The organism is Flavobacterium labens (assembly GCF_048286755.1).
GTDB lineage: Bacteria > Bacteroidota > Bacteroidia > Flavobacteriales > Flavobacteriaceae > Flavobacterium.
On the sequence record NZ_JBLVPL010000002.1, the window covers coordinates 1 to 57,671 of the forward strand.

The 57,671-nt window shown below is 33.0% G+C and carries 58 protein-coding genes and 3 tRNA genes (1 of these 61 running past the window's edge); 37 read left to right on the plus strand and 24 right to left on the minus strand.

Translation table 11 applies throughout. The features are described 5' to 3' along the window. The first annotated feature begins 412 nt into the window (after positions 1–412). From thrS to ACNQF8_RS06620, 11 genes are all read left to right on the plus strand, one after another. Positions 413–2,359: a threonine--tRNA ligase gene (gene thrS, locus ACNQF8_RS06570; RefSeq protein WP_417953099.1), complete on the plus strand. Its 1,947-nt coding sequence runs from the start codon at positions 413–415 to the stop codon at positions 2,357–2,359. A 16-nt stretch (positions 2,360–2,375) separates the two neighbouring features. Next, positions 2,376–2,933, plus strand: coding sequence for a translation initiation factor IF-3 (gene infC / locus ACNQF8_RS06575; protein WP_369800971.1), 558 nt, complete (start codon positions 2,376–2,378; stop codon positions 2,931–2,933). Between the two features lie 117 nt (positions 2,934–3,050). Then, positions 3,051–3,248: a 50S ribosomal protein L35 gene (gene rpmI, locus ACNQF8_RS06580; RefSeq protein WP_022827375.1), complete on the plus strand. Its 198-nt coding sequence runs from the start codon at positions 3,051–3,053 to the stop codon at positions 3,246–3,248. A 169-nt stretch (positions 3,249–3,417) separates the two neighbouring features. Continuing rightward, positions 3,418–3,762, plus strand: a complete 345-nt coding sequence (gene rplT / locus ACNQF8_RS06585; RefSeq protein WP_099716008.1) for a 50S ribosomal protein L20 — start codon at positions 3,418–3,420, stop codon at positions 3,760–3,762. A 489-nt stretch (positions 3,763–4,251) separates the two neighbouring features. Further along, complete coding sequence (locus ACNQF8_RS06590; protein WP_417953100.1) at positions 4,252–5,976, plus strand: ATP-binding protein; 1,725 nt, start codon at positions 4,252–4,254, stop codon at positions 5,974–5,976. Between the two features lie 166 nt (positions 5,977–6,142). Next, on the plus strand, positions 6,143–7,861 hold the full coding sequence (locus tag ACNQF8_RS06595) for a tetratricopeptide repeat-containing sensor histidine kinase (protein ID WP_417953101.1): 1,719 nt from the start codon (positions 6,143–6,145) through the stop codon (positions 7,859–7,861). Positions 7,862–7,873: 12 nt separating this feature from the next. Beyond that, the gene (locus ACNQF8_RS06600; RefSeq protein ID WP_417952571.1) at positions 7,874–8,542 is read left to right on the plus strand and encodes a DNA-binding transcriptional response regulator; all 669 of its coding nucleotides are present in this window, start codon (positions 7,874–7,876) and stop codon (positions 8,540–8,542) included. Positions 8,543–8,722: 180 nt separating this feature from the next. Beyond that, entirely contained in the window at positions 8,723–9,010 is a 288-nt protein-coding gene (locus ACNQF8_RS06605; RefSeq protein ID WP_315211723.1) for a hypothetical protein, read from the plus strand. A 185-nt stretch (positions 9,011–9,195) separates the two neighbouring features. Continuing rightward, complete coding sequence (locus tag ACNQF8_RS06610) at positions 9,196–9,501, plus strand: hypothetical protein (protein WP_315211722.1); 306 nt, start codon at positions 9,196–9,198, stop codon at positions 9,499–9,501. Between the two features lie 18 nt (positions 9,502–9,519). After that, the gene (locus ACNQF8_RS06615) at positions 9,520–9,801 is read left to right on the plus strand and encodes a hypothetical protein (protein WP_417952572.1); all 282 of its coding nucleotides are present in this window, start codon (positions 9,520–9,522) and stop codon (positions 9,799–9,801) included. A 928-nt stretch (positions 9,802–10,729) separates the two neighbouring features. Beyond that, a complete protein-coding gene (locus tag ACNQF8_RS06620) occupies positions 10,730–11,533 on the plus strand; it encodes an endonuclease/exonuclease/phosphatase family protein (protein WP_417952573.1) in 804 nt (267 codons plus the stop codon). A 1-nt stretch (position 11,534) separates the two neighbouring features. Here ACNQF8_RS06620 and ACNQF8_RS06625 read toward each other — a convergent pair whose 3' ends face one another. Together ACNQF8_RS06625 and ACNQF8_RS06630 are read right to left on the minus strand one after the other, a co-directional pair. Next, positions 11,535–12,377 (minus strand): isoaspartyl peptidase/L-asparaginase, encoded by an 843-nt coding sequence (locus ACNQF8_RS06625; protein WP_417952574.1) that lies wholly within the window; start codon positions 12,375–12,377, stop codon positions 11,535–11,537. A gap of 61 nt (positions 12,378–12,438) precedes the next feature. Continuing rightward, entirely contained in the window at positions 12,439–13,311 is an 873-nt protein-coding gene (locus tag ACNQF8_RS06630) for a cyanophycinase (protein WP_417953103.1), read from the minus strand. A 259-nt stretch (positions 13,312–13,570) separates the two neighbouring features. On the opposite strand from ACNQF8_RS06630, the gene cphA reads away from it, so the two are divergent. Next, positions 13,571–16,195, plus strand: a complete 2,625-nt coding sequence (cphA, locus tag ACNQF8_RS06635; RefSeq protein WP_417953104.1) for a cyanophycin synthetase — start codon at positions 13,571–13,573, stop codon at positions 16,193–16,195. A 190-nt stretch (positions 16,196–16,385) separates the two neighbouring features. Here the strand turns inward: cphA and ACNQF8_RS06640 are convergent, their stop codons facing one another. The 3 genes from ACNQF8_RS06640 to ACNQF8_RS06650 are packed head-to-tail and all read right to left on the minus strand — an operon-like array spanning position 16,386 to position 18,588. Continuing rightward, positions 16,386–16,601, minus strand: coding sequence for a glutaminase (locus tag ACNQF8_RS06640; RefSeq protein ID WP_417953105.1), 216 nt, complete (start codon positions 16,599–16,601; stop codon positions 16,386–16,388). A 17-nt stretch (positions 16,602–16,618) separates the two neighbouring features. After that, positions 16,619–17,296, minus strand: coding sequence for a glutaminase A (gene glsA, locus ACNQF8_RS06645; protein ID WP_417953106.1), 678 nt, complete (start codon positions 17,294–17,296; stop codon positions 16,619–16,621). A 32-nt stretch (positions 17,297–17,328) separates the two neighbouring features. Further along, positions 17,329–18,588: an asparagine synthetase B gene (locus ACNQF8_RS06650; RefSeq protein WP_417952578.1), complete on the minus strand. Its 1,260-nt coding sequence runs from the start codon at positions 18,586–18,588 to the stop codon at positions 17,329–17,331. Between the two features lie 348 nt (positions 18,589–18,936). On the opposite strand from ACNQF8_RS06650, the gene ACNQF8_RS06655 reads away from it, so the two are divergent. Beyond that, the gene (locus ACNQF8_RS06655; protein WP_417952579.1) at positions 18,937–19,617 is read left to right on the plus strand and encodes a DUF547 domain-containing protein; all 681 of its coding nucleotides are present in this window, start codon (positions 18,937–18,939) and stop codon (positions 19,615–19,617) included. A 41-nt stretch (positions 19,618–19,658) separates the two neighbouring features. On the opposite strand, the gene ACNQF8_RS06660 is transcribed toward ACNQF8_RS06655, so the two are convergent. From ACNQF8_RS06660 to tgt, 8 genes are all read right to left on the minus strand, one after another. Continuing rightward, the gene (locus tag ACNQF8_RS06660; RefSeq protein ID WP_417953107.1) at positions 19,659–20,327 is read right to left on the minus strand and encodes a response regulator transcription factor; all 669 of its coding nucleotides are present in this window, start codon (positions 20,325–20,327) and stop codon (positions 19,659–19,661) included. A gap of 3 nt (positions 20,328–20,330) precedes the next feature. Then, positions 20,331–21,122: a sensor histidine kinase gene (locus ACNQF8_RS06665; RefSeq protein ID WP_417952581.1), complete on the minus strand. Its 792-nt coding sequence runs from the start codon at positions 21,120–21,122 to the stop codon at positions 20,331–20,333. A gap of 643 nt (positions 21,123–21,765) precedes the next feature. Next, positions 21,766–22,158, minus strand: a complete 393-nt coding sequence (locus tag ACNQF8_RS06670) for a hypothetical protein (RefSeq protein WP_417952582.1) — start codon at positions 22,156–22,158, stop codon at positions 21,766–21,768. A 181-nt stretch (positions 22,159–22,339) separates the two neighbouring features. Further along, entirely contained in the window at positions 22,340–23,884 is a 1,545-nt protein-coding gene (gene dnaB / locus ACNQF8_RS06675) for a replicative DNA helicase (RefSeq protein ID WP_114752849.1), read from the minus strand. A 152-nt stretch (positions 23,885–24,036) separates the two neighbouring features. Continuing rightward, entirely contained in the window at positions 24,037–24,990 is a 954-nt protein-coding gene (locus tag ACNQF8_RS06680; RefSeq protein WP_417953108.1) for an acetyl-CoA carboxylase carboxyltransferase subunit alpha, read from the minus strand. Positions 24,991–25,105: 115 nt separating this feature from the next. Continuing rightward, positions 25,106–25,993 (minus strand): DMT family transporter, encoded by an 888-nt coding sequence (locus tag ACNQF8_RS06685; RefSeq protein ID WP_417953109.1) that lies wholly within the window; start codon positions 25,991–25,993, stop codon positions 25,106–25,108. Further along, positions 25,980–27,068, minus strand: coding sequence for an LptF/LptG family permease (locus ACNQF8_RS06690; protein WP_417952584.1), 1,089 nt, complete (start codon positions 27,066–27,068; stop codon positions 25,980–25,982). The genes ACNQF8_RS06685 and ACNQF8_RS06690 overlap by 14 nt, the downstream gene beginning before the upstream one ends. A gap of 104 nt (positions 27,069–27,172) precedes the next feature. Beyond that, positions 27,173–28,303, minus strand: a complete 1,131-nt coding sequence (tgt, locus tag ACNQF8_RS06695) for a tRNA guanosine(34) transglycosylase Tgt (RefSeq protein WP_417952684.1) — start codon at positions 28,301–28,303, stop codon at positions 27,173–27,175. 568 nt (positions 28,304–28,871) lie between these two features. Between tgt and ACNQF8_RS06700 the strand changes: the two genes are divergently transcribed. The 17 genes from ACNQF8_RS06700 to ACNQF8_RS06780 all read left to right on the plus strand — a co-directional run bounded on the left by ACNQF8_RS06700 (position 28,872) and on the right by ACNQF8_RS06780 (position 41,819). Continuing rightward, on the plus strand, positions 28,872–29,462 hold the full coding sequence (locus ACNQF8_RS06700) for a hypothetical protein (RefSeq protein WP_417953110.1): 591 nt from the start codon (positions 28,872–28,874) through the stop codon (positions 29,460–29,462). 163 nt (positions 29,463–29,625) lie between these two features. Next, complete coding sequence (locus ACNQF8_RS06705) at positions 29,626–30,429, plus strand: hypothetical protein (RefSeq protein WP_417952586.1); 804 nt, start codon at positions 29,626–29,628, stop codon at positions 30,427–30,429. 202 nt (positions 30,430–30,631) lie between these two features. Further along, positions 30,632–31,771 carry a pyridoxal phosphate-dependent aminotransferase gene (locus tag ACNQF8_RS06710; RefSeq protein ID WP_417953111.1) on the plus strand — a complete coding sequence of 380 codons (1,140 nt, stop codon included), beginning with the start codon at positions 30,632–30,634 and terminating at the stop codon, positions 31,769–31,771. A 184-nt stretch (positions 31,772–31,955) separates the two neighbouring features. Next, on the plus strand, positions 31,956–32,525 hold the full coding sequence (locus ACNQF8_RS06715; protein WP_417953112.1) for a Crp/Fnr family transcriptional regulator: 570 nt from the start codon (positions 31,956–31,958) through the stop codon (positions 32,523–32,525). A 62-nt stretch (positions 32,526–32,587) separates the two neighbouring features. Further along, the gene (locus ACNQF8_RS06720) at positions 32,588–33,130 is read left to right on the plus strand and encodes a heme-binding protein (RefSeq protein WP_417953113.1); all 543 of its coding nucleotides are present in this window, start codon (positions 32,588–32,590) and stop codon (positions 33,128–33,130) included. 18 nt (positions 33,131–33,148) lie between these two features. Continuing rightward, positions 33,149–33,556 (plus strand): hydroxyisourate hydrolase, encoded by a 408-nt coding sequence (gene uraH, locus ACNQF8_RS06725; RefSeq protein WP_417953114.1) that lies wholly within the window; start codon positions 33,149–33,151, stop codon positions 33,554–33,556. 245 nt (positions 33,557–33,801) lie between these two features. Further along, entirely contained in the window at positions 33,802–34,359 is a 558-nt protein-coding gene (locus tag ACNQF8_RS06730; RefSeq protein WP_417952591.1) for a YdeI/OmpD-associated family protein, read from the plus strand. Positions 34,360–34,390: 31 nt separating this feature from the next. Further along, positions 34,391–34,768, plus strand: a complete 378-nt coding sequence (locus ACNQF8_RS06735; protein ID WP_417952592.1) for a ribosomal maturation YjgA family protein — start codon at positions 34,391–34,393, stop codon at positions 34,766–34,768. A gap of 106 nt (positions 34,769–34,874) precedes the next feature. Beyond that, complete coding sequence (locus ACNQF8_RS06740; RefSeq protein WP_417953115.1) at positions 34,875–35,297, plus strand: DoxX family protein; 423 nt, start codon at positions 34,875–34,877, stop codon at positions 35,295–35,297. Positions 35,298–35,421: 124 nt separating this feature from the next. Continuing rightward, positions 35,422–36,753: a serine hydrolase domain-containing protein gene (locus ACNQF8_RS06745; protein WP_417953116.1), complete on the plus strand. Its 1,332-nt coding sequence runs from the start codon at positions 35,422–35,424 to the stop codon at positions 36,751–36,753. 10 nt (positions 36,754–36,763) lie between these two features. Continuing rightward, complete coding sequence (locus ACNQF8_RS06750; protein ID WP_417953117.1) at positions 36,764–37,486, plus strand: DUF4328 domain-containing protein; 723 nt, start codon at positions 36,764–36,766, stop codon at positions 37,484–37,486. A gap of 25 nt (positions 37,487–37,511) precedes the next feature. Then, a complete protein-coding gene (locus ACNQF8_RS06755; RefSeq protein ID WP_417952597.1) occupies positions 37,512–38,018 on the plus strand; it encodes a MepB family protein in 507 nt (168 codons plus the stop codon). A 20-nt stretch (positions 38,019–38,038) separates the two neighbouring features. Then, positions 38,039–38,323: a rhodanese-like domain-containing protein gene (locus ACNQF8_RS06760; RefSeq protein ID WP_417953119.1), complete on the plus strand. Its 285-nt coding sequence runs from the start codon at positions 38,039–38,041 to the stop codon at positions 38,321–38,323. Positions 38,324–38,526: 203 nt separating this feature from the next. Beyond that, entirely contained in the window at positions 38,527–39,090 is a 564-nt protein-coding gene (locus ACNQF8_RS06765) for a YciE/YciF ferroxidase family protein (protein ID WP_417952599.1), read from the plus strand. Between the two features lie 216 nt (positions 39,091–39,306). Further along, positions 39,307–40,158 carry a transketolase gene (locus ACNQF8_RS06770; RefSeq protein WP_282733502.1) on the plus strand — a complete coding sequence of 284 codons (852 nt, stop codon included), beginning with the start codon at positions 39,307–39,309 and terminating at the stop codon, positions 40,156–40,158. Between the two features lie 178 nt (positions 40,159–40,336). After that, positions 40,337–40,861, plus strand: coding sequence for a hypothetical protein (locus ACNQF8_RS06775; protein WP_417952600.1), 525 nt, complete (start codon positions 40,337–40,339; stop codon positions 40,859–40,861). 4 nt (positions 40,862–40,865) lie between these two features. Continuing rightward, positions 40,866–41,819, plus strand: coding sequence for a transketolase family protein (locus tag ACNQF8_RS06780; RefSeq protein WP_282733504.1), 954 nt, complete (start codon positions 40,866–40,868; stop codon positions 41,817–41,819). 65 nt (positions 41,820–41,884) lie between these two features. Here the strand turns inward: ACNQF8_RS06780 and ACNQF8_RS06785 are convergent, their stop codons facing one another. Continuing rightward, positions 41,885–42,868 carry an FKBP-type peptidyl-prolyl cis-trans isomerase gene (locus ACNQF8_RS06785; protein WP_417952601.1) on the minus strand — a complete coding sequence of 328 codons (984 nt, stop codon included), beginning with the start codon at positions 42,866–42,868 and terminating at the stop codon, positions 41,885–41,887. Positions 42,869–42,947: 79 nt separating this feature from the next. Here ACNQF8_RS06785 and ACNQF8_RS06790 point away from each other — a divergent pair, with 79 nt between their 5' ends. Next, positions 42,948–43,337: an RNA-binding S4 domain-containing protein gene (locus ACNQF8_RS06790; RefSeq protein WP_315211663.1), complete on the plus strand. Its 390-nt coding sequence runs from the start codon at positions 42,948–42,950 to the stop codon at positions 43,335–43,337. Between the two features lie 81 nt (positions 43,338–43,418). Beyond that, complete coding sequence (locus tag ACNQF8_RS06795; protein ID WP_417952602.1) at positions 43,419–43,919, plus strand: phosphoribosyltransferase family protein; 501 nt, start codon at positions 43,419–43,421, stop codon at positions 43,917–43,919. Here the strand turns inward: ACNQF8_RS06795 and ACNQF8_RS06800 are convergent. Beyond that, complete coding sequence (locus tag ACNQF8_RS06800; RefSeq protein ID WP_417953120.1) at positions 43,911–44,429, minus strand: shikimate kinase; 519 nt, start codon at positions 44,427–44,429, stop codon at positions 43,911–43,913. The genes ACNQF8_RS06795 and ACNQF8_RS06800 overlap by 9 nt on opposite strands. A 127-nt stretch (positions 44,430–44,556) precedes the next feature. Between ACNQF8_RS06800 and ACNQF8_RS06805 the strand changes: the two genes are divergently transcribed. The 3 genes from ACNQF8_RS06805 (at position 44,557) to ACNQF8_RS06815 (ending at position 44,866) form a co-directional block, all read left to right on the plus strand. Continuing rightward, a tRNA-Lys gene (locus ACNQF8_RS06805) sits at positions 44,557–44,629 on the plus strand. A gap of 39 nt (positions 44,630–44,668) precedes the next feature. Continuing rightward, positions 44,669–44,741, plus strand: a tRNA-Lys gene (locus tag ACNQF8_RS06810). Between the two features lie 42 nt (positions 44,742–44,783). Then, positions 44,784–44,866, plus strand: a tRNA-Leu gene (locus ACNQF8_RS06815). Positions 44,867–45,471: 605 nt separating this feature from the next. Here the strand turns inward: ACNQF8_RS06815 and ACNQF8_RS06820 are convergent. The 8 genes from ACNQF8_RS06820 to ACNQF8_RS06855 form a co-directional block, all read right to left on the minus strand. Continuing rightward, positions 45,472–46,902: a TolC family protein gene (locus ACNQF8_RS06820; RefSeq protein WP_417952604.1), complete on the minus strand. Its 1,431-nt coding sequence runs from the start codon at positions 46,900–46,902 to the stop codon at positions 45,472–45,474. Next, positions 46,895–50,065, minus strand: coding sequence for an efflux RND transporter permease subunit (locus tag ACNQF8_RS06825; RefSeq protein WP_417952605.1), 3,171 nt, complete (start codon positions 50,063–50,065; stop codon positions 46,895–46,897). Before ACNQF8_RS06825 ends, ACNQF8_RS06820 begins: the two co-directional genes overlap by 8 nt. A gap of 123 nt (positions 50,066–50,188) precedes the next feature. After that, positions 50,189–51,271, minus strand: a complete 1,083-nt coding sequence (locus ACNQF8_RS06830) for an efflux RND transporter periplasmic adaptor subunit (RefSeq protein ID WP_417953121.1) — start codon at positions 51,269–51,271, stop codon at positions 50,189–50,191. 851 nt (positions 51,272–52,122) lie between these two features. Beyond that, positions 52,123–52,284: a hypothetical protein gene (locus ACNQF8_RS06835; RefSeq protein ID WP_417952607.1), complete on the minus strand. Its 162-nt coding sequence runs from the start codon at positions 52,282–52,284 to the stop codon at positions 52,123–52,125. 333 nt (positions 52,285–52,617) lie between these two features. After that, positions 52,618–53,151: a DUF4252 domain-containing protein gene (locus ACNQF8_RS06840; RefSeq protein WP_417953122.1), complete on the minus strand. Its 534-nt coding sequence runs from the start codon at positions 53,149–53,151 to the stop codon at positions 52,618–52,620. Between the two features lies 1 nt (position 53,152). Then, entirely contained in the window at positions 53,153–53,728 is a 576-nt protein-coding gene (locus ACNQF8_RS06845; protein WP_315211645.1) for a DUF4252 domain-containing protein, read from the minus strand. A 54-nt stretch (positions 53,729–53,782) separates the two neighbouring features. Continuing rightward, positions 53,783–54,268, minus strand: coding sequence for a hypothetical protein (locus tag ACNQF8_RS06850; protein ID WP_417952609.1), 486 nt, complete (start codon positions 54,266–54,268; stop codon positions 53,783–53,785). Further along, positions 54,255–54,764 carry an RNA polymerase sigma factor gene (locus ACNQF8_RS06855; RefSeq protein WP_282729914.1) on the minus strand — a complete coding sequence of 170 codons (510 nt, stop codon included), beginning with the start codon at positions 54,762–54,764 and terminating at the stop codon, positions 54,255–54,257. Before ACNQF8_RS06855 ends, ACNQF8_RS06850 begins: the two co-directional genes overlap by 14 nt. Before the next feature lie 120 nt (positions 54,765–54,884). Between ACNQF8_RS06855 and ACNQF8_RS06860 the strand changes: the two genes are divergently transcribed. Both ACNQF8_RS06860 and ACNQF8_RS06865 read left to right on the plus strand, forming a co-directional pair. Beyond that, complete coding sequence (locus ACNQF8_RS06860) at positions 54,885–56,336, plus strand: S41 family peptidase (RefSeq protein WP_417952610.1); 1,452 nt, start codon at positions 54,885–54,887, stop codon at positions 56,334–56,336. Positions 56,337–56,405: 69 nt separating this feature from the next. Continuing rightward, entirely contained in the window at positions 56,406–57,026 is a 621-nt protein-coding gene (locus tag ACNQF8_RS06865) for an N-acetylmuramoyl-L-alanine amidase (RefSeq protein ID WP_417952611.1), read from the plus strand. A 149-nt stretch (positions 57,027–57,175) separates the two neighbouring features. Here the strand turns inward: ACNQF8_RS06865 and ACNQF8_RS06870 are convergent, their stop codons facing one another. Further along, positions 57,176–57,671: the 3' end of a TonB-dependent receptor plug domain-containing protein gene (locus ACNQF8_RS06870; RefSeq protein WP_417953123.1), read on the minus strand. It continues 1,415 nt past the right edge of the window; only the last 496 of its 1,911 coding nucleotides appear in the window; its start codon lies beyond the right edge, outside the window; the stop codon is at positions 57,176–57,178.

Consider the following 57,671-nt stretch of genomic DNA (forward strand, 5'->3'; position numbering starts at 1 on the left):
TGAATTTTGAAAGTAAAAGTTTTTTCCGCTACAACACCCTATCCAAAGCAAAGGGTGGCTTTATCCCCAGAAAACTGTGAATCATATTACCTATAGACAACCTGATCACACCTTTCTCCACCTATTGAATCCCTAATAAAGACTGGAGTTATTGCTATTTTAAACGAATTGCGCATAATAAAACTACTCTCCTAGCCCCGATAGCAGTGAGAATCCTTTTCTCTCGTTTCTTTCACGAGAGAAAAGATTAAAACGAATAGCGGGAAACAGCTCCTAATGGAAATATCTGCCCTTTACCTATATATAATGAGTACCGATTTTGTTTTTAGACCTAATTGAAGCAACAAACCTTACATATATATTGTATGTATTTTTGTAATGGTCTATATTTGCATTCTTAAAATAACAAACGATGATTAAGATTACTTTGCCCGACGGGTCAATTAAAGAGTTTGCTCCAGGGATTACTCCTATGGATGTTGCCAAGAGCATTAGTGAAGGATTTGCCAGAAATGTAATTTCGGCTTCTTTTGATGGTACAACTGTGGAAACTACAACTCCTTTGACGACGGACGGCAGTCTTATATTATATACCTGGAATGACGAAGGCGGAAAAAAAGCTTTTTGGCATTCGACTTCACACGTAATGGCACAGGTTCTTGAAGAAATGTATCCTGGTATCAAACTAACACTTGGACCAGCCATATCCAATGGATTTTATTATGATGTGGATTTTGAAGATCAGAAAATTACAGATGCTGATTTCAAAAAAATTGAAGATCGTGTTCTTGAAATATCAAGAGGGAAGCATGAATTCAAACTGCGTCCTGTTTCTAAAGCAGAAGCTTTAGAACTATATAAGGATAACGTTTACAAAACAGAATTGATTACCAATCTTGAAGATGGAACAATTACGTTTTGCGATCATGATACGTTTACCGATTTATGTCGCGGTGGTCATATTCCTAATACAGGAATTATCAAAGCGATGAAAATTATGAGCGTTGCGGGCGCATACTGGCGTGGTGATGAAAAAAACAAACAATTGACTCGTGTTTACGGAACTTCGTTCCCAAAACAAAAGGATTTAACTGAATATCTAGAACTACTGGAAGAAGCGAAACGTCGTGACCACAGAAAACTAGGAAAAGAACTGGAACTGTTTGCTTTTTCACAAAAAGTAGGTGCTGGTTTACCATTATGGCTGCCTAAAGGGGCTGCCTTAAGAGACAGACTAGAGCAGTTCTTGAAAAAAGCACAGAAAAAAGGTGGTTACGAGCAAGTAGTGACTCCGCATATTGGTCAAAAAGAATTATACGTAACTTCAGGACATTATGCAAAATATGGTGCCGATAGTTTCCAACCTATAAGTACTCCAGCTGAAGGAGAAGAGTTTTTATTGAAACCGATGAACTGTCCTCATCACTGCGAAATTTACAATGTACGTCCTTGGTCATACAAAGATTTACCAAAGCGTTACGCTGAATTTGGTACTGTTTACAGATACGAACAAAGTGGTGAACTACATGGTTTAACTCGTGTAAGAGGTTTTACTCAAGATGATGCACATATCTTTTGTACTCCAGAACAACTGGATGAAGAGTTTAAGAAAGTAATTGACTTGGTACTTTATGTATTTGGTTCTTTAGGATTCGAAAACTTTACTGCTCAGATTTCATTGAGAGACAAAGAAAACAGAGATAAGTATATAGGCACAGACGAAAACTGGGAAAAAGCAGAAAATGCTATCATCAATGCTGCTGCAGATAAAGGATTGAATACTGTAGTTGAATACGGCGAAGCAGCTTTCTATGGTCCAAAGTTAGATTTCATGGTAAAAGATGCCTTAGGAAGACAATGGCAATTAGGAACGATTCAGGTAGATTACAACTTACCCGAACGTTTTGATTTGACATACAAAGGATCTGATAACGAATTGCATAGACCCGTAATGATTCACAGAGCTCCTTTTGGATCAATGGAACGATTTATTGCGATTTTATTAGAGCATACTGCAGGAAATTTCCCTCTTTGGTTGATGCCTGAACAGGCTATAATATTGTCTTTGAGCGAGAAATATGAAATATATGCGAAAAAAGTTTTAGATTTGCTAGAAAATCACGAAATTCGCGCCCTCATTGACAACAGAAACGAGACAATCGGCAAGAAAATCAGGGATGCAGAAATGCAAAAAACTCCGTTTATGTTGATTGTAGGAGAGGAAGAAGAGAAAAATGGGACTATTTCCATCCGTCGTCATGGACAAGAAGGAAAAGGGAATATCAGCGTTACGATAGAAGAATTTGCTGCTATAGTAAACGAAGAGATCAATAAAACATTAAAAGTATTTACAGTTTAACTTAAATTATAAAGTCATAGCAATAAGAAGCAACAGAGGTTACCAACCTCGCGTAGAAAAAAAAGATGCCCACAGAATAAACAGCCTTATTCGTGGTGTACAAGAAGTAAGACTTGTAGGTGAAAATATTGAGCCTGGAGTTTTTAAACTTTCGGAAGCTTTAAGATTAGCTGACCAATTTGAATTGGATTTAGTTGAGATTTCACCAAATGCTGATCCACCGGTTTGTAAAATCATGGATTATAAGAAATTTGTTTACGAGCAAAAGAAACGTGATAAAATCCTGAAAGCGAAATCTACACAAGTAGTCGTTAAGGAAATTCGTTTTGGACCTCAAACAGATGAGCATGATTACGAATTTAAGAGAAAGAATGCTGAGAAGTTCTTGAAAGAAGGTGCAAAATTGAAAGCATTTGTTTTCTTTAAAGGACGTTCGATTATCTATAAAGATCAAGGTCAAATCTTATTGTTAAGATTAGCTACAGATCTTGAAGAATTTGGTAAAGTGGAAGCGATGCCGGTTCTTGAAGGAAAGAGAATGATTATGTTCATTGCTCCTAAGAAGAAGAAATAAGTCTTAAAGTCGAAAGTCTTAAAGTCTAAAGTATTTAACTTTCGAATTTAAGATTTTAAAAACTTTCTGGCTAAAAGAAGATAAGTAAGTAAGAATAAATTAAAACACTAGGAAAAAATGCCTAAAATGAAAACCAAATCTAGCGCCAAGAAACGTTTTAAAGTTACTGGTTCTGGAAAGATTAAAAGAAAGCATGCTTTTAAAAGTCACATCTTGACTAAAAAGTCTAAAAAACGTAAATTAGCTTTGACTCACTCAGCGCTAGTTCACAAAACAGATATGAAAAGCATCAAACAACAATTAAGAATTATTTAATTAAGTCTTAAAGTTGTAAGTCAAAAGTCTTAAAGACTTTCGACATTCCACTTTAAAATTTTTGACTAAATAATCTTTAGGTTAAAACAATTTAAAATAACCTTGGAGTATGGCCATTAAGTGCTTTTGATTAAATTCAAGCCGCCTGCTACAAAAAAACAGTAAAATTATGCCAAGATCGGTAAATTCAGTTGCTAAAAGAGCAAGAAGAAAAAAAATAATGAAGCAAGCCAAAGGTTTCTTTGGTAGACGTAAAAACGTTTGGACAGTTGCTAAGAATGCGGTAGAGAAAGCAATGTGCTACGCTTACCGTGACAGAAAAGTGAATAAAAGAAATTTCCGTGCTTTATGGATTCAACGTATCAACGCTGGAGCTAGATTGGAAGGAATGTCTTATTCTCAATTCATCGGGAAATTGAAAGCTAACAATATCGAATTGAACCGTAAAGTTCTTGCCGATTTAGCAATGAATCACCCAGATGCTTTCAAAGCAATACTTAACAAAGTAAAATAAACGTTTTATAAACTCAATTTAGATTACTTACTTATATAGAAACCTCAATCGAAAGATTGGGTTTTTTTTGTTTTAAAATTTATTCTAAATAAAAAAATAAGCAATAATTACTATCGATTTTCATTAATGACTAAATTAAAATCCACACTCTTTCCATCTATTATGTTTTCATCTATTACAAGTTCTACATTCGGTCAAGCAAAAAAACAAACATAGGAAGAGAAACAAAAAAGAGATAGCAGATCCTAAAAATGAAAAGAATAATTTTACTATCTTGTTAAACCATCGTAAGCGTTGTCATAGTCTCCTATACCAATGATGAAATGGAAACAACTCCAAACAATAATGAACAACTAATAGCTGCAGATGTGCAGGCTGATGATATCGGTGGACAAAATGGGCAAACTCCCATTCCTCCTCCAAAACCATAATGTAAATTGTTTGATTAGATCGTTTTCATATTCTAATTAAATTCTGTATTTTCGGGAAATGCTACAAAAAAAGTTACATTTCCCGATTATCATTCTTTTACTGGTAATGTTTTTTGCCTTGTCCTCCTGTAAAAAGGAACAACCAAATAATAGCAAACCTAAAACCAATACCAATTATTCTGTCTATTTTACTCTTGCAGAAAAACATCTGGTAAATCAAGAAAATGATAGTGCCTTTTATTATTACAACAAATCAAAATTAGCTTGTAATTTAACAACGGATAATGAAAAGATAATTTATTCATTACTGAAAATGTCTATTATTCAACAAAATGAAAACGATTATTCAAGTAGTGAAACTACGGCTACTGAAGCCATTCCTTTTTTTCAAAAAACTACAAATCCCTATTACAAGTGTGCTGTTTACAATATATTGGGGATCAATTATGAGAACCTATTGGACTTTGACAATGCTATTATTAATTACAACCTAGCTTATCAAGAAGCCACAGATGAATTACAAAAAGCAATTCTTCAAAACAATGTCGCCGTTGTATATATGGACAAGCACGATTATCAGCGCGCCATACAAACCCTGATGCCTCTGACTCTAAAAAAAGAAATTCTTAATAACTCCGAAAACTATGCCCGAGTACTCGATAATTTAGGCTATTCCTATTATAAAATAGGTAATTCAAAAAGTCTTGACCATTTAAATCAATCTTTGAAAATAAGAAAACAGATAAAAGATGACTTTGGTATGCTCTCGAGTTATATGCATCTTTCAGAATTTCATAAAAAAAACAAACCCAAGCCATCCAATGATTATGCCCATTTAGCCTATGAGAAAGCAACCAAAATAAACAGTGTTGATGATCGCTTAAAATCATTAGCATTATTAATAGAGAATAGCTCGGGCAATGAATCGAAAGAATTCTCCATATTACACCTGCGCATCAATGACAGCATCAATAAGGTCAGACAAAAGGCCAAGAATCAATTTGCCAAAATCAAATATGATTCCAAGAAAGAGAGAGAAGAGAATCTAAATCTAAAAACGCAAAAGGCCGAAAATGCACTTCTGTTAGAACAACAAAAAAACAGAAATTTATTATTATACTTAGCCGTTGGAATTATAATTATGATAAGTGTTTTTGTATATAATTATCTGGTAGCCAAAAACAAAAGAGAAAAAATAAAAACTTCTTACAATACTGAAACTCGAATTGCTAAGAAACTTCATGATGAGTTAGCGAATGATGTCTATCATACTATGGCTTTTGCGGAAACACAAGATTTATCAACCAGCCAGAATAAAGAAATATTACTTACTAATCTGGATACTATTTATTCCCGAACACGAAATATATCCCGTGAAAACAGCACAGTAGAAACAGGAACATTATTTGTGTCTCATTTAAAAGAAATGATGTCTGGATTCAATACTGATAATGTGAATGTTTTAACCAATGGTATAGATTTGGTTGATTGGTTGGCTATAGAGAGTAATAAAAAGATAATTGTCTATCGGATACTTCAAGAATTGCTTGTCAACATGAAAAAACATAGTCAATGCAGTCTAGTTGTACTGACTTTCAAACAAAATGAAAAAAAATTACAGATAGATTATACTGATAACGGAGTTGGAGCAACTATAGAACAATTAAATTCAAAAAATGGGCTTCAAAATATTGAAAACCGTATTCGGACTATAAAAGGAACAATAACTTTTGATACTAAATCCGATAAAGGTTTTAAAGTACATTTTACTCTCCCAATATAATTTCTAATGTTTATTAAATTTAACTACCAAAATTAAAACAATTCAATCATCTAAAATACTGAGCTTAATTTAATTGGTCCTTAGAACTGTTCTTCTTCTAAATCCATACTATAAATTGCTTAGAAGATAGTCTGAATATTTTAATTAATTTCTGTATTTTCGATGAATGATTCTAAAAAAGTTACACCCCATAGTTTATTTTTTATCATTGTCATTCTTTTTAATACTTCATTCCTGTGAAGAAAAGGCGTTAAACAATCCCAATAAAAAAAACAATACTGCTGAAATTGATCGACTGATTGACCTAGGAGACAAATATTTTGAGAAATCAGAATATGATAGTTCCTATTATTATTTCAACAAAGCTAAAGCTACTTGTGATGAAAAAAAAGATGTATCTAAAATCATCTATTCATTATCAAATTTAGCAACCATACAACAAAATCAAGGAGATTATTATGGTAGTGAAACTACAGCTATGGAGGCGATTCCTTTTTTAGAAAAAACTAAAAATCCCAAATATAAATGGAATATTTACACTATAATTGGTATCAACTATTTATATGCATATGATTATGAGAATGCACTTTATTACTACAAAAAAGCATTAAATTTAAAAACTGATGAACTTCGAAAATCAGATATAAAAAACAATATCGCCGTAACATATATGGAAATGGGAAATCATATGCGTGCTATACAAATTCTCTATCTATTAACTTTCAAAAAAGAAGTTTTAAACAATGCCGAATCATTTTCTAGAATAATTGATAATCTAGGATATTCCTATTTTAAATTAGGAGATTCAAAAGCTTTTAATTATTTAAATCAATCCTTAAAAATAAGAACGCAAAGAAAGGACGACTGGGGACTGATTTCAAGTTATTACCATCTTTCTGAGTTTCATAAAAAAAGTAATGTCAATTTAGGTAATAATTATGCCCAACTAGCATATGAAAAAGCAACAAAGCTTAATAGCGTTGATTCAAGGTTGGAATGTCTAAAGTTATTAATAAAGAACAGTTCAGGGAATAAATCCAAAGAATATACTCTAAAATACCTTCATATTAATGATAGTATTACTAAGGTTAGACAAAAAGCTAAGAATCAATTTGCTAAAATCAAATATGATTTCAAGAAAGAGCAAGATGAAAATCATAAACTAAAAGCCCTAAAAATACTTCAATTAGAACATCAAAAAAAGAGAAATTTGATGTTATATTTAGTTGTGGGAATCATTACTGTAATAAGTATTTTTATAACTAATATGCTATTAGCTAGAAATAAAAGGGAAAAGATTAAAGCTTCTTATAATACCGAAATTAGAATAGCTAAAAAACTTCACGATGAATTAGCGAACGATGTATATCATACCATGGCTTTTGCAGAAACTCAAGATTTATCCACAATACATAATAAGGAAATATTGATTTCTAATCTAGACACTATTTATTCAAGGACACGAAATATCTCCCGAGAAAACAATTCTATGGAAACTGGACCATTATTTATAACTGATTTGAAAGAAATGATGACTGGTTTTAATACTCAAGAAGTAAATGTGATAACTAATGGAATGGATTCAATCAATTGGATGGTATTAGATGATAACAAAAAAATTATCATTTATCGTGTGATTCAAGAATTACTGGTCAACATGAAAAAACACAGTCAATGTAGTTTAGTTGTCCTAACTTTTAAAAAAACAGGAAATAAATTAGAAATAGATTACACTGATAACGGCCTTGGAGCAACATTAGAACAATTAAATTCAAAAAATGGGCTTCAAAATGTGGAAAACCGTATTCAGGCTATAAAAGGAATAATTACTTTTGAAACTAAATCAAATAAAGGATTTAAAGTACAATTTATTATTCCAATATAATACTCCATTCCTATGTTCCACAAAGTTTTAATAGCCGAAGATTTAGATAGTATTAGCATAGCAGTTGTTCAAGCTCTGGAAGAAATTTCTATCTTAGAAATTCATCATGCCAAATACTGTGATGATGCTTTTTTAAAAATAAAAAAAGCACTTCATGACAATCAGCCCTATGACTTATTAATTAGTGATTTATCATTTAAACCCGATCATAGAGAAAATAAGCTGAACTCCGGTGAAGAATTAATTGAGGCAGTAAAAAAAGTTCAACCTAACATCAAAACTATAGTATTCTCAATAGAAGACAAATCTTTTAGAATAAAATCATTATTCAATAACTTGGGAATTAATGCCTATGTATCTAAAGGAAGAGATAGTATTCCTGAGCTAAAAAAATCGATTCAACACATATACAACAATGAGGAAATAAAACCATCAGCTGAAATATCTCATGCTTTAAGAGACAAATCACTTTTTGAAATTGAATCCTATGACATTTCACTTTTGAAATCATTGTCCAAAGGCTTAACTCTTGAGGATATTTCATCCGAATTTAAAGACTCCGGAATTATTCCAAATGGTAGCAGCAGTCTTGAAAAACGAATCAGCAAATTAAAAATATATTTCAAAGCCAGTAATAATGTACATCTTATTGCTATTACCAAAGATTTAGGTTTAGTTTAAACTAATTTTTCCCTCTCTTATAAAAAAAACAATAAAAGCCATTTAAGAAAAATAATAATTTCAAATCCTAGAAATTGAATCTATTATTTTTTTTAATAATTTACCCCTTTTACGGTTTCCCGTAAAGAAATGATTTCTAAAGATATTAGGTTTGACCAATAAAACTTTAAATCATACAAAATGGCAGATTTCACGAAAGAAGACTTAGCATTTACTGGATATTCACAAACAATAGATGCTAATGATTATCCTAAAACTATCGAAGTTATTGATAGGATTTATGTTGATAAAACAGAAGAGTTTGAAGTAATTCATTTCTGTAATCAGTTTTTAAAGAAATATAAAGTTCCTAAAACCAAAGCAAGTTTTCAAAAAGCAGAAAGCTTTTTACAACATCCCTCTTTGGAAAACGAAATCTACAGATCTCAATTATTAGACTGGATTGCAAGCAATTGGATAAAAATATAATAGTTTTTAATTTCAATGCACTAATTCCTAATTTTAGAATATTTAATAAGCTACGAGAGCCTTTATAGTATTCTGGTATTTAATTATTTAATGGTTTACGGATTCCCGTAACGAATTCTCTTTTATCAAAGTTACTTTTGATGTTATAAAAAATTTAAGCCATTTTCAAAAAAACAATTTAGGTCATGAAGAAAAACGAAACTATATCCATTCAGAACGTACTAGAAAAAAATAAAGAAGAAATAATACTTAATAAATGGGATAAAAAACTCAATGACTATAATAATTACGTCAAAGAATACCTCATACATTATAAAAAATCTCTTAAAGGCAATAGCATTTCATTATCAAAATATCCCTATTTGAAAGTAAAATCAGAGAGCTTAAGTAAAAAACTGAATAGAGGAATTGAGAAAGAGCTATTAACAAAAAAGCAACTCACAAAGGTTTTTAAAATTCGAGAAAAAATAGTGAATGCATGTTGTAATTAATATACTATCTAAAAATAAATGAAAAAAATTATAGTTCTAGGACTCTTGATATTTATAGCATCATTCGCTTATACTTCAAAAAAACAACCAGAAAAAAAAAGAGATACACAAAATAAATATGATGTGAATGAAAAGCAACTAATGATGATCAATAGAAATAATCATTCATCATATAAATTTGATGAGCCAATAAATAACAACCTAAATATTTCTAATAAACAACGCCCAGTAAAACATTCTTCCAGACATCGAAAAGGAAAAATTATCTACTCAAAAACTCATACTTTTGTTTTGGAATAAAACACTATTTATTTTTTGTTTCAAATGAGGAAAACCGTAAAATAATACCTTTTTAAGCATGTAGTTTTGCTCCAATAAAAAACTAAACCAATGAAGTCATTAATTATTTTAAAATCTAATCTATTATACGCCGCACATATAACAATAATTCTTTTTGGTTCTATATGCCTCATTTATTTAGTATATAAAATCTGGAAAAGGAGATAAAAAATAGGTGTCAAAACTACTGAAAAAATCAAAGGTAAGACATCATTCTACCTATTCTAAAATACAAAAATTTAATTAACAGATTAGGAATAAAAAGATAAAGACATGATTAATAATGCTAAATTCGAGAAAATAACTATAGTTGAAAACGGACTAATTTTGAAATATAAATCAAAAACAAATAAAGAAATTTTATTTTCTGAATTAGATAAAATTTATATTACAATAAATGAAATAAAACCAGTTTATACGCTTTTAATTAGTTTCTCAGCAATTTGTCTAACACTATTTTCATATTTGTTTCTAAAAATTGACATAATCCCGCTTTTAGTTTTCTTGAGCATTATTATAATTTTTTTTAAAATGAATAATTTTAAATATTATAGTTTAGTCATACGTTTAAAAAATAGTGAGACTTTTGAAAAACAGGCGTCTACAAAATCAAAATATGAAACAATCAATCTTGTAAATTGTGTTCAAAAAGAGATTTACAATTATAAAATAAAAAAGGGTAATGAAACCGAACTTTAATTTTCAGTATGAATAGATGCTTAAAAAAAGAAATTCTTCTTAATTAAATGATTTAACTTTCGTTTCTAAATTGCTGTAAAAAGATTACGCATAAAAAGATAAAATATAAAAAAACTCCCATTAACTATCCTAACTTTAAATTGCTTAGTTTACATAAAGGAGAAAGTAGCAATATCGCTAATTAAAATTTATGAAACCCCTCTTTTCCCTGCTACTTTTTCTTATTTCAACCTTTTGTTTCTCACAAACTAAGCTCCTTTCTTGGAACATAGAAAATCTTGGAAAATCTAAATCAGACAAAACGATAAACTATATCGCTAATGCACTTCGTGACTATGACATTATTGCTATTCAAGAAGTTGTAGCGGGTTATGGTGGTGCTCAAGCAGTAGCCAGATTAGCGGATGAACTCAATCGCAAGGGAGCTAAATGGGATTATGTAATTAGTGACCCAACAAGCAGCAGTGCTTACAAAACGGAACGCTATGCGTTTATTTGGAAAACCAGCAAATTAAAAAAGATTGGCAACGCTTGGCTCGAAAAAAAATACCATCTAGAGATTGATCGAGAACCTTATTTTTGTACGTTCCAATATGAAAACAAGCAATTTACTGTCGTTAATTTTCATGCTATTACTAAAAATAGGCAACCTGAAACCGAAATTAAATATTTTAAATTTCTACCAGATGAATATCCCAACTTGAATTTAATATTTGCTGGAGATTTTAATTGTCCGCAATCTCACACGGTTTTTAATCCTTTGAAAAAAATGGGGTATCAATCGATTTTGGTTAATCAGAAAACCTCTTTGAAACAAGAATGCAAAAATGGTAAATGTCTAGCATCCGAATTTGACAATATGTACTATAAAACTTCAAAAATCAAAACTATAAATTCTGGAATTATTCCTTTTTATAAAAACTTTAATTCATTAAAAGAAGCCCGAATAATATCAGATCATATCCCTATTTGGTTTGAATTTTCTTTGAATTAAATTAGTCAAAAACTTCAAAATTATCTCCGTCAAAACTAGCAAAAACCATACTGGGATGCGAGTCCTGATGAAACATATTTCCTTTATTATCGATAGCAATTGCGCCTGCAAAACCATCATAAGGTTTTAGTTCGTTGAACGTTTTAGTAAAGGCTTCCGGCAATGTAAAACCATCAGTAACACGAGTCACAATTTTTGTAGCGGTGCCATTACTTACAATGTCCTCACCTACTCCTGTTAAACTCACACCGCAAAAAGCATTGGCATAATTCCCCGCTACAGTAGCCGAATCTGAAATGCGTCCGGGAATTTCAAATCCTTTTCCTCCTGTTGAAGTCGCTACAGCAATTCTTCCATTTGTATCTAAAGCGACACAACCCACAGTTCCGGTTCCTAGAGATTTTAGCTTTGCTTCATATTCCGCTCGACGTTGTGGAATCTCAGTTGAAAAAGCTTCAAAACCATTCTCTCTTGCAAAATTAGTGGCTCCACTCCCACCTAAAACCCTGTCATCATACTGCATCAATATTTGGGCAACCTGAACTGGGTTTTTCACTTCTTCAATATTGATAACACCGCTCATTTTCTGGGTTTCACCATCCATAACTGCAGCGCTCATTCTGATTTTTCCGTCACTTTGAATTTGGGAACCTAATCCCGCATTAAACAATTCATCATCTTCTAAAAGTGAAACTGCATAAACAACAGTTTCCAATGCCGAATGTGTTTTTAAAAAATCATACGAATCTTTTACGATTCGCTCTAATGCATTTTGTTTGGCAACTTTTGTTTCGTGATTAGTGGATGATTCCGAAAAAAAACCTCCGTGTATGATTAGTTTCATAATGTATTGGGTGTAGATTCCAGATTTAGATAGTTCTCTAAATACTAAATTGCTATCATATTTATATGTAGTGTGACGATTGAATGTGCATTTTATGTGTTTCAAGATTATAAGTATCAAATTTACTCATAACATGCGTTACCAAATGTGAGATTGATATTGGTTGGCCTAATTCCACTTTCGTCAAATTAGTGTCTTTTATTTCACGACCATCAACCAAAATAACCAACCCGGAACCTATGGCTTCCATTTGGGTATTATTGGTAATCAACAAACCCGTATCTTCACCAAGTCCTATTCCCAGTACTCTAGGATTACCTACAACAGCTTGAAAAAGTCTGCCAATTCGCCCGCGTTGTACAAAATGGGTATCGATAATAACTCCATCGATCAAACCTAATCCGCTTGAAATTTTCACTTCACCTTTCAATAAAGCTTCGGAACTACTGCCTTGATAAATCATAGTATTAGATGCCGCTGCTGCTCCTGCTGAAGTTCCGGCATAAATGAATTCTTCATTATGGTATTTATCCAATAAAATATCATGAAATGGTGTTCCACCAAGAATGGAAGTCAATCGCAATTGATCGCCTCCGGTAAACATAACAATATCTGCTGCTTTTAATCGGGCCAAAACTTCTTTATCTGCAGCTTGTTCCCGTCTTTCAATAGTAAGTATATCTACATTTTTAGCATTCAAATATTCAAAAGCCTTAACATATTCAGGACCTATTTCGCGTGGAATGATTGAAGCAGTTGTAATGACTTCAATTCGTGAATTTTCTTTGTGTTTTGATTCGTTTAGTATCCTTTTTAAAATGCCAGTTTCAAAAAAGTTTAAATTGCTAGTTGCATTTTTATCAAAATCGGTTTCAGTAAAACTTCCTTTATCTACAGCACCTCCTATTATTATTAGTTTTCCTAGTATATTCATTTAGCAAAAATAACCAAAAAGATAAAAGGAGCTATTGAACTATGCTTTTTTTTTTAATTATCACAAACTCAATATTTATTGTTTATTTTTAAGAAAATAAATTTTGATTCCTTTTTTTAAAAAGCTACTTTTAATTTAGTTCTTGCATTTTCCAAAAGAAAAACACACTATCGTCTTCTTTTAAAAAGAAACAAACCATATTAATTTTAAAACAAACCATTACCTATTAATCCTATTCCAAAAAATAATACCCCATTTTATGAAAATAATCAAAGTACAAGCCCTACGCGGTCCCAATATATGGAGCATCCAAAGAAAAAAATTAATCCAAATGCGATTGGATTTGGAAGAAATGGAACAGTTTCCAACTAATAAAATTGAAGGATTTAAAGAACGTATTGAAGCTATGTTTCCTACGATGATTGAACATCGTTGTTCTGAAGGCTGTCGCGGTGGATTTTTTTCCAGAGTAGAACGTGGTACCTGGATGGGCCATGTGATTGAACATATTGCTCTTGAAATTCAGTCTTTAGCAGGCATGGAAACTGGATTTGGAAGAACTCGAGAAACTAAAACTCCTGGAACTTATAATGTCGTCTTTAGTTATACCGAAGAAAATGTGGGTCTTTTTGCAGCAGAATCTTCTGTTGCCATTGCCGAAGCCTTAATTGCCGGAACAGATTATGATTTAAATGCCGACTTACAGAAAATGCGCGAAATACGAGAGCGTGTTCGGCTTGGGCCGAGTACCGGAAGTATTGTAGAAGAAGCCGTTTCCAGAAATATTCCTTGGATAAGATTAGGAACTAATTCTTTGGTTCAACTAGGATATGGAATCAATCAAATGCGTTTTCAGGCAACAATCACTTGCAAAACAAGCAGTATTGCGGTTGATATTGCTTGCAATAAAGAGCTTACAAAAAAAATGTTGGATATGGCATCAATTCCTGTTGCCAGCGGAAGTATTTGTGTTGACGAAGACGATTTGGCAGAGACCATAAAAAAAATTGGCTATCCTATCGTGTTAAAACCATTGGATGGAAATCACGGAAAAGGTGCTTCAATCAATGTTACTAATTGGGAAGATGCCGTTTCAGGCTTAGCTTTCGCCAAAGAATACAGCAAACGAATCATTGTAGAGAAATTTATTACCGGATTCGACTTTAGAATATTGGTAATTGATAATAAATTAGTTGCTGCTGCAAAACGTGTTCCTGCACATGTAATTGGAAACGGAAAAGATACTATTCAAGAATTAATTGAAACAACAAATCTGGATCCAAGAAGAGGATATGGCCATGAAAATGTGCTAACTCAAATTGATGTTGACAGAGATACCGAAGATTTATTGGAAAAACTAGGCTACACATTAGAAACCATTCCTAAAATTGGTGAAATTGTATTCCTAAAATCTACTGCAAACTTAAGCACTGGTGGAACTTCTGTTGATGTTACCGATATGATGCACCCGGAAAATATCTTTCTTGCCGAACGAATTTCAAGAGTAATTGGACTCGATGTGTGTGGAGTTGATATCATGGCCGAGAATTTAACACAACCGTTAAAAGAAAATGGTGGTGTAATTCTGGAAGTCAATGCGGCTCCGGGGTTTAGAATGCACCTTGCTCCTTCCGAAGGATTGCCAAGAAATGTTGCCTCACCAGTAATTGACATGTTGTATCCTCCAGGAAAATCGTGTCGCATTCCTATAATTGCTGTTACAGGAACCAATGGAAAAACGACCACCACCCGACTTTTGGCTCATATTGTAAAAAATAATGGATTCAAAGTAGGATTCACCACATCAGATGGGATTTATATTCAAAATCACATGATGGAAAAAGGCGATACAACCGGACCACTAAGTGCAGAATATGTTTTGAGAGATCCAACGGTAGAATTTGCTGTTCTGGAAACTGCTCGTGGAGGAATCCTTCGTTCAGGTTTAGGTTTTAGCCTTTGTGATATTGGAATCATTACCAATATTCAGGAAGATCATCTAGGTTTAAGTGACATTCATACTTTAGACGATTTGGCCAGAGTAAAAGCTACGGTTGTCAAAAGCATCAAGAAAAATGGTTGGGCAGTTTTGAATGGAGATGATGAACATTGTGTAAAAATAGGCCAAGATTTGAATTGCAATGTCGCTTATTTTAGTTTAAGCGAAGACAGTGATTTTATCAAAAAACTTTGTGCCGAAGGGAAAACAGTTGCCGTATATGAAAACGGATACATTACCATCAAAAAAGGAGAATGGAAAATCCGTATCGAACGTGCGACTCATGTCCCACTAACATTAGGCGGGAAAGCAAAATTCATGATTGCCAATGTGCTTGCTGCCACTTTAGCAAGTTATTTATGGGGATTTAAAACCGAAGATATCAGCTTGTCATTACAAACTTTCATTCCAAGTGCCGCCCAAACACCAGGGCGTATGAACATTTTTGAGTTTAAAAAATTCAAAGTATTGATTGACTTTGCACACAATGCTTCCGGTTATAAAGGTGTCGAAGAATATTTACAAAGTGTTGAAGCTACTAAAAAAATTGGAATTATTGCCGGCGTTGGAGACCGTCGCGACGAAGATATCAAAGAATGTGCTTCGATTGCCGCCCGAATGTTTGACCATATTATCATTCGACAAGAAAAATATCTGAGAGGAAGAACCGAAGATGAAATCATTAATTTAATCCTTGACGGAATTAAAAAATCAGGCAAAACTGTAACTTATGAAATTATCCCTAAAGAAACCGAAGCGATAAAACATGCTATAAATTGTGCCGAAGAAGGAAGTTTCATCACCGCATTAAGCGACGTTGTTACTAATGCCATCGACATTGTACAAGAATATTTAGACAAAGAAAACGAACATGGGATCGTTTAATTTTTTTCAATAAATGACAAAAGCTACTGTAACAAGTCGCTTTTTTTTTAGATAAATGATGACTGCATTTTATTACATTATAAATATTCAGGAGCTATTTCCTGCTTTCGCCTTTATCTTTGTTCGTTCCTCTCAAAGGATATCGGCTTTATCAGGGCTATAAACCATACCGTTTTAAACAACTATATTTTTAGAAAATTGACATTTCCGTTTTAGTAGTCAATAATTCCAACGCATTCATACCTAACTCTGAATTTCCTTTTTCATTAAGTCGAGGACTCCAAGTGGCAACTACAAAATTCTTAGGGTACAAAGCCGCAATTCCTCCTCCAATTCCGCTTTTACCAGGCAATCCCACTTTATAAGTAAACTCGCCTGACTCGTCATAAAATCCACATGTTTGCATCAAAGCATTAAGTCTCTTTACCTGACTTTCGTTAAAATTGGTATTCCAGCTTTAGTTTTTCCTTCATTGGCAAGAAAGAAAAAGGAATGGGCTAATTCTTTACATGTCATTTCTATAGAACACTGATGAAAATAAAAATCAAGCACTTCGTCAACATCGTTATTTATATTTCCAAAAGATTTTAAAAAATTAGCTAAAGCAGCATTCCTGAAACGAGTATCTTTCTCAGATTGCGCTACTTTTAAATTATACTCAATTGCAGAACTCCCAGAAATCATTCTTATAAAATCCAGAAAATCTTGTTTTGGGTTTTCTAAATGAGTTACAAGCATATCAGCAATAACAATTGCTCCTGCATTGATAAAAGGATTTCGGGGAATTCCTTTTTCATATTCTAATTGTACTAAGGAATTAAAAGCACTTCCTGATGGCTCGACTCCTACTCGTTCCCATATTTTTTCATCCAAAAAAGAAAATGCTAATGCAACAGTCAGTGCTTTAGAAATACTTTGAATAGAAAATTTCTCCCCACTATCACCTATTGCAAAGTCCTCGCCGGAAATTGTCGTTAAATGTATTCCAAATTTATCAGGATTTACCTTAGCTAATTCGGGAATGGAAGAAGTAACCTTCCCTAATGTTGGAAGTTTCCCAGATTCATTATATATTTCTTGTAAAATAACTTTGTAATTCATGTAAAGACTTTGATATATTTAAAATGATACGATTACGTTTTCAGTTTTTTCTTTCTAGCTGCAGGAAATAATACATTATTCAAAATCAAACGATATCCTGGCGAATTAGGATGCAAATCCAGAACCGTTGGTGGATCCCCTACTTGGTGCTGAAAATCTTCTGGGTCATGACCACCATAAAACGTAAACATTCCCTTCCCTTTTTGACCATGAATGTAACGTGCTTCGCCATTGACCTCACAAGTACCCATCACCAAAATATTCGATTTAATTAAAGGAATATCAAATGCGGTGGTTTGTCCCATGAATCCTTTTACTAATTGTGTATGATTTTGACAAAGCATACTAGGAATTGGATCCCATTTTGCCGAAAATTCCATTAATGTAAAATAATCTTTCTCCATAGGAACTCTTCGTTTTGAAGTCATATCAATATCTGAAAATTCATATTGTTCGGGTCTTCTTTCTAAAGTAAAATCTTTGAAAGCAAATGAATTGCTGTAATTCATTTTTGATTGGTAATTTCCTTCACTCGGGTCCCCATCAAACATTGCTTCACAAATATCAACACCATCTGCAGCCAAAGCAATATCAAAACTATCCGTTGCAGAACACATGGCAAACATAAATCCACCACCTATTACAAAACCCCTAATTTTCTTAGCAACTGCTCCTTTTTCTTGAGATACTTTAGGAAATCCTAATTTATTTGCCAGTGTCTCAGCATCTTTCTTTTGCTCGATATACCAAGGTGCATTTTTGTAAGCTCCATAAAATTTGCCATATTGCCCCGTAAAATCCTCATGATGCAAGTGCAACCAATCATACAATAACAATTGTTCACTTAAAACTTCTTCATCATAAATTGGCGTAAAAGGAATTTCGGCATAAGTCAATACCATAGTCACCGCATCGTCCCAAGGTTGTTTCCCTTTTGGCGTATAAACAGCAATTTTTGGTGCTTTTTCCAGTACAACTGATTCCATATTTTGGGAAGGACTGGATATTTCGTTCAAGATTGCCAATTGATCTCCATCTGAAATAACCTCAAAACTCACTCCTCTAATTTGGCATTCTTTGCGTATTTCTTCAGCATCAGGTAATAAAAAAGAACCTCCACGATAGTTAAGCAACCAACTGGCTTTATAATTTTTATCTAAACACCAATAAGTGATTCCGTAGGCTTTGAGATGATTCTGTTGACTCGTTTCATCCATTGGCAACAAAATAAAAGAAGCTTTTGCCGTAATTGTCAGCAAAAAAATAAGAATATATAGAAATGGCTTCGACATCGATTTTTAATTTTTATACCTCAAAGATAGAAAGTAAGCAATTCAAATACATGAAATTTAACTATTAAATCAATTCCTAAAATAAGTTTAGAGGTAAAACACGTAAAAATACGCATAGCCAAACAATTTCCTATTCCTAAATTCGCAGATATCCATAAATCAATGAAGATGAAAAATTTAATAATGAATTCAACTAAAAAAAATAGACCTTTCAGTATTAAGAATCTAATGACAAATGTTGTAATAGTCATATTAATAATACTCATCATTACTTTCTATGTCTTATGTTACCAGTTTATTTTCAATTAACATACATTTTAAGTACTATAAATACAATACTTCTTTATTTTGAAAAACTATTACACAACTTTATCAGAAGAAATTCTTTCTGTTGCTAAATCAGGGAAAGATACTGTCACCTTAAGGAGACAACTTTTTTATATCAGACAAGCAAAACTTGAAAAAAGTTTAAACACGGATGAGTTGAAAAAGACTTTTTGGATAAATATTTACAATGCTTTTTACCTTATCACTTTAAAAGAAACAAAACTAGGAAAAGAAATTTTCAATCTGAAAAGAATTAAAATTTCACGTGCAGTATTTTCATTAAATGACATTGAACACGGTATTTTAAGGAAGTACAAATTTAGAATTGGCTATGGATATATTACGAATCCATTCTACTGTGATTTTATAAAAAAATTAGCGGTAAGCAAAGTCGATTACAGAATCCATTTTGCATTAAGAAGCCTTGAATTGGAGAAAAAAACTATTGACTGTTTCAATTGTGAAGAAATAGAAAAACAACTTACTGAAGTTACCAACGATTTTATTCGTTTGGAAACTGAATTTGACAATGATTCTAAAACAATTAGAGTTTCCGCTTTTTTATTATCTTATTTAAGGGATTTTGGAGGCAAAAAAAGCGTGAAAAAATTATTGGAAACAATTTTTGAAAGAGATTTAAAGGAATATAAACTCCGATTTAAAACCTACAAAAGAACAGAAAAATTACTCCAGGTTTCTTGATGTAAACATTCAAAAAAAATAACCAATCAATTTGAATAATATTAATCGTTCAGCAACATAAATTCATTCTGAACGGCATAAACCACTAAACCTGCAATATTTCTGGATTCGGTTTTCAACAACAAATTATTTCTATGTCCTTCTACTGTTCTTGGACTTATAAAAAGCAGTTCTGCAATTTCCAACGTACTTTTTTGGGCACAAATCAGTTTAAGTACTTCAATCTCACGTGGACTAAGAAAATTGCTGTCAAAATTACTCTTGGTCTTTTTATTTGTCAATACATCGGCATGAATGATTTTCATAACATAATCCGTATAATAAAATCCCTTTGAGGCGACTTCATTTATTGTTGTCAATAATTCTTGTGGTGTTGCATTTTTTATTAAATACGAAACAGCTCCTACATCAATCATATTAGCAACAAAAGATTTTGAATCATAACTGGTCAGCGCAATAATTTTGATTTCTGGAAATTCTTTTCGAATAATCTTAGTTGCTTCAACTCCATTTATTATTGGCATTTTCAAATCCATGATAATAATATCTGGATGACTATTTTTATTGTTTTGAAGGAAAGAAATTAGTTCATCTCCATTAGAAGCCTCAAAAACAATCTCAATATTTGTTTCGCGTCCCAATAAAAAAGAGATTCCTTTTCTAAAAAGAATCTCATCATCGACTAATATTATTTGTATAGTTTTGCTCATTTTTTAAAAATTAAAAACTACTGAAATTCCTTTATTTATTGATGAATCCAAGGTCATCTTACCATTTAAAAAAGCAATTCTACTTTCTATATTTTTCATTCCCAGACCTTTCTTATTTTCGTCGGATTTCATTTCAAAACCAATCCCGTCATCCGTATAAAAACACCAATTCTTTTCATTCTTTTTTTCAAAAATAATCGAGATAATAGATGCTTTTCCATGACGCAACGAATTATTCATCAGCTCTTGTAAAATTCTAAATACATGCAAATGTTTATCATTGTCTATAATATCAAATACAGTTTTATTTTCATAATTTACCTTTACGGCTTTGGAACTACTGAATTCCAAACACAATTCCTCTACACCTGCATGAAGTCCAAATTTATCTAAAACGGGAGGTAACAAACCGTGTGCAATTTTCCTTGAATTATCTAGTGCTTTGGCCGTAAGATTAATAATGTTGTTCGTAATTTCTACTACCTCAGTCTCGGTTAAATTAGGCGTGGTAAGCAAATGACTGTTTAAAGAAACTATATTGAGTTTAGAACTAATATCGTCATGCAAATCTTGTGCAATACGCTTGCGTTCCTCTTCCTGAGTAATAATTACAGAGCTTAAAAGTTCTTTTTGATACTGGATTTCTAAATCCTTTTTTTCAAATTCCTTTTGAATAATTTTCTTTCTCGAAAAATAAAAAAACAATATTAAAACCAATCCCATCAGAAGGAAAGCGATAAAACTATACACTATGATTTCAATTATTTCACTTTCCTGCAGTGTATTGACTTTCATAAAATTGTTTTAAATTCTCTTTTTTTTGAAAAACTTTTTTTCCATTCTAATAATATAAAAATCTGATAAAAAATATACAATATGCAATTCAAAATCCACGTAATTTTATTCATTTTTGGACTTAAAACAATTGTAAGATTCCCTACCAGAAACAAAATTGTACTTCCGAACAAATAGAATAAAATGCCCATATTTATTAAATAGAACTCTTTTTTTTCATTCAACATATTGTAAAAATGAAAAGTGGCGTACAAAATCAATAATATTGAAGTAATTAATATTTCGAAAAGATTAAATTTTAAAAACAAAGAAAAGTCATATGCATATTGTATAGCTAATGCTAATAGGCTTGTGATTAAACAAACTTTCACTATTTTTTTTTGCAATTCTTGTTTTAAAATATTCACGTAAAAAAGGCTAAGAATTATAAACTGACCGATAAAATAAAAATGCGATAGATATAAGTTATTAATATTGAATTTTTTCAAGGTCATTGAAGTAATTTGGACTAAAAAAATTACACCAAGATACCATGTGAAAAGTGAGTAAGCTTTCCCGTAATTACGGTAGCCTTTAATAAATAAAATCAGGTTAAGAAATAAAATTAAATACCCAATATTTGCAAATAAAATCCACATAATAATTAGGAATTTAGAGGACTTTCAGGATCACTAGCCGGCGGGCAAGGCTCCGTAAAATCGTATATATTATCTTGGCCTCCTGCTGAATTTCCCAAAGTGTCAGAAATCATATCGACATAAATTCCTGTTTCCGGATTGAATTTTGTACCTACAATCATTAATTTTTCAACGCCTGCATCATCCACTCCAATATAAGCTCTCACGGCATCTACTCCTTCTGCTAAAACTTCCAATAAATCTACTTTCGGAATCAAAAATGCACTGACATGATGGTGTTTATTGTAATCTCCTTCTTTTTTAGACCAACGCTTGGCCCATTTCTGTGCAGTTTTTAAAGGGATTGCATTTACAGTTTTGGTTTCTTTATGGTTTTCAGAAGTAGTTTCTTGTGACATAAGCGATAGGTTTTGGTCAACAATATTTTTAAAATTAAAAATCGATAGCTAAACTACTACTTTTTATTGTTTTAACAAAATACATCCTATGTATTACAACATTAAAAAGCCTAAATCAAATGGATGATTTAGGCTTTTAATGTTTATATTCTAAAAAACAATATTTGACTGGTTTAATTTTCTAAAACGGAACGTCGCTGTCATCATCCAAATCATTCAAATTACTTCCAAAAGCTTCATTAGCCGAAGGGAGATTTTTAGTGATAAAAGGATTATCGTCTTGATTCATACTTGAAGGTAAATCATCATATCCTCCACTAAAATCTTCCAGATTGTCAAACTTTCCTAGATGTCCAATAAACTTCAATCGAACGTTTTCAATACTACCATTACGGTGTTTAGCAATCATTATTTCTGCCTGACCAGTCGTTGGTGAAGCTTCATCATCATCCCACTCATCAATTTTGTAATATTCAGGACGGTATAAAAACGATACAATATCGGCATCTTGCTCAATCGCTCCCGATTCACGTAAATCCGATAATAAAGGTCTTTTACTTGATCCACGCGTTTCTACTGCACGCGACAATTGCGAAAGTGCAATAACCGGAACATTTAATTCCTTGGCCAATGCTTTTAAGTTTCGGGAAATCGTAGAAATCTCTTGCTCTCTATTTCCGCCTCCTTTTCCGTTTCCTCCGGCTGTCATCAATTGCAAATAATCTACAATAATAATTCGGATTCCGTGTTGCGAAACCAAACGTCTTGCTTTAGCCCTTAAATCGAAAATAGACAATGAAGGCGTATCATCAATAAACAAAGGTGCTTTTTCTAAATTTTTAACTTTGGTACTCAATTGTTCCCATTCGTGTTTTTCCAGTTTTCCGGTACGCAATTTTTCCGATGACAAACCTGTCTCAGAAGAAATCAAACGGGTAATCAACTGAACCGATGCCATCTCCAAAGAAAATAAAGCAACTGGCATCCCAAAATCAATTGCCATATTTCTAGCCATCGATAATACAAATGCGGTCTTACCCATTGCTGGCCTTGCCGCTATAATAATTAAATCACTTGGTTGCCAACCTGAGGTAATCTTATCTAATTTATCAAAACCTGTTGCAACACCACTCAGTCCCTCTTGACCGGCAATTTCCTCTATTCTTTTCTTGGCCTGTAACACTAAACTCTGTGCTGTTTCAGAACTACGTTTTATGTTTCCTTGTGTTACTTCGTATAATTTGGATTCAGCTCTATCCAATAAATCAAAAACATCTGTTGTTTCATCATAGGATTCTTCAATGATTTCTGAAGATATTCGAATCAAACTACGCTGAATAAATTTTTGCAAAATGATTCTGGAGTGAAATTCAATGTGTGCCGAAGAGGAAATCTTTTGCGTAAGCTGAATTAAATAAAAATCACCGCCTGCCAACTCTAATTTTGCATTTTTCTTAAGTTGAGCAGAAACGGTTAATAAGTCAATAGGCTGTGTTTCTGTAAACAATTGTACAATAGCCTCAAAAATATGTTTGTGTGCATCTTTGTAAAAAGCATCAGGCTGTAAAATGTCAATCACATCATCTACCCCTTTTTTATCAATCATCATGGCACCCAGCACCGCCTCTTCTAAATCGAGAACCTGAGGAGGCAATTTCCCTTTTTCTAAGCTTATAATTGTTGTTTTATCCACCTTTACAGGGTTTATATTTCTGAAGTTTTCCATAGAGCGAAAGTAGCAAAAATTAAAAAAATATTGTCATTGAGTTGTTACAAATAATTGTTCATAAGTAACTATTTTTTGTTTATAACCCAAAAAAAATCCGTCTCGTTCTAGGTTTTTAGCACGAGACGGATTAAAGATAAATTTGTAAGATTTTACTCTTTATATTCGCCCATTTTACTGTATTTGTCCATTCTTTGGGCTATTAATTCTTCTGTTGATAAGTCTTTCAATTCATTAAAACCTTTCATGATATATTGCTCTACCGTTTTGAAAGTAGTCTCTTTATCATAGTGTGCTCCACCTAAAGGTTCCGGAATGATATCATCCACTAATTTTTGTTTTTTCATGTCTGCAGAAGTCAATTTTAATGCTTCGGCAGCTAGTTCTTTGTATTCCCAGCTTTTCCATAAAATAGAAGAACACGATTCTGGTGAAATAACAGAATACCAGGTGTTTTCCATCATGTAAACTTTATCACCAACTCCTATTCCTAATGCTCCTCCAGAAGCTCCTTCACCAACAATTACTGTGATAATAGGCACTTTTAAACGAATCATTTCAAATATGTTTCTGGCAATAGCTTCACCTTGTCCACGTTCCTCTGCTTCTAATCCTGGATAAGCTCCCGGAGTGTCAATAAGAGTGACCACTGGAATACCAAATTTTTCAGCCATTTTCATCAAGCGCAACGCTTTTCTATAACCTTCTGGATTTGCCATCCCAAAATTACGAAACTGACGCATTTTAGTATTGATCCCTTTTTGTTGGCCGACAAACATGAATGATTGTCCATTAATTTGCCCTAAACCACCAATCATGGCTTTGTCATCCTTAAATGATCTATCTCCAAAAAGTTCAAGAAATGTACCTTTAGTAAGATTAGTAATATGCTCTAGCACATAAGGTCTATTAGGGTGACGAGATAGTTGGACACGTTGCCAAGCAGTCAAGTTTTTATAAATATGCCTTTTAGTCTCTTCTAACTTTTTGTTGATTTGTTTGCAAGTATTCGTTACATCAACATCCGATTCTTGACCAATAATAAGACATTTGTCTAACTGTTCTTCTAGTTCTTTTATTGGAAGCTCAAAATCTAAATATTCCATAGGATTTTTGCGTTTTTGTTTTTATTTGGAACCGCAAATATAAAATTTTAAATCGTTCAAAAAGGTAAATTTTATATTTATGTGTAAAAGTTTGCTTCTCAAAACCTTGAGAAAGTTATTCTTGTTTGTCCTTTTGATAGTGTTTTATAACCCCATTTAGGATTACGGTGATTACAATTATTAGTGCCCCGATGTAAAACTCAAAGCTCATTTTCTCTTTTCCGCCAAGGATAAAATAGGCCAAAACTATCCCGTAAACCGGCTCTAAATTTGTAGTCAGCATTACGGTATACGGTGTCAGTTTTCGCATCACTTTTACCGAAGCTGTAAAGGCATACGCAGTACAAATTGATGCTAAAACCAGAATTAAAACCCAATTATTAGCTGTCAGTATAAAGAAATCAGCCGTGAATTTTTGCTGGAATAAAAAGTAAATCGTAATAAAGAAAACACCTGCCAGAAATTCGTAAAAAGCAATTACGGAAGGTTCGTGTCTTTCAATCAATTTTCCGTTCATTAGCGTAAACAAAACACCTAATATGATCGATGCCAAGGCGTATAGCATTCCATCCAAATAGTTAATTTCGACTTTCATAATTAATGCTAAACCAGCAATAATAATAAGACCAAAAAATACTTCGTACCACAATACCTTTCGACCATAAAAAACAGGCTCTAAAATGGACGCAAAAAATGCTCCCAACGAAAAAACGGATAGTGTAATGGACACATTAGAAACATGGATGGCTTTGAAGAAAAAGATCCAATGCAAGGCAATCAGCAATCCCACAAAAATCAATTTCAAGAAGGATTGTAAAGGGATTTTAAATGATATCTTTTTGAATGCAATAAATAAAGCTAAAAACAGCCCTGCAAAAAACATGCGATACCAAACTAAAGCATCGGCGGTAATGGTGATTAAAGCGCCTAAAATAGCGGTAAAACCCCAAATAAAAACAATCAAATGAAGGTTTAAGTAACTTTTTAATTTATCGTTTTGCATTACGTAACAAATAAATGGCTAAAATTCCAAAAGCAATGTTAGGCAACCAAACGGCTAACATGGGTGGTATACTCGATTTTTCGGCTAATACACCAAAGATTTTATCAAAAAACACAAAGGCAAAAGCCAATGCAATTCCTATCGCTAGATTCGTTCCCATTCCTCCTCTTCGCTTCATCGAAGAAACGGCAACGGCAATAATAGTAAGAATAAATGCCGATACAGGAACACTATATTTTTTATACAATACAACTAAATAAACATTGATATTAGAGGAACCTCGCTCACGTTCTTTTGCAATAAAGGCATTTAATTTCCCTAAACTCAGCGTTTCTGCAATGTAAACGACAGGCGTTAAATCCTCTAAATCAAAGGTGAAAACAGCCTCTTTTTGAGGTGCTTTTTCAATTTTATCATTTAGCTCACCCACCGTCCTTTTAGTATAATCATACATAGTGTAGGTGCTGTCCTTCGGGTTCCATTTTATTCTGGTAGCGGTAATTTTATGGACTAGCTTCTGATTTTTAAATTTTTCAAGCGAAAAATTAAAAGCCGTTTTAGACTCTGTATTGAAACTGTTTACATAGATAAACTCATCATCACTAATTTGTCTGTAAACGTCTGTATCATCACCACGCATCGCTTCTTTTCCGCCACCTTTCAAGTATGTATACCTAAAATTATTGAATCCTTCACTGGCTGCAGGAACCACAAAGAAACCCATCAGTAATACAAAAACAGAAACTATGGAAGCGCCAATTATATAGGGTCTTAAAAAGCGCGTGAATGAAATTCCCGAACTTAAAATAGCGATAATCTCCGTATCATTTGCCAGTTTTGACGTAAACCAAATCACCGATAAAAACAAAAATATTGGAAAAAGGGAATTCGCAAAATAAATAGTAAAGTTGTAATAGTACAGTGCAATCTCTAAAAACGGGATTTTATTCTCCAGCATTTTATTGATCTTCTCGGATACGTCAACAACAATTCCTATGGGGATAAACAACAACAGCATCACCGCAAATGTGGCTAAATATCTTTTTAGGATGTATTTGTCTATTATTGTAAGCATAAAGGTGTATTCGGTTAATCGTTTATTTGGTTATTCGCTAAAACAGTCAATCGCTTACTCGTTGATTCGATTAAACAAATAACCGAATAAACAAATCCACCAATTTACAATCTTTGGCTCATGTTTTTCACCATCATTTCTTTCCAAGGTCTGAAATCGCCCGCTAAGATATGTTTTCTCGCTTCACGAACCAACCACATATAAAAACCAAGATTGTGTATCGTAGCAATTTGTTTTCCCAAGTATTCATTGGCAGCAAAAAGGTGACGCAAATACGCTTTTGTGTATTCCGTATCCACATAAGTGATTGCCATTTCGTCAATTGGAGAGAAATCAGCTTCCCACTTTTTATTTTTGATATTGATTGTACCATTTGCAGTAAACAACATTCCGTTTCTGGCGTTACGCGTAGGCATCACACAGTCAAACATGTCGATTCCAAGGGCAATATTTTCCAAAATATTTATTGGAGTTCCCACTCCCATCAGGTAACGCGGTTTGTCTTCCGGTAAAATTTCGCAAACCACTTCAGTCATCGCGTACATTTCTTCGGCAGGTTCCCCTACTGAAAGGCCACCAATGGCGTTTCCTACTTGATTAGAATTCGCAATATATTCCGCTGATTGCTGACGCAAATCCTTATAACAGCTTCCCTGAACAATTGGGAAAAAAGCTTGATCGTAACCGTATTTTACAGGCTGAGTGTCTAAATGATTGATGCAACGGTTTAACCAACGATGCGTCATTTTCATTGAGCGTTTCGCGTAGTTGTAATCACAAGGATACGGCGTACACTCATCAAAAGCCATGATAATATCAGCACCAATGGTACGTTGAATTTCCATCACATTCTCTGGCGTAAAAAAGTGGTACGAACCGTCAATATGCGATTTGAACTTAACTCCTTCTTCCTTGATTTTTCGGTTGGCCGAAAGTGAATACACTTGGTAGCCACCGGAATCCGTCAAAATATTACGGTCCCAGTTCATGAATTTATGCAATCCACCGGCTTTCTCCAGAATTTCCGTTTGTGGTCGCAAGTATAAGTGGTAGGTATTTCCCAAGATAATATCTGGGTTGATATCGTCTTTCAATTCGCGTTGATGCACCCCTTTTACAGAACCTACGGTTCCTACAGGCATAAAAATTGGAGTTTCAATCACACCGTGATCAGTAGTAATACTTCCCGCTCTGGCTTTAGACAGCGGGTCTTTTTTTAATAAATCAAACTTCATAGTAACGTATTTCACCCGATTGTTCGGCTGGCAAAGATAGGTTAATTTGAAATCTACATCAAAAAAAATGTTTTTCATCCCATAAAGTAAAAAAGTGTCCCAAAAGCTATCAGGATAACAACCAAAACATACCAGCTTTTTAAGAGAGTATTAGACAATTATAGCATTCAAAAATACACGTATCCTTTAGCACCTGGTTTTGGGCGTGACCACACTTTCATTTTCATTACAGCGTGGTCTGGCTATTCGTTGCAAACGAAGTTCACTGAACTCCTAATGAAAAATATCAAAAAAGTGAAGTGATTCCTCACGCAAAACAAGTCGTAATAACAATTAAATTAGTCTCATGTAAATTCAAAAAAGTACTCAACAAATTAAAAGTCCTTTTGATGATTTATAATGAATTATCTATATATTTGAATTAAAATAAAGTATGGTATTTGTCATAGATATCTACCCAAAACTGGATGGCTTTGTATGATTTTGACATACATATATACAAGTTATGCAACACTATATCAGAACTTACCCAGAAAATATAATTATGAAGAATAAACTAACATATCTGTTGTTTTTACTGTTTACTAATTTATGCTTTTCTCAAACAGATACGTTTTATAAAATCATATTTGAAAACGAAAAAAATTTTGAAACAATCAAAATTTTAAATGGAAGAATTCCTAAAAAATTCATATTAGTCGATTCAACAGTTACATTTTACCCTAAAAGCTTTTGGCTAGACAATATAGATTTGAAAGATGAAAAAGTTATAAAAGAAATTGAAAATGACGAACATCATCCATTCAACAATGTTTACATATTTTCTCAAAAAAAATACAATGTTTTGTTTAGTGATGATGAAAAAGAATATTTAAGCAAAGCTTGTAAAAAAGCAAAGTCTAAAAAAATTAAAATAACAGAAAAGAAATATTTTACGGTAAGTAGTACTAATAAAATAAAAGGATTTTATTTTTTAGTTAGTGAACCAGTTTATACTTCAAATAACAAATTTGCCTTCGTACAAGTAGACATTAAACAAAAAGGCAGTTTCTTAGGAGAAAAAACCGATGACTATTATGGAGTTTTAAAAATTATCTTTGAAAAGGATGAAAATGAAATTTGGAAACAAATTGGAAATTATGAACATCTAGTATTATAGCGTTGCATAACAGCTACTACAACGGATTTGGGCAATTGGCTTAATAGAAAGATGGTTTTGTATTTGGAATGATTTGGCAAATCCGAAAGTAGGGCTTAATTTAGTCCCAAATCAGCTGTAGTATCAAACGTTAGCAATAACATTACTAGAAAAATTGCATATAATGAAGAAACTTAAGATCTTAATTCTACTTCTGAATTTATTTTCTGTGGAAATTATATTGTCACAGAATTGCAACTACCAAGAATATAATAATTTTGTCGAACTAGGCAAGAAAGAGAAATTAAGTGGAAACTTAAAGGAAGCGAATAAATATTTCCAATTGGCCTTTGAAAATACTGATTTCCCATTTGGAAATGATTTAAGTTATGCTTTAGAAACTGCTATTCAAGTTAAAGACAAGGTGTTTATGGAAAAAATTGCTGTAAAATTAGCCAAAGGTGGAATTCCAAAAGAGTTTTTTGAAAAGTTCGAATCCTATAAATGGCATAATACTTTTATTGCAGAATTCCCAAATTATCAAAAATATTACTCCGAGAACTTTAATCAAGAACTTAAAAAAAGCTTGATAGAATTGGAGAGATATGATTACACCGCAACTAGTCACTTTCACGAATGGAGAACTAGAAAAATAGAACACTCAACAGACACATTAGTATCAGAATTTACCAAAGTTTCAAAAAGGTTTCAAAATATTGTCGAAAAATTTGGTTTTCCAACAGAACGAAATTTTGGTTATTATTATAACAAAAAACGAGTTTATGAACTTCCTACATTTGTACTTTTGGTACATATTTATCAAAGAGGTGAACTGCTTTACATAGACAAGTTAAATCAATTATATTGCGATGGAAATTTAAATTATTATCAATCGAATCAACTTTTAACTATTCGCGGTTTTGGGAATAGTTCAGGTATATATCAAGAAATGCAAGCTAGAAAAAAGAAATTTAGAAAAAACGAATAAATGCTACTGCTAACAGCCATTTTGAGCTAGCTAGAATTTACTGGAATTACCGTTTCGCATCAAGTTTTCATAAATCCTAAAACTTAGCGGTTGCTAATTTACAGCCATCTCAAAGTGGCGAAACGAACTTTGGAAGCAATTTTAACACTCCGCAGTTGTAACAAACTATTTTTTTTAAAGACTTGTCAAAGAAAAAGACAATATGGAAACGAACCGAAGACTTTGGCTGAAAAAAATTGGTATTGGAGTAGCTGGTATTGGACTTACACACTTCAATTCATTTGCTTCTACTCTTGTATCAGAAAATTTAATTAATAGTTTTGAAAATGATGCTAACTTAATTTTTTTACGTTCAAATGAAAACCCCTATGGTCTATCTTCGTTAGCAAGGAAAGCATTTGTAGACAATGCCAATATTAGTAACCGATATAATTGGGATGTTGCGACACAACTGATTGCTGACCTTGCATTACGAAATAGTGTTAAAGACGAAAACATATTGTTGGGTGCTGGTTCAACTGAAATTTTAGATTTGGTTGCAAAATTTGTATCACTAGACAAAGGACACGAACCGAAGGTGACTGGCAACGCAAATTATGTAATCGCAGACCCAAGCTATGATTATTGGACAGTTACATTAGATAATTTAGGTTTAACGAAAAATAAAGTACCGCTTACAAACGACAAGAAAATTAATTTGCAAGCTATGTTGGCAGCTGTAAACCAAGATACAAAACTTGTTTATATCTGTAATCCAAACAACCCAACTGGAACAGTTTGTGAGAGAGAAGCATTAGTAGAATTTATAACTAAAATTTCACAAAATACAATTGTATTAATTGATGAGGCGTATTTGGACTTTACTAAACAGCAATCCCTTAGCAATATGGTAAATGACCACAGAAATATTATTATCGCCAAAACATTTTCCAAAATGTATGGTTTGGCTGGAGCACGGATTGGGTATGCAATTGCAAACAAAACAATAATTGATAATTTGGCAAATTTGCAATCCAATACAAATAATAGCGTTAGTGTATTATCAAAACTTGCTGCTATAGCTTCGTTGAAAGATGATAAATTTGTTTCAAATTGCTACTTGCTAAATGAAAATGTAAGACAATATACTATCAGCGAACTCAAAAAATTAAATTGTGAGTGCATTTCTTCTAACACAAATTTCATCTATTTTTCACTTGCAAAATACAACAAGGACTATTTCAAACAATTAGAAAACAATAATATTGAAGGGGGAAGAATATATGAAGAGCAAGGGAAATGGACAAGGATTACAGTGGGTAAAATGGACGAAATGAAAAAATTTATTAAAGCAATACAATAAAAAACCGCCACCAACACACGCTAAAAACAATTTGAGCAATTGGCTTAATCGGAAAATGGTTTTGTAATTGGAAGATTTTTGATTACCTGATTGGCAGGCTTAAATCGATTTCGTTAAATTAACTGACCGAAAATTAATTGTTCGTACATTTACTTTCAAAAAAAACCGCCTAAATTAAGATAAGATGTACGAATTGCTAAAAAAGTATATCAATAACAGAATACAAATTAATGACGAGGAAATTAATTTGATTTGTTCCTATTTTAAACCTGTACGAACAAAACGGAATGAAATTTTAGTGCGTTATGAAGAAATATGTCAGCAGTATTATTTTATAAACAAAGGTTGTATCAGACTTTTTACAATCAATAAAGAAGGAACAGAAACTTCCCGATTTTTTGCCTTTGAAGGTAATTTTGGAACTGCACTACCTAGTTTTATTGATCAGCAACCCGCTTTTGAATACCTACAAACAATAGAAAAATCTGATTTATTAGTAATTTCCAGAACTGATTTTTATCATCTTGTAGCAACAATGCCAGAATTTGCAATGATATACAGAGAGATTCTAGAGCTGGGTTTTATAACAGCCCAAAAACGCATTTACGGTTTTCAAGGCTTTGACGCTTTGGAGAAAGTCAAATGGATAATTAACCATCAACCTCATTTTTTATTACGCGTTTCTAATAAAATGGCAGCTTCTTACTTAGGAATTTCTCCTTCGACCTTAAGCAGAATAAAATCTAAACTCTAAAAACGTTGACATAGGACAAACTTTTTGCCCTCGATCATTTTTAATTTTGTAAAAAATTAATCATGAAAGTCAACTCTTATCTGTTAACACTGTTTATTCCGCTTTTTTCATTGGCACAAATAAGCACTCAAAAAAGTATAGTTCTAACTAATTCTAATGCAAAAAAAGAACAAAATTATACCACAGATTCCGTTCAATTAACGCTTAAAACAGCATTTCAAATAACAGAACAAGCACGCTCAACCGCCACTGCATTAGGAAAAAATGTAACAGTTGCAGTATTAGATGCATCGGGGCAAATTATCATTATCACTCGTGGTGAAGAAGTCGGTCCACACAATACGGAGGCAGCAAGAAGAAAGGCCTACACCGCATTGTCCACTAAAACGCCCACTCTACTTTTATCGAGAAATGCCAGATTAAACCCAGACACTCAAAATTTAGCCTCACTGCCGGAACTCTTGCTATTAGCTGGTGGTTATCCGCTTTGGTACAACGGGAAACTTATTGGTGGTATTGGCATCGCTGGAGGTGGTAGTCCTGAAAATGATGATTTAATCGCTAAATCAGGTGCAATTATTGACGCACAAATCACAACTCATTAATATAAAAAACAAATAAAAATGAAACATTTACTTTCAATCTTACTTTTTACTGTTGTAGCAACTGTATCCTATTCTCAGAACAATACCTACCAATTGTCAAGCCATATCTTAGATATTACAAGCGGAGCTCCTGCAAGTGGCGTGCCGGTTATATTAGAAAAATTCGATGAAACCACTAAAATATGGTCTTTTGTTGATAAAAAAACAACTGATAAGAATGGACGTATCACCGATTTTATGAATTATAAAAACGCAAAAAATGGAATTTACAAACTGCGATTCCTGATAGCAGACTATTTTAAAAGTAAAAAGATCGAGAGTTTTTATCCTTTTATAGAAGTTGTTTTCCAAATTAAGGATACCAATCATTATCATGTTCCCATAACGCTTTCCAACTATGGATATGCTACCTATAGAGGGAATTAATTTAGTTTGTCCCCATTTATTTTAAATCTTGAATGACTTTGTTCTAAAAAGCCTCATTTTCTCCTTTAGTTTTTTTTGGGATAAATGAGGTTTTTTCGTATACTTTAATCCCGACCGCTATGCTATACTAGAATTGTTAATACAGTTTCAAAACTGCGCTAACGTTTGTGTTAAAAAAGGCAATCTGATTTATTATCCTCTTTTTTTTGTATTTTTCTGCGGTATTTAATAAACTTCATTTTAAAATGGCAGCAACCTTTTTTGCAACACAAGCCGAATTTAGAGCATGGTTAGAAAAGCACCATAAAAAGGAAACGGAACTACTCGTAGGTTTCTACAAAGTGAGTAGCGATAAACTATCCATGACTTGGTCGCAATCCGTGGATCAGGCGCTATGTTTTGGCTGGATTGACGGTGTGCGAAAATCGATTGATGCTGAAAGTTATAGCATACGTTTTACGCCTCGAAGAAGCAGCAGTATTTGGAGCGCCATCAACATTCAGAAAATGGAGGAACTCAGTAAAGCCGGGCTACTGACTCAAGAAGGACAAAAAGCATTTGATTTACGCACAGAAAATAAATCCCGAATTTATTCTCACGAAAAAGAACCTGCTATTCTTGATTCAAATTATGAAAGTCAATTTAGACTGAACCCAGTAGCATGGGACTTTTTTAATGCACAAGCACCTTCTTCCAAAAAGGTAATGATACATTGGATAATGACTGCAAAACAGGAAAAAACCAAAATATTACGACTTGAAAAAACAATACAAATCAGTGAACAACAAAAACGAATGCTATAAAAGTGAAATACTTACTAATTAAATAACCAAAATGTTTCAATTCAATCGCAACTATTTTATCCTTACAATTTTACTTCTTCTCATAGAAACTGCTATCGCTTTGTATCTTCATGATAACTTTATAAGACCATATTTTGGAGATTTTTTAGTGGTCATTCTACTCTATTGTTTTGTAAAATCCTTTGTAAACGTATCCGTTTGGGTTGCTGCTAGTCTTGTGTTGCTCTTTTCATTTGCTATCGAAATCGCACAGTATTTTAATGCGGTTGAAAAACTAGGTCTACAACATTACAAAATCGCTACAGTTGTTCTTGGAAATTCATTTGCTTGGATGGATTTACTTGCCTATATCCTTGGAATTTTGACTGTAATTAGCATTGAAAAAATTTACTTTAGAACAAGAGAATAAAATACAGTAACAACTTCGAGCCATCACTAAAATAAGTTATTTCATACAGTATAATTCTTGTTAAAAAAGCTTATGTTTGTAGGAACACTATACAAAACTTGAAATTATGATTCAAAAACTGTTCTCTCCGTCTTCTTGGTCTGCAAATGCAACAGATTGGGCTTCGCTTATTTTACGATTAACACTTGGTTTATTGATGCTAAGTCATGGTATTCCAAAACTAATGAAGTTATTGAATGGCACAATGGAATTTGGTGACCCAATAGGCATTGGTGTTCCGACCTCATTGACTTTAACAGTTTTTGCCGAGGTCTTATGCTCCCTATTAATAGTAATAGGATTATGGACCAGACTAGCATTGATTCCGCTTATTATTACCATGGCGGTTGCTGTGTTTATTGTTCATATCAATGATGATCTGGGAACTATGGAATCTGCATTAATGTATTTACTGTGCTATTTTGCGCTGTTTTTATTGGGAAGCGGTACCTTTTCAATGGATGCAGTTAAAAAAAGAAAAGCAATTTAAAAAATAATTTTATATCTGTTTAATCGTATATATTTACTTGAAAATTGCTAAAATCCTATTCTTATAATCTTTATAAAATGAACAGCCATTTCATCGGATTTTAGTAAAACCTTAAAAAAATATAATGGAAACAATTATGATAAAGAAAATTTTAATTACAATGCTTTTCAGTTTATTATTTGCTACTGGATATTCCCAAAAAATGAACGTTGCAAAACTGGATAGCTTATTTCAAATTCTTGAAGCAAAAGATAAGTTTATGGGAAGCATAGCTGTTTCACAAAATGGAACGATTATTTACTCTAAATCAATAGGAAAAGAAGATGTTGAAACGAATAAAAAAGCTACCAATTTATCCAAATATCGCATTGGCTCCATTTCAAAAATGTTCACATCAATATTAATATTCAAAGCGATTGAAGAGAAAAAATTATCACTAAATCAAACGATAGCTATCTACTTCCCTACAATCGAAAATGCAACCAAAATAACGATTGGAAATCTTTTAAATCACAGAAGCGGCATTCATAATTTTACCAATGATCCTGAATACTTTAAGTACAATACCGAACCGAAATCCGAAGAGCAAATGATTCAAATCATTACTAAAGGGAAAAGTGATTTTGAACCAAACAGCAAAGCAAATTACAGCAATTCAAATTATGTTTTATTGAGTTATATTCTTCAAAAAACATACAAAAAAAAATTTGCGGACATTCTCAAAGATAAAATTACAAAGCCATTAGGATTAAAAAACACTTACGCAGGAGATAAAATAAGCGTTCAAAACAACGAATCTAATTCTTATAGGTTTTCAGAAAAATGGATTAAAGAAACTGAAACGGATATGTCAATCCCAATGGGCGCTGGCTCAATTGTTTCTAATCCGACTGATTTGACCATTTTTATTGAAAATTTATTCGCAAACAAAATAATCAACGACAGTAGTTTAAAACAAATGGTCACTTTACAAGACAACTATGGGATGGGGATTTTCCAAATTCCGTTTTATGATAAAAAAGGATTTGGTCATACTGGAGGAATTGATGAATTTAGATCCGTATTGTATTATTTCCCAGAGGACAAAATAGCCGTTGCATTAACTTCAAACGGAAAAACATACGACAATAATGACATAATTATTGCCGCTTTAAGCAGTTACTTCAACAAGCCGTTCGTAATTCCTACTTTTAAAAATATCGAATTCAAAACCGAAGACTTGGATCCTTATTTAGGAGAATATTCAGATGCTGGGTTTCCTATGAAGATTACGATTACAAAAGATAATTTAAAACTTTTTGCACAAGCAACAGGACAATCAGCTTTTCCGCTTGAAGCTACTGAAAAAGATAAATTTGAATTTTTAGCCGCTGGAATAAAACTAGAATTTAAGCCCAATGAAAAACAAATGATTTTAAAGCAAGGTGGTGGAGCATTCAAATTGACAAAAAAATAAGAAATTAAAAATGGAAAATTTAAGACCTAACGGACAAAGAGCAAAAATTGCTATTATGCTAATATGGATTGTGCTTACCGTCGAAATAATTTCACTCCTTTCTGATTATTTACAATATGACTTATTGCAAACAGTGGCAAATGGCGGACAAATCACAACTGAATCAGCCACAGATAATGATTTGAGACAAAAAATTATAGCCATGATTTATTTGGCCGTATATGTAATTTCTGGAATTACTTTTATACAATGGTTTAGGAGGGCTTATTACAATCTTCATTTAAAGGCAGAAACTTTATCCTTCACCGAAGGATGGGCTGCCGGTTGCTGGTTTGTACCAATTATATCGCTTTATAGACCCAACCAAATCATGAAAGAGCTGTATCAAGAAACACAACGTTTACTTTCAAAGAATGATGAAAATTATCAACCAAATCTAACTACCAATTCCATTGGATGGTGGTGGGCGTTATGGATTATTTCTTCATTTTTAGGGCAATTCGTTTTCAGATACTCCTTGAAAGCTGAGACAATTGATGAGTTAACTACAAGTACAATTGCAAGTATTATTGCTTCAATAATTGGTATTCCTTTGGCTATAATTACTGTAAAAGTCATTAAAGATTATTCTGAAATTGAACCTTTACTTTATGAATTGAAGGATGAGGAAGATGAATTAAAAATCACACCTGATACTGACTTACAGCCTATAGAAAATTATTATTTCAAATAAAAAAGCCCAAACTACAACATTAATAATGATTACCGAAAACCTAATTGAGACTAAAGAGCTTGTGTTTGACAAATGTGGTTTTGACCTCCGAAATCTTGAAATAGAAAAAGAAAGCACTGAATATAGCGCCTGTAAATTTGACCTTAACACCGTTAAAATACTCTTTCGTGTGGCGAAAATTACCCCTACTAAAATTGGGCAATTTGTGACTTTTTGGAAAAGAAGTGAAAAAGGACCAATCGCGCCTTATACAGCATCAGATGAGATTGATTTTTTTATTATCAATACAAAAAGTGACAATCAATTTGGTCAATTTATATTTCCAAAATCCGTGCTTAGTCAACAAGGGATTATCAGTACCAACTTAAAAGAAGGAAAAAGAGGAATACGAGTGTATCCGCCTTGGGATTTGACAATTAGCAAACAAGCACAAAAAACACAAAAATGGCAACTGGAATATTTTTTAGAAATTCCTTTGAATAAATCCGTAAATTTAGATAGAGCAAAACAGCTTTATGGTATAATAGAGTAATAATCTTTAAAAATAACAAAATGGAAGTAGAAAAAATAATTAAAGAAAAACTGGGAACTATAGTTGATGTACGATCTTATGATGAGTTCATTGGCGGTCACGTTGCTGGCTCCATAAATATTCCTTTGAATGAGATTCCTCATAGAATGCAAGAAATGCAGGAACTTAAAGCTCCATTAATTCTTTGTTGCGCATCGGGAAATAGAAGTGGACAGGCACAAATATTTCTAACGGCACACGGAATTGAATGCTATAACGGCGGTTCTTGGCTGGATGTGAATTACCATCAATCTCAAACATCTTAAAAAAAAATCTAACAGCGATTCAAAAAAAAGAAGTTTAATTTCTTTAAAAATAATACATTTCGTATTTACAATTAGTTAATTAACAGTTTATTACATTTTAATATGTTTAATTTTACCTTACTTAAAAATGAAGTAATGAGTTTGTTTGAGAGAATATCACGTTTAGTATTCCTCATAAAAAATTAATCTTAAAAACTACTGTTATGAGAACTGAAATGGGCAAAAACGAAAATAGTAAAGGAGCTGTACAAGCAAATGCAGCGCATGGATTGAGAGATTTATTTGAAGTTGGATTGAAAGATATTTATTGGGCAGAGAAAGTGTTAACTAAAACATTGCCAAAAATGATGAAAAACGCATCATCACCAGAATTAGTTAACTCTTTAAAAAACCAATTGAATGAGACGCAAGAACACGTTTCACGTTTGGAAAAAATATTTGAAGCAACTGGTGTTGAAGCTACTGCCAAAAAATGCGAAGCAATGGGAGGCATATTAAAAGAAACCAACAGCTTGATAAGACAAACTGATATTGGTGTAGTTCGAGATGCCGGAATTATTGCAGCAGATCAAAAGGTAAAACATTATGAAATTGCAACTTATGGGACTCTGCATGCTTTTGCTAAAACTTTAGGAGAAGACAAAGCAGCAAATCTATTAGCAATGAGTCTTGATGAGGAGAAAAAAACAGATGCTGTATTAACCGGAATCGCTTTAGCTGCAATCAATAATCAAGCGCACAGAGCTAATGCAATTACGAATACTTAACTACAATTGTAATTGGAGAATTTACAATTATTCTGTATTTCTCCATTCACAAAAAAGCCCGCATTTAGTGGGCTTTTTTGTGAATTATGCAAACTTATGTTTGTAATTTTATTTAACTTAAATTCTAACGGAATCTTACATTAAATAGTCCTAAAAACTTTTGCGGTAACCCTAAATAAAAATTACATTTGCAGCAGTTTAACTTTTACACACAAAATGAAGCCTAACACACAACAATTAAACGACTTAACAATCCAAGTCAGAAGAGATATTCTTCGAATGGTACACGCTGTCAATTCAGGTCACCCAGGTGGTTCTCTAGGTTGTACTGAATTTCTGGTAACCTTATACCAAAACATAATGGAACGCAAAGAAGGTTTTGATATGGACGGTATTGGAGAAGATCTTTTCTTCCTTTCAAACGGACATATTTCTCCTGTTTTTTACAGCGTTCTAGCGAGAAGTGGTTATTTCCCAGTATCGGAATTAGCAACTTTCCGTTTGATCAATTCAAGATTACAAGGTCACCCAACTACTCATGATGGTTTACCTGGAGTAAGAATTGCGTCAGGTTCTCTTGGACAAGGATTATCAGTAGGTATTGGTGCAGCTCAAGCTAAAAAATTAAATGGTGACAACCATATTATTTACACGCTTCACGGAGATGGTGAGTTACAAGAAGGTCAAAACTGGGAAGCAATTATGTATGCTTCTGCAAAAAAAGTAGACAATCTTATCGCTACAATCGATTTAAACGGAAAACAAATTGACGGAACAACTGACGAAGTTTTGGCAATGGGAAGTATCCGTGCTAAATTTGAAGCTTTTGATTGGGATGTTTTAGAAATTGAAAAAGGAAATGACATTGAAGCTATTATTGCTGGGATGAATGATGCAAAATCAAGAACTGGAAAAGGAAAACCAGTTTGTGTGTTGCTACATACTGAAATGGGTAATGGTGTAGATTTTATGATGTACAGTCATGCTTGGCATGGTAAAGCGCCAAATGATACGCAACTTGAAATTGCTTTAGGTCAAAACTATACTGAAGCTGAAAGCGACTACTAGAAAGTAATCAGAATTCAGTAATTCGTGTTTAATAGCATACTGTTAAAATCTAAATTAGAAGATGAAAAAAAGTATTTTAATAGTAGTAATCCTTTTTTGTCAAAATGTATTTTGTCAATCATTTACATTCGATAGATTTATTGAATACCAAGACAATTCAGGTAAAACCTCAATTTTTATGATAAATTCTAAAAATGAGAGCTATTATTTTTTTGGGGGAGGTTTTACCAACGAAATTACGGGTAGTGTTTTTGATTTGAAGGACAAAGTAAGACATAGCTATTCAGTAGCAAATATAAAAAACGCAGTAAAATTTGAATATTTAAATTCTTCTATTGAAACAGAAAATAAGGTTCCTTGTTACGACAAATACAATGTGATTGAAGTAACAAAAACACCAATAGATAGTTTAACCACTAATTTTACCGTTTTAAAATTCAAGAATAGCAAAAAGAGAAAAATAATTCAAAGTTCGAATATAAAAGCTATCAAATCTGTAATTCCAGTGTTTTCACTGATAATGAAACCTTTTTTTGGTCATTTTATTTATTGTCAGAAAATAGATTTACCTGAAAATTATTTGCCTACTATTGTTGAAATCGATTATTTCAACAAGATTAAGACCAAAAACGAATTGATTCAAAATAAAGAAGTTAATGTTCTTTTATCTTTAAATAAGAAAGATATTAAATTAAGAAATTAAGAAAATGAAAAAATATACAAATACAGGAAGTAAAGATACTCGTTCGGGTTTTGGAGCGGGAATGACTGAATTAGGTCAAAAGAATGAAAATGTGGTTGCACTTTGTGCGGATTTAATTGGTTCTTTAAAATTTGACGATTTCAAGAAAAATCACCCGGAGCGTTTTTTCCAAATTGGAATTGCTGAAGCAAACATGATTGGAATTGCAGCTGGTTTAACAGTTGGTGGTAAAATTCCTTTTACAGGAACTTTCGCTAACTTTTCTACAGGAAGAGTGTATGACCAAATTCGTCAATCAGTTGCTTATTCTGAGAAAAACGTAAAAATTTGTGCTTCACACGCTGGATTAACATTAGGTGAAGATGGTGCAACACACCAAATATTGGAAGATATTGGATTAATGAAAATGCTACCAGGAATGACTGTAATCAATACTTGTGATTACAATCAAACTAAAGCGGCTACTCTAGCATTAGCAGATCACCATGGTCCTGCTTACTTGCGTTTTGGTCGTCCGGTTGTTCCTAATTTCATGCCAGCTGATGAGCCTTTCGTAATAGGAAAAGCGATTGTTTTAAGCGAAGGTTCTGATGTAACAATTATTGCTACTGGACATTTAGTTTGGGAAGCACTTATTGCTGCTGAAGCATTAGAAGCTAAAGGTATTTCTGCTGAAGTAATCAATATTCACACTATCAAACCATTGGATGAAGAAGCGATTTTGAAATCATTGGCAAAAACAAAATGTATCGTTACTGCTGAAGAGCATAATATTCTTGGTGGTCTTGGCGAAAGCGTTTCCAGAGTATTAGCATTAAACAGTCCAGCTCCACAAGAGTTTGTAGCAGTTAATGACAGTTTTGGAGAATCCGGAACACCAGAACAATTAATGGAAAAATACAAATTGAACAATCAAGCGATTGTTGAAGCTGTAGAAAGAGTAATGAAAAGAAAATAATCTTTTCCTTTTACACCAAAAAAAATCCAGTTCAATTGAACTGGATTTTTTTTGAATCATATTTTTTAATTACACTTTACTAAATGTCTTTTTACTCTTGCCGGATCAGTAGTATTTCCATCACAACTCGGTATATCAGCAAAAGGAATTAAAACTCCATTAGCACCTGTAATTTCTGTTTTTGTACTAACACCATCTGCATCATCATCAGTGTCTAAAAAGTTAGGTATACCATCTCCATCTGTATCATCAGGATTAACAACACCTGTTGCCAAAACTCGCATGTAATTATCACCGTTGATATCTTCTTGAAAATTCATAATTCCATCTCCATCAGAATCAAGTCGGCTTATTGCGAATAATTTAAAACTAAAAACTAAAGGTGCATAAGCTGGAATACTGGCGCTTCCTGAGTTATAATAACCTAACCCTGAAGGAAGAAACATCACTCCTGCTCCAAAATCATTATGAGTTACCGTTCCATCTGCATTTGATTTAGGCGTTCCTCCAGTTTTAAACTCCGGAAAAGTTTCACCCCATCCTGTTATAGTACTAAATAAACTTAAGAATTGTTGTGGATTCCTAACTTCCTCAAATTGAGTTGCTGTAAAAGTTTCTACTTCAGCAACTTTTTGACGAGATAAATAATCACCTTTATATGCTGACAAAACCCCATCTACATTTGACGGTCTCACTCCTACTCCCTCTCTTAACACTAAATAATACAACTTATATGTTATATCATGAAGTTTCACCTCTTTGATCAAAAGTTTAGGAAAAGTGGTGCTATTCAAATACGAATAAATAGACGGTGCAGTTCCACCTGTTGGAATTTTTGTAAAAGTAACATCTTGATCATCTGCAAAACCAGGATGATTAAGAACAGTTATAGAATAGGTTTTTAAATATTCTTCAATATCAGTTAAATCAGTAGCTAATTGTTCTGCATAATCTCTAGGTGGTTCAATTTCAGCAGCATCATCCTTTGAACATGAAAATAAAGAGACTGTTGTAATTAATAGAATAAAATAATACTTAAATTTGTTCATTATAGCTAAATTTTTAAGTGCGCAAGATACAATATTGATTGATTTTTGTAAACTATTTAACTCCGATTTTAGAAAATTTATGAGAATAGATAAATATTTATGGTGCATGCGGTATTACAAAACCAGAAATATGGTTACTGAAGCCTGTAAAAAGAATCATGTGACTGTAAATGGTCTTGTTGCCAAGCCATCAAAAGAGGTTTTTCCTACTGACAAAATTACGTTCCGGAAAGACCAAATTACCCAAATTATCACCGTTCTGGATGTACCGGAGAACCGTGTTGGAGCTAAATTAGTCGATATCTATAGACGAAATGATACTCCGGCAGAAGCCTATCAACATTTAGAACTACTGAAATTATCCAAAGAACATTACCGTAAAAATGGCACAGGAAGGCCTACCAAAAAAGATAGAAGAGATATCGATGAATTTGGGAATGAAATAATCACCGATGAAGATGATGAGTAAAGCTACCGTTTTACTTTTTTAAGTTACCAAAATGATTCTTTCAATTTTAAACAGTAAACCGTTAAATAACAAACTAAAATAATGAGCAAAAATATCATCTTAACAAATCAAGAAATCGAGCATAAAATAAAAAGAATTGCTTACCAAATCTATGAAACATTTGTAGATGAAGAAGAAATTGTAATTGCAGGAATTGCTACTAACGGTTTTACATTTGCAAAAAAAATAGCTGTAACCTTAGAAACCATTTCTCCTCTTAAAGTTTCACTTTGTGAAGTACTGATTAATAAGCAAAATCCCGAATTACCAATCCATACCTCCTTATCAAAAGAACAGTATGCAAATAAAGGATTAGTTCTTGTTGATGATGTACTAAATTCAGGTACCACATTAATCTATGCAGTAAGGCATTTTATAGACGTTCCTTTGAAAAAGTTTAAAACTGCAGTACTTGTGGACCGAAATCACAAAAAATACCCTGTAAAAGCTGATTTTAAAGGCATCTCACTTTCAACATCTTTATTAGAACACGTTCAAGTGGTTTTTGATGAAAACGATGATAATTATGCTTATCTAAGCTAAAATAGCAACGATATCAAGTACAGTCTGATCGATTGACTTATCATCAACAATCACCTTATATTGTGCTTGATTGTAATAAAAACTTCTGTCGAAGAGATGTTTTGCAATAAACTCTTTCATCTCTTCGTCACTTTTATCGGCAATAAGAGGGCGCTTACTTTTATTATGACTCAATCTGTTGAACAAAGTATCTATTGAAGCTTTGAGATAAACAGATACTACATTATCGCCTTTTAACAACTCATGATTATTTGCATAACAAGGAGTACCTCCGCCCAAACCTATAATTAATTGCTCCGGCGAATTCAATAATTCGATAAAAACTTCGTGTTCTAACTTTCTAAAATAAATTTCTCCGTACTTTTCAAAAATAGCATTTATGGACAAATTTACTTTCTCTTCAATCTTTTTATCTAAATCTACAAAAGGAATTTCGATAAGTTTTGACAATTTATTTGCAATTGTGGACTTACCACAGCCCATATAACCTAATAATATAATTTTTTTCATCTGAATAAAACCTTACAAATTAAGGTGTTGAGTAATTTTGTTAAAAAAAGACAAATTTATAATAAAATTGCTTGCAAAACTCCAAATAAAGTCCTTATATTTGCACCCGCATTCAAGGAAAGAATATGACTCGATAGCTCAGTTGGTAGAGCACATCACTTTTAATGATGGGGTCCTGGGTTCGAGCCCCAGTCGGGTCACAATTTTAGTGATCAACACATAATTTTCTTGAAAGCATTGACTCGATAGCTCAGTTGGTAGAGCACATCACTTTTAATGATGGGGTCCTGGGTTCGAGCCCCAGTCGGGTCACAAAAGGTCGAGTAATTTATTACTTGACCTTTTCTTTTTATAGGCCACGTGGAGAAACGGTAGACTTGCCAGCTTGAGGGGCTGGTGCTCGCAAGGGCGTGTGGGTTCAAATCCCACCGTGGTCACTTTAAAAGTCAATCGCAAAGGCTTAACAAAGGTTTTAGTCAACATTTAATCAACCAAGTTGAAAGTAAATGACTAGAACCTTTTTTTATTACCTACTTTCAAAATCCTCAGATCACTTAAATATGCTGTTATTTTGAAACATAACGATATGAAATCTTTTATAAACAAAAGATTCTGCTCTAATAAAAATACTTATTTTACTTTTTTATCACTCTAAGTTTAAAAATTTAAATAGTTGATAAAAATAAATTATCAAATTAAAACAACAAAACGAAAGATCTAAAAAATAAAACCATATCGTATTCAGTTTTATCTTTTAAAAATTTAATTCTATCATTTCGAAATACAAATTTTAATAAATAATAGCCTTCAAAGAAATTTTTTAATACCTTCTACTTCCTTCTCAAATTTATTTATCTGAGTAATAATATAATGATCATAAACCAATAATTTAGTGTGTTTTTAAAAACATAGCTTTGTAGTAAATACGAAGTCAGTCTCACAAAAAAACTACACTTACAATGATGTAATCTTCTAAATAATTACAACTTTAAACAAAAAAAAAACCAGTTTCAATGAAACTGGCTCTCCTACTACTTTAATCTTATTTCCACCCTCCTCCTAAATCACGGTATACGTGAACTACGGCATTAAGCTGGGCTTTTTTGGTTTCGATTAATTCGAGTTTTGATTCTAAGGCGTCGCGCTGTGTCATCAACACCTCAAAATAATCTACTCTGGCTGACTTGAACAAATCGCCTGCTACATCAATAGATCGGTTCAACGCAGCTACTTGTTGCGATTTTAAATCATAGCTTTTTTCTAAGTTATTGATTTTAGACAACTGACTATAAACTTCTAAATACGCATTCAAAATGGTACGTTCGTAATTGTACAACGCCTGTATTTGTCTCGCATTAGCAGAACTATACTCGGCTTTAAGCGCATTTCTATTAATCAAAGGAGCTACTACATCTCCCACTAAAGAATACAGCAAAGACTCTGGCATTTTAAACAAATAATTCGATTTAAAAGCGTTAAAACCTACTGCTGCTGTAATATCTAAGGACGGATAAAACTCAGCGCGAGCCGTTTTTACATCCAGTTTAGCAGCTTCTAATTCTAATTCAGCTTGTTTTATATCCGGACGATTGGCAAGCAATTGAGCAGGAATACCAGCTTGAACTATGGCTGGCAACCCAGCATCAAAAACAACACTATCCCGTTTAATTTCCTGCGGATATTGTCCGAGTAAAAAGTTGATTGTATTTTCTGTTTCCTTGATTTTTTGGAGCAATTCAAATTCCATACTTCTTGAGGCCATGACTTCGGCTTGGAATTTCTGCACAGCTAATTCTGTACTTCTAGCAGCTTGTTTTTGAAATTTTACAATTTCTAGCGCATTTGATTGTAAAGCAATGGTTTGTTTTACAATTGCCAATTGGTTGTCTAAAGCCACTAATTCATAATAGGAATCAGCAACTTCAGCAATTAGACTGGTGATTACAAAATTCTTCCCTTCAACCGTAGCCAAATAGCGACTTACCGCAGCTTTTTTTGAATTGCGTAATTTTTTCCAGATGTCTACTTCCCAGTGTGCATAGGCTGCTATTTTTAAATCGCCTAGTGGATCTGGCATTTCCTTTCCGGGACTAATTTCGGTAGAAGCATCACCGGCACCTTGACTGGTGTAACGACCTACTTTCTCGATTCCAGCACTAGCTCCTACACCTACTTGTGGCAACAAGGCTCCTTTGCGAACGCGAATATCATTTTTGGCAATTTCAATTTCTTGTAATGTGATTAGTAACTCCTGATTGTTTTTCAGGGCAGTATCAATCAAATTGATCAAATTAGGATCTTTGAAATACGTTCGCCATGGCGTAACGGCGATTGTATTAGTGTCTGTACTTTTTTCAAATGATTCGGGAACCACTTTGCTTGCTGCTAATGGAGCCAGCTTAGGCGTACAACTTACCACCGCTAAGCACACGCCTAGCGGGATAAGATATTTATAAAACTTACTTTTAAGCATGATTGTTATCAATTTCTTCAGTTAATGGATTTTCTTTTTCGTTTTTTACTAATTTGTATTTTTCGGCAATTCGACCAAAAACATAGTACAGTCCCGGGATAATAAAGACTCCACAAATTGTTCCCAATAGCATTCCTCCAGCAGCGGCGGTACCAATGGTTTGGTTACCAATTTTTCCCGGACCGCTCGCAAAAACCAGCGGAAGTAAACCCGCAATAAAGGCAAACGAAGTCATCAAGATAGGACGGAACCTGGCTTTTGCACCTTCCATTGCCGCTTCTAGCACTGTTTTACCAGCTGCGTGCCTTTGAATAGCAAATTCGACAATCAAAACGGCATTTTTACCCAATAAACCAATAAGCATGACCATGGCTACTTGTGCATAAATATTGTTTTCTAAGCCTGTAAATTTCAGCAGTAAGAATGCTCCAAAAATACCCGCGGGTAAAGATAAAATCACCGATAGCGGCAAAATGAAACTTTCATATTGTGCAGCCAAGACCAAATACACAAAGCCCAAACAAATTAGAAAAACCCAAATGGCTTGATTACCCTGAGCAACCTCATCTGCAGAGATACCAGCCCAATCAATTCCAAAACCACGAGGTAATTTTGCTTGTGCCACTTCTTGAATTGCTTTGATGGCGGCGCCACTACTATAACCAGGAGCTGCTGCTCCACTAATTTCAGAGGAGTTATACATGTTGTGTCTAGTAATTTCCGACAATCCGTACACTTTCTCTAGTTTCATGAAAGCAGAGTAAGGAACCATTTCGTCCTTATTGTTTTTGACGTATAATTTTAAAATATCTTCAGGCAAAGCACGGTATTCTGGCGCTGCTTGTACAATTACTTTATAATTGAAACCGTACTTGATAAAACTGATTTCATAGTTACTACCTACTAAGGTCGAAAGGGTATTCATCGCATTCTCAATCGAAACTCCTTTTTGTTGGGCTAAATCATTATCCACCTTCATCATAAATTGTGGAAAACTGGCGCTGTAAAAACTAAAAACAGAAGCTAGCTCAGGTCGTTTGTTCAATTCTTTCACAAAATCAGCATTGACTGTTTCCATTTTTTTGTAATCTCCAGAACCCGCTTTATCTAACAAACGAAGCTCAAAACCCCCTGCAGCACCGTAACCTGGTACCGCTGGTGGTTGAAAAAACTCGATATTAGCTCCGGGAAGATCTTTCGTTTTTTCCTCTAGTTCAAGCATAATTTCTTGTACAGAATGCTTACGCTCGCTCCAGTCTTTCAGGTTAATCAAACAAGTACCCGCATTGGCACCCGTTCCTTCAGTCAGAATTTCGTATCCAGCTAATGCAGATACTGATTGTACGCCGTCAACTGTTTCAGCAATTTTTTGCAACTTTTCAGCAATATTATCTGTTCGCTCTAAGGAAGAACCTGGTGGCGTTTGAATAATCGCATAAAACATCCCCTGATCTTCATTAGGTATAAATCCGGAAGGAACAGTACTGCTCACTAACCAAGTCCCCAAACAAAAACCAAGAAGTGCAATAAAAGTAACTACTCTTCTATTAACAATTCGAGTTAAAACTCGTTGATACTTATCCGCAGTACTATTAAACATGCCATTAAAGCCATCAAGAAAGCGATTGATTGGTGTTTTCTTTTTAGGTTTTCCGTGATTGTTTTTTAACATCATTGCACAAAGTGCCGGTGTCAATGTAAGTGCTACTATTCCAGAAAGTATAATAGCAGTTGCCATCGTAATCGAAAACTGACGGTAAAAAATACCCACTGGTCCGGACATGAAAGCTACTGGGATAAATACCGCTGCCATCAAAAATGTAATGGCGATAATAGCTCCTGCAATCTCGTGCATCGCTTTTTTGGTAGCCTTGAGTGGCGAAAGATGCTCTTCCTCCATTTTGGCATGTACGGCTTCTATGACGACAATCGCATCATCGACGACGACTCCAATGGCTAATACCAATGCAAAAAGTGTGATTAAATTTAAGGTTATGCCAAACAACTGCATAAACATAAATGTTCCAATAAGGGAAACGGGTACAGCGATGGCCGGAATGACCGTAGATCGCCAATCACCTAGAAAAAGAAACACTACCAATCCCACTAGAATGAAGGCTTCGACCAAAGTATGAATTACTTTTTCTATCGAGGCATCTAAAAATTTAGACACGTCATAACTAATTTCGTAGTCCATTCCTCTAGGAAAAGAATTTTTCTTTATTTCAGCTAATTTCAATTTAACATCTTTAATTACTTGACTGGCGTTACTTCCGTACGACTGTTTTAATACTATTGCCGCAGAAGGTCGACCATTTAAATTAGAATAAATATCATACATTGAACTTCCAAATTCTACATTGGCAACATCTTTTAATCGTAAAATTTCTCCATCAGGATTAGATCTTAAAATCACATTACCATATTGTTCCTTGGTGGTAAATCGTCCCGAATATTTTAACACATATTCAAAAGCCTGCGATCTTTTTCCAGAGCTTTCTCCAGTTTTTCCCGGAGATGCTTCTAAACTTTGACTCGCTAAAGCTTCCATAATTTCATCGGTAGAAATTTTGTAAGCCAGCATGCGGTCTGGTTTTAACCAAATACGCATTGCGTATTCTCTATTTCCCAATACATCGGCAAAACCTACTCCATTTACCCTTTTCAATTCCGATAAAATATTGATCTCGGCAAAGTTGTATAGAAATTTTTGATCTGTATTTTTATCTGTGCTATACAAATTCACATACATTAACATACTGGTCTCCTCTCGTGTAATCTTTACACCTTCTCGAACAACTAGTGGAGGCAATTTATTAACCACAGAAGCCACTCTATTTTGTACATTAATGGCTGCCTGATTAGGATCTGTACCTAAGTTAAATACAACTTGAATACTTGCTTCTCCATCATTACCGGCATCAGAAGTCATATATTTCATTCCCGGCACGCCATTCAAAGCTTTTTCTAGCGGAATGATTACTGACTTGATCATTAATTCGCCATTAGAACCCGGAAAAGCTGCCGTAACATTTACCCTTGGTGGCGAAATAGAGGGAAACTGAGTTACTGGCAAATTAGTGAGAGCCAGCACTCCTAAAAAAACGATCACTAACGATATCACTATCGAAAGAACCGGTCTTTGAATAAATTTATTAAACATTTTTAATATATTTTGGTGATTAAACTTCGTTGAAAATTGTGCTTATCCGTTCTGAAATTTCGGTTTATGTCAGTGTAATGCGATTGACAAACTTTACTTTTATTGGAAACGAATCCTTTGACCTTATTCAGCTTTCAAGCGCAAATGGGTAATAACCGCTTTTGGTGCAACATAATTGAACTTGATCTTTTCGTCGTCCTTTACCTTTTGGACACCTTCCAACAAAATTTTATCATTTTCAGTAATTCCACTTGCAATTACAAACAAATCGGGAATTTCGCCAGTAACTGTAATTTCTTTAGATTCTAAAACATTATTTTTATTGACCACAAAAACATATTTTTTGTCTTGAATTTCATAAGTCGCTTTTTGCGGAATCACAATAGCATTTTTGAGAGGAACAAGCATTTGCACAGAACCAGTTTCGCCGTGTTTTAATAATTTACTCGCATTAGGGAAGCGGGCACGAAAAGCAATATTCCCTGTTTCATTATTAAATTCACTTTCGATAACTTCAACATTTCCTTTAGATTGGTACAACTCGTTGTTGGCTAAAAGCAAGCTGACATTAGTATTTGCTCGATCTTTCACATTCATTTGATAATCTAAATATTCCGGTTCCGAAACATTAAAGTAGGCAAACATTTGGCTGTTATCTGACAGGCTTGTTAACAATTCTCCTTCTTCAATCAAACTTCCTAATTTTTTTGGAATTCGATCAATTGTTCCGTCAAATGGAGCTCGGATTTCAGTAAATGACAAATGAAGTTGTGCTAATGCTACTTCGGCTCTGGCTTGCTCTAATTTGGCTTGTGCCAAAGCTTGTTCGTTTTTAGAAACGATATTTTTATCTGCTAACATTTTAGCGTTTTGGAGTTCTATTTCGGCACCTTTTGCTTCTGCCTTAGCCTTAAGCAACTCAGCTTGGTACATACCCGGCATAATTTTAAACAAAAGCTGACCTTTTTTAACAAACTGACCTTCGTCTACATAGATATTTTGCAGAAAGCCTTTCTCCTGCGCACGAATTTCAATGTTTCGCACAGAACGAATTTGAGAAACATATTGCTTGATAAATGAAGTATCAATTTTGATAGGATTAGTAACTGTAAAATTAGCAGCTTCTTCCTTTTCTTCTTTTTTAGAAGTACAGCTAGTTAGGCATATAAGGGCAATTAAGCCCGTAAATACGAGAAATTTATTCATGATATAAAGTGGTAATTAAGCGATTAAAAACTTGGAATTGAGTATTCCTAGCAAAAAAAATAAATGCATCCCAAAAATTTGACATAGCAAACATTACTGAATGAAATGTACATTCAGTTTAATGATCACAGTGATGTAAGGGAAACAGAAATTAATTTAAATCAAATTCTTAATACCTGCTGAACGATGTAAATAGGATAGGATTGAACACAAACTGGAGTACGAAATTTAGTTTGTGAATTGTAGCTGTTTATGAGTGATTGAGAGCAAAAATGACTGAGCCAAAATTGTTTTAAAAAATCTTTTACGCAAGAAATTGAAGCACTTGCACTTTTAAAATTTTCATTATTGGAAAAATATTCTTCTAAATCAAATTCAGCTGTAGTTATTAAAATTGTATTGGGAACGCTCTGAACATATTTTAGTTGATCTATATTAGAGACCCCAGATTGAAGGGTACTAGAAGCATCATTGTTATGCGAAGCCGCATAAACAACATTTCCTCCACTTAGCAGATGGAAAAACAGATACAGAAAAAAAGCAGTTATCTTCATTTGTCGGCAAAAGTAAACAAAGTAGCGAGAGAAAAAAATAATTTAAAATATGTTTAACACGTAAAAGTAAACGCAATCGATTTCATGCTATTAGAGAAAAAAAATAAATATCTTTATACTCTTCATACCATCGATTTAAAAGCGCTCTCTAGTATTTTTAAATAGCTTACATATCATATTTAGGTTGAGATAAATAAAATGAGATTCACTTTTCAAGGTTATAAAAAATTTGACTTTAACAAATAAAGTTAAGTCATGAATGTTTTGAAATAGCTACCAATTTACAAATTATAAATTTTAAGAATATTTGTCTAACGTATTTGATAAAAGTAAAACTACCAAAATTACAGTTGAAACAGATACGGCCGAGAAGATAAAAGCGCCAATATAAAAAAATCTTTTATCGGCTTTTCCTGCTAATACTTGAAATTTATATCTCTCTTGTACTGCATTTTTCATATAAGATTCTGTTTTAATTCGTAAATAAAAAGAAATTATTTTGAACAAACTTACATGTAATAATAGGCTCGTGCAATACCAACATTTAGTGATATTTACTACCATGATTAAATTCACTTTATCATTATTCCAGTAGCGAAAAGAATTTTACTTGAATACTTTTAAAATGAATCTCTAAAAAATAAATCTTTATTTTAATAAAGCTAAATAATTGACCATAAAAGAAATAAACTCTCTTAATATTTTGAAAATAACGCAGCACCCAAAAACTAAATCATAAAAAAAGCGTCTTGACAAAATATCTAGACGCTTTTTTATTATTTAAAAATATGTTTATTTAATTAACTGCTGCAAAGGCTTCAACTGCTCTAAATCAATATTAGACTGCTGTAGAATGCTCATCATAGTCATAATATTAGTGGGATTCATATCCTTGCCCAAAATTCGAACAACAGCAAAACCGCTTTCCTTTTTATTGGCAAAGAACACAAACTCTTCAATATGCTCATCTGTACCTACGAAGCTCACTGAAGCACCTTCTTTACCTGAACCAAACTTCATAAGCTGTTGGTATTTTTTGTCTTTTAAAATCAAATTAACCTTAGCACGTTCAGTTTCAAATTCTGCTTTATTTTTATCATTCAATTTGAAAGCCAAAACATTCATCTTGTCAAAGGACTTCAAAGCATCACTCTGCGCAATTGATAATTTTGTTTTATCAACATTCAGAATGTTAGGTGACACATCAAGGGCAATAAAGTTCTTGTTTTCGGTATTTTCCACAAAATACTTTTGCAAGGTCGGTTCCGAGTTACAGCTCACGAGAAACAAACTCAATAGCAGCGCTAATCCATAAACTGTTTTCATCTTATTTTTTCCCTTTAGTTGCTTTCTTCAAATCTTCCCCACCAGGAATTTTCATCTTATTAGTCAGAACGGACAGTTCGTCTAAATCGAAATTACCTTTCAAAGACATTAAAACCGTATCGTCATTTTTAGCACCTTCAATGAACATAAACAATTCTCTTATTTGAGAATCACTTGCTCCTGATTTTACTGAAATTTTAATACTTCTGCCATTCTCATTCACACGCATTAGTTCTTCTAATCCTGCTGTTTTTATGTACTTATCAGCTACAACTTTCATTTCGCCTTCTATTCTGGTACTTTTAGTGGTAAACACTTTCAAATCATCCAGTTTTTTTATCAAGCTCAAGTATTGTTGTGTTTCTTTATCAGAAGCATCCATTTTTACTTTGCTCATCAAATCAAACATTTTTTTATTGACAATGATTGATGTTACACCTTCCTGCCCATCAAATTTATCAAAAGCCGCTTGCGCAAAAAATGTACTTGAAACTAATGCAAATACTAATGTGAGTATAATCTTTTTACTCTTATTGAAATTATTGTTCATTTTGTTATTATTGATTGTTGATTTCATTTTTTTAAATTGTTATGGTTTAAAATTATTTTTTTTACTGTTTACTCAAGGTAATTAAGAACCACCGGACTGTTTTTTTGTATTAATGAATATTTTGTCCTTCGTGGTTTGATACTCTTGAATATACTGTACACTTTCTATGCCAACATTTACATTATTTGATAATAATGATAATGCTTTTTGAGTTGCTTTAAAAGCTTCTTCAGGATCGTCATATGTTCCTAAATCTTTACTTTTAGTTACAACATCAGCACTGTAATAAGCATAGGTTCCTATTCCCAGCAAAACAACAACCGAAGCCGCAATTGATATCCACGTAACATTACGTTTTTTATCCCGAGGCCTCGGGAGTAGCGGAATTTCTGGCGTAAACTGATGCCCTTTTGCAAGAGAGAAATACCCAAATATAGGTTTGTATTGTTCTAAATGCTGCGCAACATTCGATGAAGAAAAATAATTACGTAATTCATTTTCCTCTGCAATACTGGTTTCTCCCTGAAAGTATTTTTCTAATAAATCTTCTATTTTAACTAATTCCATAATTGTGTGTTTCTGTCATATAATCCCGTATCGTTTTCCTTGCTCTTGAAAGCGCCACCCGAATCGCGCTCTCATTCATGTCCAATATTTTTGCGATTTCTTCAAATTCGTATTGTTCAATATCCCGCATTTGAATAATCAATCTTTGCTGAACGGGTAATTTATCCATTATTTTTTCCACCCAGTTCAAACTGTCTTGGTCTTCCATTTTCTTCTCCAGACCCGGTTCTCTATCAACATAATTTGTATGAACGATTTTGAGATTCCCTGTTCTTTTCGATTTTAGCTGATCCAAACAATAATTTTTGGTCATTGTCATTGCAAATGCTTCAACACTGCTATACCCCGCTAAATTTCCATTTTTACTCCATAATTTCACCAAAACTTCCTGAGTAGCATCTTCGGCTTCCTCAGTACTCACGAGCAAGCGCTTAGCCAGCCTAAATACTTTATCTTTAAAAGGAGTGACGAGTAGCACAAACTCATTTTGGTTCATAAAAAATTAGGTTTTTAAACTGGTTATATAATCTAGACGACTCATTTTTATTTTTGTAACAAAAAACATAAAATAAAACTAAAGTTAGTATTTTTACGTTAATTATATTAAAACCTACATATGAGAACAAGTTTCAAATTTACGCTTTTATTACTTATGGCAGTTTTCACTTTCCAAAGCTGTCAAGACAATGATGATTTAGCTCCACCAGCCAGTTTAGACATACAAGATTTTATTTGGAAAGGGATGAACCAATATTACTTATGGCAAGCAGATGTTCCAAATCTAGACGATGATAAATTTGCAGACCAAGCTGCATTAAATATATTTCTAAAAGGATATACCGTTCCCGAGGATTTGTTTGATGCGCTTAGAGTTGACAAAACCATAGATCGTTTTAGTTGGATTGTGGATGACTATTTAGAACTCGAAGGAACGCTCCAAGGAACCACTAAAAATAATGGTGTTGATTTTGGTTTAAGCAGAAAACCAGGAAGTACTACTGAAATATTTGGTTACGTACGTTATATCATTGCAAATTCAGATGCATCGAACAAGAACATCAAACGTGGTGATTATTTTACTGCCGTAAATGGAACTCAGCTTACTTTGACTAACTATGAGTCGCTATTATTTGGTTCCAACGAAAATTACACATTAAATCTAGCTGATTATAACGGAACAACAATTGTTTCTAACGGAAAATCAGTTGAATTAACAAAAACTGTTTTATCTGAAAATCCAATTTTAATCAACAAAGTAATCACTTCAGGTTCACATAAAATAGGGTATTTGATGTACAATGGTTTTTATGCCAATTATGACACGCAATTGAATGAAGCGTTTGCTTCTCTAAAATCACAAGGAGTTACAGACTTGGTTTTGGATTTACGTTATAACGGAGGTGGTTCTGTGCAAACGGCTACACGATTAGCGAGTATGATTACCGGACAGTTCACAGGACAAGTATTTGCTAAACAACAATGGAATGCTAAAATTAACGCGTATTTCGAAACTAACAATCCCGCAGCTTTAATAAATAGCTTTACTGACAAAATTGGAACTACAGCAATAAACAGTTTAAACTTAACTAAAGTTTACATCTTGACTACTCAAAGCACAGCATCAGCAAGTGAGTTAGTAATTAACGGATTAGAACCTCATATCAATGTAATACAAATTGGCGATGTAACTGTGGGGAAAAATGTAGGGTCGGTTACACTATATGACTCCCCTACTTTTGGTTCCGAAAATAGAAACCCAAATCACAAGTACGCCATGCAGCCGATTGTATTGAAAATTGTGAATTCAACCGGTTTTGGAGATTATTTCAATGGATTACAACCTGATTATTTATTAAAAGAAACAATTAGCACTTATGGCGTTCTTGGAGATCCTTCTGAACCTTTATTGAGTACCGCAATAGGAAAAATAACAGGAACAACCAGAATGTTGAAACAAAATACTGGTATAAACTTTGAGTTTTTCAAAGATTCTAAATCAATCAAAGGAATCCAAAACCAAATGTACATTGAGAAAGCTCCAGAAGGACTTTTGAAAGCATTGGAATAAAATAAAAATAACACAATAAAATTGTTTTTTGTAAGTTATTATTGAATAACCTATTTAAATCAAAACCACATGAAAAAATCAATTCCGTTATTTTTAGCCTTTGCTACCATTGTATCTTTCGCATTTGTAAAACCAAATAGTAAAGCACCTAAACAAATTAATGTCGTTATTGATGCTGGACATGGTGGATCCGATTTTGGAGCTACTTCAAGCAGCAGCACTGAAAAACAAATTGTAGAACAAATCACTAACAAAATCAAATTTTTAAATAAAAACGAAAATGTTAGTGTTCATGTTACCAGAATTGGAGATGAATTTCTGTCTTTGAGTGATCGTTCAGTAATCATTAACAAAATCAAACCTGATTTAGTTTTATCATTGCATGTCAATAAAAGTTCAAATTTGGCAAAATCAGGAATGGAATTTTACATTGCAAATGAATCGATTGCAAATGAAAAATCAAATAAAATTGCGAATGAACTTCGTAATAAATTCATTCAAAAAACTAATTTAAAAGCATCTGAAATAAAGAAAGCTCCTTTTTTTATTTTAAAAAAATCGGAAGTACCGGCAGTGCTTGTTGAATTAGGTTACATGTCTAATCTAACTGATAGAGAATATCTGACTAATGATTTGGAACAAAATAAAATTGCAGCCACTATAATAGAATTCATCTCAGAATTGAAATAAAATAACTTTAAATAAAAAAGAGGCTTTCAGTGATGAAAGCCTCTTTTTTTTATTACAAATCAAAGAATCAAATTTTTCCCTACAAAAAACCCGTTCCAAATTAGGGAACGGGAATTAAGAGTAAAACTGAAATAATTTTTCTTTATTTTTTAGAACAAGAAATTCAAACCTAATTTAAAATTTCTACCTCTTGTACTGTATCCTCTACTTTCGACAAAGTCTTTATCCAAAATATTATCAACTGCACCAAAAATATTCAATCTGTTTTTGATCAATTCATAACGAACATTAGCATTTACTAATTGGTAATCTTTCAAAATTTCTGATTTCAATACAGGGTCATACGTTGGCGCTGGATAGATTGTATATTCTAAATATCTGTCAGACACAAATTGGTATGCCACATTAAAAGCAAGGCGAGACGTTGCTTGAACATCTATAGCAGCATTGACTTTATGTTTAGGATTCAAGATACGAGATTGTCTTTCTAATTCTGTAAAAGTATAATTGGCATTGAATTTTACTTTATCATTAAAAGCATACGAAACCATTGTTTCAAGTCCTTTGGCTTTGTTTTTCCCATTTACATTAAAGTATTTGTAAGTCATCAAATCAAATCCTATTGCATCTTCCTCTTCCCTTTGA

Excerpts from the sequence above, each read along its gene's own strand:
- ACNQF8_RS06740 (WP_417953115.1), top strand. The coding sequence starts at position 34,875 with ATGATTCAAAAACTGTTCTCTCCGTCTTCTTGGTCTGCAAATGCAACA.
- ACNQF8_RS06765 (WP_417952599.1), top strand. The coding sequence starts at position 38,527 with ATGAGAACTGAAATGGGCAAAAACGAAAATAGTAAAGGAGCTGTACAA.
- rplT (WP_099716008.1), top strand. The coding sequence starts at position 3,418 with ATGCCAAGATCGGTAAATTCAGTTGCTAAAAGAGCAAGAAGAAAAAAA.
- glsA (WP_417953106.1), bottom strand. The coding sequence starts at position 17,296 with ATGAATTACAAAGTTATTTTACAAGAAATATATAATGAATCTGGGAAA.
- thrS (WP_417953099.1), top strand. The coding sequence starts at position 413 with ATGATTAAGATTACTTTGCCCGACGGGTCAATTAAAGAGTTTGCTCCA.
- ACNQF8_RS06780 (WP_282733504.1), top strand. The coding sequence starts at position 40,866 with ATGAAAAAATATACAAATACAGGAAGTAAAGATACTCGTTCGGGTTTT.
- tgt (WP_417952684.1), bottom strand. The coding sequence starts at position 28,303 with ATGAAGTTTGATTTATTAAAAAAAGACCCGCTGTCTAAAGCCAGAGCG.
- ACNQF8_RS06680 (WP_417953108.1), bottom strand. The coding sequence starts at position 24,990 with ATGGAATATTTAGATTTTGAGCTTCCAATAAAAGAACTAGAAGAACAG.
- ACNQF8_RS06710 (WP_417953111.1), top strand. The coding sequence starts at position 30,632 with ATGGAAACGAACCGAAGACTTTGGCTGAAAAAAATTGGTATTGGAGTA.
- ACNQF8_RS06685 (WP_417953109.1), bottom strand. The coding sequence starts at position 25,993 with ATGCAAAACGATAAATTAAAAAGTTACTTAAACCTTCATTTGATTGTT.
- ACNQF8_RS06755 (WP_417952597.1), top strand. The coding sequence starts at position 37,512 with ATGATTACCGAAAACCTAATTGAGACTAAAGAGCTTGTGTTTGACAAA.
- ACNQF8_RS06615 (WP_417952572.1), top strand. The coding sequence starts at position 9,520 with ATGAAAAAAATTATAGTTCTAGGACTCTTGATATTTATAGCATCATTC.
- ACNQF8_RS06845 (WP_315211645.1), bottom strand. The coding sequence starts at position 53,728 with ATGAAATCAACAATCAATAATAACAAAATGAACAATAATTTCAATAAG.
- ACNQF8_RS06795 (WP_417952602.1), top strand. The coding sequence starts at position 43,419 with ATGAGCAAAAATATCATCTTAACAAATCAAGAAATCGAGCATAAAATA.
- ACNQF8_RS06595 (WP_417953101.1), top strand. The coding sequence starts at position 6,143 with ATGATTCTAAAAAAGTTACACCCCATAGTTTATTTTTTATCATTGTCA.
- ACNQF8_RS06705 (WP_417952586.1), top strand. The coding sequence starts at position 29,626 with ATGAAGAAACTTAAGATCTTAATTCTACTTCTGAATTTATTTTCTGTG.
- ACNQF8_RS06840 (WP_417953122.1), bottom strand. The coding sequence starts at position 53,151 with ATGAAAACAGTTTATGGATTAGCGCTGCTATTGAGTTTGTTTCTCGTG.
- ACNQF8_RS06590 (WP_417953100.1), top strand. The coding sequence starts at position 4,252 with ATGCTACAAAAAAAGTTACATTTCCCGATTATCATTCTTTTACTGGTA.
- ACNQF8_RS06850 (WP_417952609.1), bottom strand. The coding sequence starts at position 54,268 with ATGGAATTAGTTAAAATAGAAGATTTATTAGAAAAATACTTTCAGGGA.
- ACNQF8_RS06620 (WP_417952573.1), top strand. The coding sequence starts at position 10,730 with ATGAAACCCCTCTTTTCCCTGCTACTTTTTCTTATTTCAACCTTTTGT.
- ACNQF8_RS06600 (WP_417952571.1), top strand. The coding sequence starts at position 7,874 with ATGTTCCACAAAGTTTTAATAGCCGAAGATTTAGATAGTATTAGCATA.
- ACNQF8_RS06865 (WP_417952611.1), top strand. The coding sequence starts at position 56,406 with ATGAAAAAATCAATTCCGTTATTTTTAGCCTTTGCTACCATTGTATCT.
- ACNQF8_RS06650 (WP_417952578.1), bottom strand. The coding sequence starts at position 18,588 with ATGTCGAAGCCATTTCTATATATTCTTATTTTTTTGCTGACAATTACG.
- ACNQF8_RS06720 (WP_417953113.1), top strand. The coding sequence starts at position 32,588 with ATGAAAGTCAACTCTTATCTGTTAACACTGTTTATTCCGCTTTTTTCA.
- ACNQF8_RS06605 (WP_315211723.1), top strand. The coding sequence starts at position 8,723 with ATGGCAGATTTCACGAAAGAAGACTTAGCATTTACTGGATATTCACAA.
- ACNQF8_RS06790 (WP_315211663.1), top strand. The coding sequence starts at position 42,948 with ATGAGAATAGATAAATATTTATGGTGCATGCGGTATTACAAAACCAGA.
- ACNQF8_RS06660 (WP_417953107.1), bottom strand. The coding sequence starts at position 20,327 with ATGAGCAAAACTATACAAATAATATTAGTCGATGATGAGATTCTTTTT.
- ACNQF8_RS06860 (WP_417952610.1), top strand. The coding sequence starts at position 54,885 with ATGAGAACAAGTTTCAAATTTACGCTTTTATTACTTATGGCAGTTTTC.
- ACNQF8_RS06775 (WP_417952600.1), top strand. The coding sequence starts at position 40,337 with ATGATAAATTCTAAAAATGAGAGCTATTATTTTTTTGGGGGAGGTTTT.
- ACNQF8_RS06730 (WP_417952591.1), top strand. The coding sequence starts at position 33,802 with ATGGCAGCAACCTTTTTTGCAACACAAGCCGAATTTAGAGCATGGTTA.
- ACNQF8_RS06630 (WP_417953103.1), bottom strand. The coding sequence starts at position 13,311 with ATGAATATACTAGGAAAACTAATAATAATAGGAGGTGCTGTAGATAAA.
- ACNQF8_RS06800 (WP_417953120.1), bottom strand. The coding sequence starts at position 44,429 with ATGAAAAAAATTATATTATTAGGTTATATGGGCTGTGGTAAGTCCACA.
- rpmI (WP_022827375.1), top strand. The coding sequence starts at position 3,051 with ATGCCTAAAATGAAAACCAAATCTAGCGCCAAGAAACGTTTTAAAGTT.
- ACNQF8_RS06835 (WP_417952607.1), bottom strand. The coding sequence starts at position 52,284 with ATGAAAAATGCAGTACAAGAGAGATATAAATTTCAAGTATTAGCAGGA.
- ACNQF8_RS06610 (WP_315211722.1), top strand. The coding sequence starts at position 9,196 with ATGAAGAAAAACGAAACTATATCCATTCAGAACGTACTAGAAAAAAAT.
- ACNQF8_RS06735 (WP_417952592.1), top strand. The coding sequence starts at position 34,391 with ATGTTTCAATTCAATCGCAACTATTTTATCCTTACAATTTTACTTCTT.
- ACNQF8_RS06640 (WP_417953105.1), bottom strand. The coding sequence starts at position 16,601 with ATGCAAACATGTGGATTTTATGACGAGTCAGGCGAGTTTACTTATAAA.
- ACNQF8_RS06750 (WP_417953117.1), top strand. The coding sequence starts at position 36,764 with ATGGAAAATTTAAGACCTAACGGACAAAGAGCAAAAATTGCTATTATG.
- dnaB (WP_114752849.1), bottom strand. The coding sequence starts at position 23,884 with ATGGAAAACTTCAGAAATATAAACCCTGTAAAGGTGGATAAAACAACA.
- uraH (WP_417953114.1), top strand. The coding sequence starts at position 33,149 with ATGAAACATTTACTTTCAATCTTACTTTTTACTGTTGTAGCAACTGTA.
- ACNQF8_RS06745 (WP_417953116.1), top strand. The coding sequence starts at position 35,422 with ATGGAAACAATTATGATAAAGAAAATTTTAATTACAATGCTTTTCAGT.
- ACNQF8_RS06625 (WP_417952574.1), bottom strand. The coding sequence starts at position 12,377 with ATGAAACTAATCATACACGGAGGTTTTTTTTCGGAATCATCCACTAAT.
- ACNQF8_RS06770 (WP_282733502.1), top strand. The coding sequence starts at position 39,307 with ATGAAGCCTAACACACAACAATTAAACGACTTAACAATCCAAGTCAGA.
- ACNQF8_RS06670 (WP_417952582.1), bottom strand. The coding sequence starts at position 22,158 with ATGTCACAAGAAACTACTTCTGAAAACCATAAAGAAACCAAAACTGTA.
- ACNQF8_RS06855 (WP_282729914.1), bottom strand. The coding sequence starts at position 54,764 with ATGAACCAAAATGAGTTTGTGCTACTCGTCACTCCTTTTAAAGATAAA.
- ACNQF8_RS06715 (WP_417953112.1), top strand. The coding sequence starts at position 31,956 with ATGTACGAATTGCTAAAAAAGTATATCAATAACAGAATACAAATTAAT.
- ACNQF8_RS06760 (WP_417953119.1), top strand. The coding sequence starts at position 38,039 with ATGGAAGTAGAAAAAATAATTAAAGAAAAACTGGGAACTATAGTTGAT.
- ACNQF8_RS06785 (WP_417952601.1), bottom strand. The coding sequence starts at position 42,868 with ATGAACAAATTTAAGTATTATTTTATTCTATTAATTACAACAGTCTCT.
- ACNQF8_RS06820 (WP_417952604.1), bottom strand. The coding sequence starts at position 46,902 with ATGCTTAAAAGTAAGTTTTATAAATATCTTATCCCGCTAGGCGTGTGC.
- ACNQF8_RS06830 (WP_417953121.1), bottom strand. The coding sequence starts at position 51,271 with ATGAATAAATTTCTCGTATTTACGGGCTTAATTGCCCTTATATGCCTA.
- ACNQF8_RS06690 (WP_417952584.1), bottom strand. The coding sequence starts at position 27,068 with ATGCTTACAATAATAGACAAATACATCCTAAAAAGATATTTAGCCACA.
- cphA (WP_417953104.1), top strand. The coding sequence starts at position 13,571 with ATGAAAATAATCAAAGTACAAGCCCTACGCGGTCCCAATATATGGAGC.
- ACNQF8_RS06665 (WP_417952581.1), bottom strand. The coding sequence starts at position 21,122 with ATGAAAGTCAATACACTGCAGGAAAGTGAAATAATTGAAATCATAGTG.
- ACNQF8_RS06825 (WP_417952605.1), bottom strand. The coding sequence starts at position 50,065 with ATGTTTAATAAATTTATTCAAAGACCGGTTCTTTCGATAGTGATATCG.